Below are 57,671 nucleotides of genomic sequence, written 5' to 3' on the forward strand. Positions count from 1 at the left end.
CTCCCTGGCCAATTGCTCGAACGCCCCACTGGCTCCAACGTGTGAACGAATCACTTAGCGAGAAAGAGCTCGGCGCGCTCCGCCAATGCGTCAGCCGCGGCCGACCCTATGGCAATCAAGAATGGACCCAAGCCGAGGCCCAGCGTTCCGGCTTGAGTTACACCCTCCGCCCCCGCGGGCGGCCGCGTAAGAGTAGTTAGAGAAAAGACCCCCGTCCCCTTTTCTCTCTCCGAGTTCCGGGGATGCCACGAGGGTAAACTTTACCCCATCTTCGGTTCGGTAGAGATCGTGATGCCAGTCCTTGCCGACACGTCGCACCCAAAGCAGCATCGCGCCTTGCGAGTCCAAACCTTTCCCGACCGTGACGTCACCGTAACCAGGCGAATTGGCAATCACGGTTTCCTCGGTCCAGGTTTCACCCCCGTCGTTGGACGTACGCGCGTAAACAGCTCGAGCATCTTCGCCGATGGAGTGTCCCGATCCTCGGCTGTAAGTGCAAACCAGTTTTTCGCCGATCGCTTGAATCATCGGCCACGAATTGTAGCCACGGACATCTTGGACAACGTGCGACTTGGCAGCCGAAGCTTTCAACGGCGTCACTTTTACCAAGGCTAAGCCGGTCGGACGGGTAAATGTGTCTTCCGCCAGACCTGGTTCTCGCTGAATACGTACGATAAGCGGCGCATCTGGAACTACCTGATAAAACGACTCTAGCAAAATCGTCCGCGAGTATTTCGGAGCTGCGGGAAGTGCTGTTTGGACGGGCTTGCCAAGCTGGTAGCTGGAGGTGAACAGCTCGCCGTCGACCATTTGTGAAAGGTGTACCCGATATACGTCCGAGTATTTAGGGCTCGTTGCTTCGTCGGTCGAGGTTACAACGATCTCGACTTTCACCGCCGAATACTCGCTAGAAAAGCCGGGAACGACCCCCGATACCGATTGGCCCGGGGTACCGCCAGACAACGACCAGACGGGAATATGGGTCGAGATACTCGACATCTGCACCAAAGACGGATTACCTGTGGCAATCGAAAGGTCATTCGCACTTAAATAAACCGGAGTGCCTGACGCGCTTTCCTGGTCACCCGCGGTAACGTGGGAGACAAGGAATCCAAGGAACGCAGCAGATAAGAAAAGCGAGCGCATCATCACAGTCAACTTAGATTTAGGCGGGGGAGAGAAAACTTGTGACGGTCTTCTCTTAAATTAAGGGAGGGTTAGAGCGTTTCCAAGATAGCTGGTGCGTCGTCGGCGTTGGCGAGGCAAACTAGCCGATGCGGGATAGTGCCGCCGCAGCCAGGGGGGAACTGCTCTCGATTCTAGGCAAAACGACTCTACCATACCGAATGAGGAAATGTCAAAAAGGGCCCGCATCCAGAAAGGCGAGCCCTGTCTCTCGTTGCTCACGGTTGCGTATCACCGATCACTACGCTTTGTCGTTGGCAAACCCTGTCTTGCGGTAGTATCGCTTGTCTTTCGTGCTCTACAGACCAGCCCATCACCCTTACTTATAGGTGACTTCCACCGTTGGTTCAGGTAACTCGATAGACTTTGGCAGACCGGGGAAAATCTTATAGACTTTCTTTTCGGTTTCGGAGTTGTAGTCCATGTATTTCCACTGCTGAGTCCCTAGATCTCGCATTCCAATCAAGGCGCTGTTTTGCGCTATTGACATCTCGGGAGTCAGACAGACTGAGTGCATCTTTTGGATGACAAATTCGTGGCGATCCGTTCGATAAAATGTAGGTTGTCCGTTGACATCAAATACATCGTACGACATCTGTAGCTCGTGGAACTCTTGGAAGGCCTTCTCCATGCCGAAGTACGCGTCCGCTCTTCCACCCATATAGTTGACCACCCGAGGATGCGAAAATTCTATGAGGGCTTCGATGTCTTCGGACTTGGTCGCCTCTATTAAAGCAGCAACATCCGCCTGGACTATTTCGGTTTGTGTTTGGACAAAGTCTGCATCGGTGATGGCGTCAAATTCGATTTCCTTTTGGCAGCCAGACAGAAGGAGACTCACAGCAAGACAGGCAAACGCCAGCAGTCGGTTGGTATTCATGGAACTAGATCGCAACCATGGTCGAAGAGAAGTTTGAGAGGAACCTGAAGTCTAAGGGAAGCGTATAGGATAAGCGACCAGGTAGCCACAGGCTATAAGCGGCTCATGCATTAGGTATACACAAGATAGAAGGTCTCTTTCCGCAACCAAGCCCATTCATGAGCCGCTTGTCGGCGATGCCGACCCAGAGATAAATCTCTGGGCCACCCCGAAGGTATCGATCACGCTTTCGCGCATAAAGAAGCCTGGGACTTTCGGCCCAGGCGAATCTTATCTCTGTGAGCTTTGTGGCTAAATCTCTTTAGACCTCAGCGAACCCTGTCTTGCGGTTGTATAGCTTGTCTTTCGTGCTCCACAAACCGGCCGATGGCGTGGCGATGAAGAAGATCTCTTCGCCGTCCGGCATGGTGTTGAAGCCTTCTTGCATTTGGTCGATCGGGTAACGCTTCAAGGTTTCTTCGTAGTCGGCGTAGGCGAAGTTGACCTGTTCGACTTCGGCCTGATTCAAGTGACCCGGGGCGTAGCGAATGGTAAAGCGGTCTTCCGACGTGCCGTGCATCAGGTGAGCCGTGCCGTGGGCCAGGTCCTGCATGTCTTCGTTGTCTTTGTATAGCTCCAGAATCTTGGGCGTCGGCTGGTAGCCATACTTGCGAATCAGCGCGTCGACGTCAGGTTGTTCGCCGAATCGCTTCAAGCCTGGGGCGATGACCAGCAGTTCGCCGCCGTCGGCCAAAGCCATGCGGGTACGGTAGACGCTTTTGTTGGCGACCCAGGTGCTGAAGAACTCGTCGCCTTGCATGACGCAGACGATCTTCTTGATCGGCTTGTCGAAGACGGTGATGTTCTCGGCGCGTGATTGTTTGGCGGCGTTTAAGTAGGTATCGAGATCGTCACCGATGTGGATACCAGTGTGGACCAGTTCGCCGGCTTCGTTGCGTGCGAGAACAACCTGGACGTAGAAGTCTGGCAGGTCGCCTAGCAGTTCGTCTTCGGCTTTGTTGAAAACGGCCCGCACGGGCGTGATCAGATTGCCAAGGTTGTTCTCGATCCCGCAACTGGCCGCCATCATGTGCGACGTGCAGATCAGATCTTTACCACCCAGGCCGATGAAGTAGTTCTTGTTGTGGTTGGCAAAGCCGAGCACTTCGTGCGGGACGACGTGCCCGATGTTGATGATCAGGTCCCACTTCTCTTCCATCAGCATCTTGTTGAGCACGATGGGAATGTCCCAGTCGGCGGCCCCGTCGCTGATCTCTTTGACGAAGTCGGCCTTGATCTCGCCCACCTTCACGCAGCCATCGCGCCAGTCGTGCGCGTGGATGATGTCGTTGGGGATGTTGCCGAACATCTGCTTGTTCTGTTCAGGCGTGTGCGGCTCGTGCTGACCCAGGGTCGGAATGACGTGGATCTCGGCTTCGTCTTTAAGCTTTTCCCAGAAGTACTCGGTGATCCAACCAGCCCCAGAATGCATGCGGGTAATGTCAGGCGGTAGCAGTAGAACTCGCTTAGGAGTGCCACAGATCCGCTGGCGAGCTTCTTCAATCGCGCGGTCGAGAATGGCAAGCAACTCTGGTTTTTTGATTTCTTTTGCGGTTTCGGAAATCCAAGGCATGGCTGGGGTCAATCCAAACTGAAGGTGAATACGAGAGAAGCGTGAGATTTACTCGACGGTTCACGGGCGAACGGTCGAGCTTGGGAAGTCGGTACCTGGTTTGCCCCCTTGCCCTAGCCCTCTGCCCGGAGGGGCGAGGGGACCAAAATAGGGGAATGGGCGTGGTACCTGTGTTTATGTGTTTTAACGGGTAGCTTGGCGTCGCGCCAATTCCACCAATGTACGAACCGCAAAGCCGGTGGCTCCACCACTGCAATACGGCTTCGGTTTTTCAGCGAACGACGGACCGGCGATATCGATATGGGTCCACGGGGTTTCGTCGACGAATTCTTCCAGGAACTTGGCCGCCGTGATGGCTCCGCCCCAGCGACCATCGCCCACGTTTTTGATGTCTGCGATTTGGCTTTTTACCTGTTCGCCGAACTCGGCAAACATCGGCAGTTGCCACATCTTCTCGCCGGTGGTCATGCCTGCTTGTTCGATTTCTCGGCACCAGTCAGGCTCGTTGGTCATCAGGCCGGCGATGTCCATCCCCAACGCGACCACGCAAGCGCCGGTCAGCGTGGCCAGGTCGACAATTGCCATGGGCTTTTCGTCGAGGGCCACGTTCAGTACGTCGGCCAAGACCAGGCGTCCTTCGGCGTCGGTGTTCAAGACTTCGATGGTCTTGCCGCTGCGCGAAGTGAGGATGTCGCCCAGCTTGTAGCTGTCGCCGGAAACCATGTTCTCGACCAGGCCGCACAACGCGACCACGTTGACAGGCAGCTTCAACGCCGAGATCGCTTTGATTGCGCCCAGCACGGTGGCGGCACCGGCCATATCGGCTTTCATGGTGATCATGCCGTCCGATGGTTTCAGCGAGAGCCCGCCACTATCGAAGGTGACCCCTTTGCCGACCAATGCCAACGGTGGCTCGCCCTCTTTGCCGCCGTTGTAGCGAACGATGACCAGGCGAGGATCACGCACGCTGCCGCGAGCCACGGCCAAAAGGCTGCCGCAGTTTTCTTCGGTCAGCTTGGCTTTGTCCCAGACTTCGATGTTCAGGTCGTGGTTTTCAGCGACGACAGCCGCTTCTTCGGCGAAGGTGGCCGGGTAGATATCGTTGGCACAGCGATTGACCAGCGAGCGGGTCAGGTTGATCGCATTGCCCAGGGCGAAACCACGTTCGAGCACTTCTTCGGTGGCCGAATTCCAGACGATCTCGCGCGGGGGCGTTTGTTTCTTTTCTTTGCGATAAATGTCTTGACCATTCACGCCAACCAGCGCCCCGGCGATCGCTTGCTCCATGAGCTCGCTCGGCCAGAAGTCGTCTAAGTAGAACGCGGCCTTTTCGACCTTCTTGGCCGACAAGGCGACTGCGGCGGTGGCGGCCGCTTCGTAGGCACGATGTTGATTCAGGTCTTCCTTCTTGCCCAGGCCGATCACAAAAATGCGTGTGACGGCAAAGCCGCTGGGGGCCAGGATCGTGGTGACTTCGTTGGCCTTGCCCGTGATATCTTCCGATTCAAGCAAACGGGTAATGCTTCCGCCGATCAGGTTATCTAACTGGTTGGCAGGCGGCGAAAGGCCATCTTCGTAAGTGCCTACAACCAGGACATCTCCGGAGAAATCGGAGATCTTATGTTCGGTACCGGTAACCTTCATCGATTTCGTCTCTGCTCGGCGGATCGGGATATCAGCGGAAGCCCACTGGAAACGTTGCTATTGTATCGCTGAGAACGGTTTACTTACAGTGTGGAAAGCCATGCGGGGCCGGTGCAGCCCAAAATGGTGGGTGATATTCACGCCGAGGTTAACAATGGATCGCTTGCGAAGCCTGGTACTGCTTACTGTTTTTTCGGCCTTTTTGCCAACAATTGCCTGGGCTCAGTCACCACGGGTGATGGTAGAGCTGGCGTTTGTCTCCCGCATTCAGCAGCGGACAGATCAAACGCCGCTGAAGAATCAGTTCGAGACGATGCTTCCCCAGTCGAAACTGGCCGAAGAAGGTTTGGTGCCGTTTCTAGACGACTGGCTACGCGGCAAAGACCGCGATCTGCACGAGGTCGACCTGATGAAGTTGAAGATCCCGCTTGGCGAAGAAGTCGAGTTCGCCACACGGCATTCGTTGGCGACCAAGTTCACCGATCCGAAAAGTATGTTCGACGCCGCGGATATCCCCAAAATGCCTGGGGACGGGCTGCTGAGTGATGGCTTAGATGCGACCGTAAGGGCCGAGAAACTGCCCGATGGAAAGATTCGTGTTCGCTTCCGCTTTGGCAAACTGATGCCGCCGACAATGGAAAAAGATGAATCCAGCGACAAGCCTGACGCGCCCCAGGTTCCTGGGCAACACCGGCAATGGATAAACTCGGGTAACGATTTAACCCCGCAGCAAACGGCGGTGCTGGGAGGCCTTTTGCAAAGCGTGCGGAAGGACGGGAAGAACGTGACGCGCGAATTGACCATCCTCGTCCGCGTGCACCTGGCCGACCCGACGCCGTTTCCGATTGATTAGTTGCATGGCATTCTTGCAGGGGGGTAGAATCAAGCTCGCGCGAGTTGTTTTGCCTGCATCAGGAGCCCCCCCATGTCTCTTCGGCGTCTTTTCGTTTTCCTTTCTCTTGTCGCGTTCTCGTTCGCGACCAACGGATTCTCTCAGGAACCGGAAGAGAACACCCCGGCTACCGAAAAGCCGACGCCGAGCGGTCCTCATGCGGAATACTTCGCAACGCTCGACACCGACGGCAACGGTGAAATCTCTGGCGAAGAAGTCATCCGCTTGCCTGAGTTGTTGAAACGATCTTACGTAAGCGGGCAAAATCCACGGCAGGTCGTGATCGATTTCGAGGAGTTCCACAATGACATGGAGCGTTATGCACGGAGATTGATCGAAGACCGCGAGCGTGTTCGCCTTGAGAGCGAAGCCAAGAAGGACCAATTCGAGCGAGATCTGGCATTCGCCCGCTACCGTAAGTCGCTGGTTGCCGCAGATCCTGATCCTTCCGTCGAGAAGACTGGGTCTGAGCAAGAGTCGATCACCCTCGAGACGAGCCCGCACGCGGATTACTTCCGTCACTTCGACAAGAACAACGACGGTGTGCTCGATGGAGACGAGAAGGGGAGTCTGCCTCAGACGATGATTCAATATCTGGATGATCATTTCCCCGACGCTTGGCGGACGAATCAAATCACCATTCGCGAATTCCACGATCATTGGGAATCTGAGCAGAAGAGTTGGAAGCGTCGCCAAGAGATGACAAGCAAAAACGAGCGTTACGAAAACTACCGCACGAAACTTTTGTTGGGAGATAAGGTCGCTGCCGAAGCGGCCCGTCATCGAGCGGCTGAGAAGAACACGCCCCCCAAAAAAGAAGCGCCCCCCAAAGCGGAGCCTGAAAACGAGGCGGTGAAAAGCATGACGGTCGAGATCGTCATGCTACGGCGAACCAGCGGCGAGTTGCCTGGCCGGACGTTGGCCAGCGAAGTGCTGGAAGTGCTGGGCAACGACGGACCATCCCTTTCGGCCCGGCTGTTGGCATGGTTGGCTGATCCCAACAGCAAGCAGGTCGAACTGCTTGACTATATCCAAGGCCAGTCGGTCGAAGGGCAACGAATGAGCATCGAACGCGGAGGACGCGAGCCGTACTTTGCCGGCACGACGTCGTCGCGTCGCGGAGGCAATGGCGTATCGTACAGCACGCAAGAGATGGGGACCGTGGCAACGGTTGATCCGGTCGTATTCAAGGAAACCGACCAGGTAGGCCTTGCCGTTCGTTTCGAGAAGTCGTACCTCGATCCGCCTCCCGATAAAATTATAGAAACGACCGAGCAACCGGAAGGCTCCAGAGAAGAAGCGGAAACCGCAGACGAGCCAAACGACGCACGATCAGGCAGTTCGCCCAGGACAAGCCGATTGGCGATGCCACCACCGATCCATCGAGTTCCGCCCCCGGCACTCACCAAGATGAATGCTGAAGGAATGTTGATCCTCCCGGCCGGGAAAGCAGGCGTGTTAACGGAGGTCGCTAAACAGCGTGGCGAAAGCTTCGAGGAAGTCGTGATTTTGGTTCAATGGAACTGAAAGGGTGAAAACCGTCACCACGTTAGATTCGTCCTTACTGATGAACACTTCCACCTGCTTGTCTTGTCGAAAGGATCATCATGTTGTGCCGTCTGACCGCTTTTCTATTGGCTTTTTCACTTACTGGAGTCGCCGCGGCGCAAACTGCCAAGCCGGCCAATCCCATTAAAATCGGTTTGGAGGTGATGGTGGTAACCGTCGCTGTCGATGCGCAGCAAGGTCGTATTGAAGCCGACCTGATCCGCGATATTACCTCGGCGGTGAAGTCGAATGAGTCGGAGCCGTGGAGCACGCTACAAAGTGCCGTCGATCGGATGCTTCCCAAACAAAAGGATTCGGTCGCCGCCGCCGTCGATGCTTACGCGCTGCATACGTTCCCAGATTTGGAGCAACGCGTAAATTTCGCCACGGTATTTGCAGGCGGCCAGGATCCCCGCCGTGGCGGTGGGATGCAGCATTCGGCCCAAACCAAAGTGACCGCCACCCCTTGGGTATTGGACGAAGAACGCTTCGGGCTTGGCGTAACGGTCCTCAGCGAAGTGCCGGTGATGCTCGCCGGTATCCACTCCCCGCGCGAACGCGAACAAACCGAGATGACCTCGAACACGTTGGTCAACAACAACGAGGCCAGCGTGATCCTATCGCGCAGTCACACTGACGCGCACGGGCGAACATTGCTTTTGGTGATTGTTCGGGTGTCTCGCTGAGCAAGTAAGAGTGGGGTTTTTCTAACAATCCTACGCAGCTTTCGGTAGTTATGCAGAACTGTTTGCAGGGGCGTCTGCATGGGGGGTAAGATAGGGTCGCGCTTATTGGGTCCCCTTCCGTTCGTAGGAGTTCAGTTGCGATGCCGGTACCACGTTTTATTTCGATTGCTGTTATAGGAATGTGCTGGATTGCCTGCCAGGCGTACGCACAAGATGACGATGCGCAGGACGAACCGAAGAGCACCAGCCCTCACACCGAATTCTTCCGCACGTTCGATACCAATGGCGATGGTGTCATCTCTGGAGAAGAAGGACGAAAACTCCCTCCCTCGATGAGGCAAACCTTCTTTGGTTTGGTATCAAACGGCGCTCTTACTTATACGTTTGAAGGGAATTCTGTTTCCCAGGATGCCTTTCACGAGTTTATCGAAGACCTTCATCAACAACAAAAGCAAGAAGAAGCGAAACGTCGCAATTTCGAGGAAGATCGCAGCCGAAAAAGGGTCTTAGAAGGGTATCTAAATTCGCTGCTGCCCAACAAGAACACTTCCCCCAAAGAGAAAATTAAAGTCAAGGAAGTGACCCTTGAGTCGAGTCCACATGCCGAGTACTTCCAGCATCTCGATTCAGACGGAAATGGGATCTTGGAAGGAGAGGAAAAAGAAAAGTTGCCAGGTGCGTTGAGAGTGGAATTGACCCGGATGTTCCCCGAAGTATGGGCGGAGGATCAAATCACGATTCAAGAGTTCCATACCTATTGGGAACAGGAAAGGGAACGTTGGGAACAATCTCAGATACGGGGACGAGAGAGCAAACGCTTTAGCGATTATCAAAGGTGGAACCTACTCAAACGCGACCAGCCGTCTCCTTTTGCCGAAGCGGCTCAGGAGCCTAAAGAGGAACCGAAGACCGAATCTGCAGTGATCGAAAAACCAAAAGCGGTTGCTCGTCCGGTGGTCAAAAACGAATCGCCTGACGTAAAAGTTGCCGCTCCGGTGACATTCGAGGTCGTGGCTATCCGCCGGGTCAGCAGCAGCCTACCCCAGCGAACATTGGCGGATGAGGCTGTAAGTGTCGCCAGCGCCGAGGGGCCGAGCTTGGCTGCGAAGTTGATGCCCTGGATTGCGGATGCCGACAGTGGCGGTATCGAAATGCTCAACTATTTTAAGGCCCGGGCGATGCCTGATTCTTCGATACATCTGCAGCAGGGCACTCGGGCGCCGATCGTTCAGTCGACTTCATCGCGTGGTAATAATTACCAACTGGTAAGCCTGGGAACCGTGGTGACCATCAACCCCAAGCGAAATGAAGATGGTGCGCTGTTGGCCAGTATTCAGTTCGAGAAGTCGGAGTTACGCCCCAGCGTCGCCGAGCCTATGGTGGAAGAGGAAATGGTCAAAAGAGCCGACGATGCCCCCGCCCGATACGTCCCGGGGGACAGTAAGCCGGTCGAACCCCCAAGCATCGGTACGATTAACTTACAGCCACTGATGAACTTGAAACCGACAGTGCCTGAGTTGTTGGGGGAACTGGCCGAGAAGACCGAGGCAGGCTTCGAAGAGACAGTGATTCTCGTCATGTTTCACGAGTAGCCCGATCGATTTTTTCGATTCAAGATAAGCAGGCTCGAAAGCCACTCAGGCCCGTGCGACAATATGCCGCACGGGCTTCTGCGTTCCGGGCCGGTAAAGTAGTAGAAGAGCTACTCACTCGATTGACAACGTGAATGAGGTATCTTCGCGACGATGGAAGTCTATCCGGTCAATCAATATGACCCGCTGATGCCAGGGATATTAATGGCAGCGGTGGCCGTGGTGCATGTGTTTCTCGCTCAGTTTGCAGTGGGCGGGGGGATGCTGCTCTGTTATTTCCAGTGGCTGGCGATGACCGGCCGAAGCGCCAATGCTCGGCTGTTTGTGCATGGGTATTTTAAGTGGCTCGTGCTGATTAGCTTTGTGGCCGGGGCGGTCACGGGGGTTGGCATTTGGTTCACGGCCATTCAGGTCAGCGCGCCGACGATCGGCCAGATGATTTACAACTTTCATTGGACCTGGGCGACCGAGTACCTTTTCTTCATTTTAGAGATCTTCGCCGGGTACCTCTTCTATCGGTATCACCAAAATATTAACGACGCGGCCTGTTTGAAGCTGCTGGGGATGTACGCGTTTGCAGCCTGGATGAGCCTGTTTTTGATCAACGGCATCATCAGCTGGCAGCTTACGCCGGGCGGGTGGATTGAAGACCATTCGATCGTCGCCGGGTTTTTCAATCCGACGTTTTGGCCGAGCTTGTTCTTCCGTACAATCGTCGCGTTAACGCTGGCCGGACTGGTGGCGTGCATTGTGGTGAACACCATGTCGAAGCTGCAGCAGGAAGAGAAACGCTCGCTGATAAACTACGCTTCGCACTTGTTGGTGCCGATGGTCTTGATGCCGTTTCTCGGCGCGTGGTTTATGCTGGCCATGCCGGAAGACAGCCGCGGCTGGATCACCGGCGGCAGTGCGGCGATGACCTTGTTTTTGAACATTGCGGTGGGGGCCTCGGTGGCGATCGGCGGTTACGCGGTGATCGGCATGTTCTGGCAGAAGCTGTATATCAATGGGGCGACGGCTACGCTGCTGTTGATGCTGGCTTTCGGGGCGACGGCCGGTGGCGAGTTCGTGCGAGAAGGTTCGCGAAAGCCATACTCGATTCGCTATTGGATGTACTCCAACGGCATCTATCCTGACGAGGTCGCCCAGATGCGTATCGATGGTTGCCTGGCCAACGACCCGTACCCGCTGACCGAGGGAACGAAGGTCGCCGGCGAGATCACAACCCGCGGCGCGAAAGTGTTTCGTCGGCAGTGTGCGGTGTGCCATACGGTGGTCGGCATCAACGGCGTCGCCGACTTGACCAAAACCTGGGATGCCGATCAGATGCGGATGAATATCGCCAAGCTGCAACACACTAAACCATTCATGCCGCCGTTCGCTGGCACCGCCGAAGAGTTGGAATCGTTGGTTCGATACTTGAAATGGGTCGAGCACGGCGATGACGACGCGGCGGAAGCTCCGCTGGAGGAAGAAGCCTTGGCCAACATTCAGAAATGGTTAGACGCCGCCGGTACCCAACCGGTTTCAGGACTGCATAAACGCTCGGACTTTGTCGTGAAGGGAGACCGTTAAGATGCCGTTTCCCTTCGACCTACCGCTGACGTCGCTGACGTATATGCTGCTGTACCTACTGACCTTCGTCACGCATCATCTTTCCATGCACTTTGTCGTGGCCGGCTGCCTGACGATTGTGGGGGCCAGCATTTGGTATCGTACGGATAACGACGCCCTGTTGGCCAACCCGGTGATTCGGGTGCTGCGCGATTGGATGCCGTTTGGCCTGAGTGCCGCGATCACCTTTGGCGTGGCTCCGCTGCTGTTCGTGCAGATCCTCGAGCCGCTCAACTTTTACACGGCCAATTTGCTGCTGGGCTGGCGATGGATGGTGGTCATTCCGACGCTGATCGCCGCGTTTTACCTGCTGTATGTGCTCAAGAGTAGTTGGTTTGAACGGCTGTCCTGGTGGCAACGGGCCCTGGTCGCAGGGGTAAATGCGGGTCTGTTTGTGTTCATCGGTTTTTGCTGGACAGCGAACCACTTGGTATCGAGTCAAGTGGAAGCCTGGCCAGAAACGTTTGCGACCGGCGTACTGCCGCTGGTCGCAGGGCAGGTCGTTTCCCGCTCGTTGGTCTGGATGAGCGTGGCCTTCGTCAGTATGGCTTCGATCGTCACGGCACAGCTGGCCTATCTGCGCGAAGGAACAGCAACCGACGAAGACTTGCCAACGGTCGGTTGGCTTCGCTGGTTCGCGCTGGTCGGCCTGGGGGGATTTGCTGTGACCTCGCTCGTCGCTATCGGCGTTTCGACCCCTGGTTTTGCCGCCGTGAATAGCGGTTCGGGCTATCTTTGGCTGGGACTGGGTGTCGTGTTATGGGGCGGCCAGATCGTGCTGTGGCATTCGGAAGAGATGGCCGTCAGTCGCCGCTGGATTGTGGCGCGATTGGCGCTTCTGGCTGGGATGTTGTTTTGCGGATCGGTCATTCGCGAATTGATCCGCGTCGCGTCGATCGACTTCGCCGCAATGATCCCCAAGCACGAAGCCGCGGGCGAGGTGCAAGGGTTCAGCCTGTTTCTCGTCACGGCCGTCATTGTGATAGGCCTGATGTCGCTGAGCGTGTGGTGGGTGCGGCAAGCGTACCAGGCAGACGAAGACGCAAGCGAACCGGCGTCAGAGGACGCTTAGCGAAAGGCCATCCATTGACGCAGACGGCGCGTGGCCAGGATGGGGGCTTCCAACTGTTTCCGCCATGGGGAACGGCGGATGGCTTGATTCAGTTTGTTCCAACTGGCCAGGAGGGTTGGCATGGCGAAACGAAAGTCGATTCCGCCTTCTAAAAGAGGAATGACACCGGTCGAGAATTCGTACTTGTAGCGTTCTTCTCCTTTGCCGAAGTCAATCCGTTGGATCCCATGCTGAGCGGCAGCAGATGCCAGTTCCAACAGAAGCACCAATCCGGGTGAGTAGTTTTGCAAGTCTCGGTTGTAGGCCGGGAACCAGATCTGCATCGCGCTGGAACTTGCGATCCCCAGGTGGACGGCCGCCAATTGATCGCCGGCCCACAGGGCCGATAGTGGAGCCGAGAACTCTGGGCCTTTCTCTGACCGAATCGATTGGAGTAGATCGTGCACCCAGTCGTAGCGAAAAATATTAAGCGAGTTGGTTCGCTCGTATTGCTCTGACTTCCACTTTACCAGTGCAGCCCAGGCCTCAGGCTCGTTGGTATCGTATTCAAACCGCAGCGGTCCGATTTCTCGGGCCAACTTACGCTGCTTGCGCTGAGTTTGCTTGATAGCGGAAGAACCACGCTCGCGAAGTTTTTCGGCATAAACATCGAAGCCGCCAGAGAGGTCCATAAAGGGAGACTCGGAACGAGCCCAGGCAAACGGTTCGAGTTCGGTACGCCAGATCGGGGCGTGATCGAACCGCCACGAGCGAATGCCACACGCTTTGACAATTTCGGCCGGATCGAGCGCAAAGTCCTGTGGCACGATCATGCCGTGGAATTCGGACAGACGACCGGTGATCGAGCCGACGCAGTGGTCGTCACCTCGTTCATACGGAAAGAAAGCCTGGGGCTGGCCGTTTTCCGAGACGATGGCAACTTCCACGTCATCGCGTACGCGGGCCACGGCCTGGGTAAGTTCCGGACGGTAGTAGCCGCTGTCGAGCGTAGGATTGCCCGCTAGGATTGATTTCCAGGCATCGAGGTCGTCTGGCGTCAGGGCATTTCCAGCGCGGAGCTGAACATTCATGGGGCGCGATCGCTGAGGCATTCGGTGGGTAACCACCGTGTCGAGTGGGGTCTTGGGGTTAGCTCCATACTAATTAGTGACCGTGGCGCAGCAAAAAATCCCGGCCGTAAACGACCGGGATTTTTGATTTTCGATGAAGTCGGCTAATCGTTTTAAACGTTAAAACCGTACTTTTCGTTATGCGGATCGAAGTCAGCATCGGTGAAACCGTTGTTGAGCTTCAGGTTCATGTAGGTGTACTCTTCGAGCATGGGTGGTTCGGCCCCTTGCTGCTTAGGCCAATCCCACGAAGCGAAGCGAATCGGCACTTGCAGTTCGTCGTCGATAAAGACGTGAGCCTTGTGGAAGCGGAAGTTCTGGCGGGGAACTGGGTGAACCACTTCGATCACGGTGCAAATGCGACCGTTGATCTTGGCACCGTTGTAGAACTTCACTTCGCATTCGCCGTACTGCATATCTTTGTTGGCGACTTCGATCAGACGTACGATCAGGTTTTTGATCCCGATGTCGGTGATCGGATATCGCTGACCACGCATGGCCAGGGTGCCGTTAGGATCGAGCGAAACGGTCACGTGCTTGAGCAGCGCGCCCCCTTCGTGAGCCATCAGGTTGCCGTTGTTGTGCCCTTTGACGTACAGCACTTCGCGGCCCTTCACGCTCGAAGGTTTCAGGAAGTACATGTAAACGCTGAACGGTGCCGATACGTTGCCGCGCTGATCGACCTGCTCGTTGCGGATCTTGGTGTACATGAACTCTTGATCGCCGAGCTTGCCGTTGATCTGTTCACGCTTGACCAGGGTGCATTCGTAATCACGAATGTGGGCGTTGATGTTCTGCAGGCCACGCTCGGCCATTTCCAGGGCCGGGGTCAGCGGATGCTGAGCAGCTACCTGTTGAGCTTGTTGAGCGGGTCCGCTGCTACGGTTGGAAACGCGATAAACGGGCTCACGCAGTCCCTTACGTTGATCCTCACCGTAAGTCGCCCGGGTCAGCCCGCAGGCTAAAGCCGTACCGCCGGCCAACAGCGTACGACGCGATATGAGGGACTTGGCCATGATCAATCTCCGTTAATATTCCGGTCTGTATAGTTCTCGCCATCCGTGCGAGTAAAATTTCGTCACGCCGGATTCGATGCATGCGAAGAGGCGGCGTTTGCTAGCAATTCGGTTCGCCAACATGAGCGAAAGAAAGCTCTATAGCGTCTTATCGCAATGTTGGTGCCCGCAAGATGAATACCTTCCCAACGAGCGTCAAAGTTTTACAGATTACCATGATCTCGTCAGATCGTTTATCATGCGCATTCACTGTATCTAATTTTGTCCGCAAAGTGGAGTGCGATCTTCCGCCAATGGCTGAGATCAATTTTTTACGCATCGTCAGCATGCCCTTCGACGAAAATACGTATGTCCTTTATCGAGAAGGACTTGCAGCGTGCGTCGTGGTCGATCCGGGCTTAGAGCCCGAAAAAATTGTGGAAGTACTTGAGGAGCGAAAACTTCAGGTTGTCGCCATTCTCAACACCCATGGGCACAGCGACCACATTGCTGGCAACGGCACCATGAAGCAACTTTACCCGGATGCCCCTCTAGTGATTGGTCATGAAGATGCCGAAAAACTGACCGATCCGGAAAAGAATTTGAGTGCCCCCTTTGGGCTCGCCCTGATTAGTCCTAAGGAAGATCTCACCGTAAAGGGGGGCGACGTTTACGCCGCCGCAGAGATTGAATTCGAGGTTCGTGAAACGCCGGGGCACAGTAAAGGGCACGTCGTTTTTGTCATGAAAGATGGCCCGCGGACAATTGTCTTGGGCGGAGATGTCCTCTTCAAACAAAGTGTCGGGCGATCTGATTTTCCGGACGGTAGCTTTGCCGATTTGAAGCGATCGATCGAAGAAGAGTTATTCACGCTGCCCAAAGACACGATCGTCCTGCCGGGGCACGGGCCGACTACCACCGTGGGTGATGAAATTGAAGATAACCCATTCGTGGGGAAACCGGCTGGGTACCAAAGGTAGCTGGCAGCCTATTCGTACCGCGTTTCTTCCGTGGGAACGGCGATCCAAGGGAAGAAGATGAGGAACTTGGTGCCTGTCCCCGGTTCGCTTTCGACCAGCACATCGCCCCCGTGCTCTTGCAGAATCTTTTTGGTGACCGGCAGCCCCAGCCCCGTTCCGCGGTTGCCTTTGGTTGATTCAAACGCGGAGAAGATCTTCTCGAGCATTTCAGCCGGGATTCCTTGGCCGTTATCTTCCACAATGCAGACGAGTTCCCGAGTCCCTTCGCGGAATTCGGTCGAGACAATCACGCGCGGCTGATCGGCTTCGCCGACTGCATCGATCGCGTTGGTAATCACATTCAAAGCGGCCCGATGGATCCCTTCTTCGTCGAACTGTCCTATGGGCAGGTCGATGTCAGGCCGGAACTCGAGCAGGACATCGTTTTCCTTGGCCCGCGTTCGCATCAAGTTAACGACATCTTCAATGACGTCGTTGAGCGAGGCGTTGCTGCGGTCTGGCTCGCGTTCCTTGCTGAAGGAAAGCATGTCCATTACCAAGTGCGCGATACGGTCTTGATTGCGTGAAACGATGCCCCAGCCGTGCTGGATGACATCGATTTTCTCTGACTTGATCCCTTCTTCAATGATATAGCTACCACCATGGATCCCCTGCAGGATATTCTTCACATGATGCGAAATGGCGGCGACTGCCTGACCCATAGCAGCAAGTCGTTCGCTACGCACCACCGCCGAGTAGTAGTGGGTGTCCTCCACGGCGAGTGCAGCCTGGTGGGCGATGGCGATCATCAACTTCAGGTGTTCTTCGGTGAAGCGCGACTTGGTGGTCGAAGCGGACATATCTGGCGGGATGAACGTATCGATATAGATGGCCCCGACAATGCCATAGCGACCTTGCATGGGAACGCAGATCGCTTCGTTCACGCCGCTGTTGATGATGCTGCCTTCAGGTGACCATCGCTGATCGTCCTGGGCATCCGAGGTGAGAACCCCTTCGCGGTTGGTCAACACATACTCGAGAATCGTGCGGCTGATGGTGATCGATTCGTCGACGCCTGAGCGTCCTTCGCGTACCCGCTGGGCTTTGGCTTCGGGCTTTTTCGTTTGCGAATCAATCAGGACGATACAAGCGCGGTCTGCTTCAACCCAATTGAAGATCAAGCCTAGCAAGTAATCGAGCAGTTGTTCGATATCCAAGGTGCGGCTGACGGCCAAGGCCGTGTCGTAGATAAGCTGCAGATTGTCTTGCAGGTGCTGCGATTCGCCTGGCTCGCGAAGTTCGGAGGGCAGAAAGATCTGGCTTCCTTCCTCGTGGCGAATCGAATGAATGATTCGCGAGCCTTCGCGATGGCTTTCCTGCAGACTCACGCTGATTGGGCGTGTCGCCGGAGCAGACGCCGTATGCGTGAAAATCATCAGCGTGTGACCCAGTTGCAGACGATCGCCGTGGGTCAATTGGCATTCGCTGACGGGCTTCTGATTGACGAAGCAGCCGTTCGAGCTTTGCAGGTCGACCAGCTTGAATCCATCGCTGGTCAGGCGGATTTCCGCATGCCGGCGAGAAATCTCGGTGTCGTGCAGCACAATTTCGTTACCGCGATCTCGACCGATCGAGATCATATCGCGGGCCAATTCGAATCGGCGTCCTTGGTCGTCGCCTTGGATGACAAATAGTGAAGCCAAACTGGAATTCTCGGGAAAGGACGACTCGGCGGACAAAACGTGTGGAATCTCTACGCGGAAACAATTTTACGACGATTGGCTATCCGCTGGCAATGACGATAGCGATGGTTGACGCCGCGCTGCTGGCGGAAAAGAATCGAAGGTTGCCCAACTTCCCCCAATTCGGTGAATCCCTCCTTCGTGGAAAACGCTTCTATGCCCAACATCACCATGCTCTTGCGGACGTTCTTGCTTTTGTTGCTTTTGGCGATGCCATGCGGCCTGCGGGCCCAGGATGCCGCGGTTGCGCCTGCGGAAGCGACCAAGACCGACAGTTTGAAAGAAACGCTCGGCTACCTGGCCTCCGACCAGTTGAAGGGGCGCGGAATCGGCAGTGCAGGGCTGGAAGAGGCGTCGCAGTTTGTTGCCAAGCAGTTTGAATCAATGGGTTTGAGAACCAATTTGGTGAACGGCACGCCGTTTCAAGAGTTTGACGTGAACGTTTCGTCGGAGATGGGACCCAAGGACAAAAACTTGCTGAAGTTGGTCTCTGGAGAAGATACGAAGACGCTCAAGCTCGGAAAAGACTTCACGCCGCTTGCGGTGGGGGGAAGCAAAGTGTTTGATGCCCCGCTTGTTTTTATGGGCTACGGAATTTCCGCCGAGAAGCTGGAATACGACGAATACGCCGACATCGACGTGAAGGGGAAGGTTGTCGTGATTTTGCGGAAAGAGCCCCAGCAGGGCAATCCGCATAGCGTGTTCGACGGTACGCGGGCCTCGCAGCATGCGTTGTTCAGCCGCAAAATATCCAATGCCTATCAAAACGGGGCCGCCGCGGTCATCTTGATCAACGATGCCCCAGGCCTTGTCGAGATTCGCGGTCACGTCAAAGCCGCATTTGAAACGGCGGTAGCCGATCTGGTCAAACGTCAGCAGGCGTATGCCGATCAGGAAATGCATTCGCCGGAAGAAATCGAAGCCTATATGGGGGACGTCACCCGGCTGAGCAAAAAAATTGCGGAATACGGCGATCAACTCGAACAGGGCCTAGATGAATTGATTCCACTGACCGGAGCAGGGGCCGAGTCGAGCCGTCCTAGTTTTCCAGTGATGTTCGCCAAGCGAAGTGTCTTCGAGCCATTAATCGAAAAACAATTCGGTAAGTCGCTTAGCGATATCGAGATTTCCATCGATCACACACTAAAACCGGTTGTGGGGCCTCTAGGCGATTGGAAAGCGGTCGGCGAAACCGATATCGTTCGAGAAACAGCCACGATTCGCAACGTGATTGGAATGATAGAAGCCCCCAACGCCACATCAGACGAAGTGATCGTCATTGGTGCCCACTACGATCACCTGGGCATGGGGGGCTCTGGTAGCCTGGCCCCCCTCACGCACGAGATTCACAACGGCGCGGACGACAACGCCTCGGGGACAACGGCGCTGCTAGAAGTTGCGCGACGCTTATCGGCCAAGAAAAACGAGTTGCGACATCGTGTGTTGATGATTGCATTCACAGGTGAGGAAGAGGGGCTGCTGGGAAGTGCCCACTACGTGAAAGAGCCTGTCATTCCGATCGACAAGACGCTCATGATGTTCAATATGGATATGGTCGGACGACTCGACGAGAACAAGTTGATTGCGATGGGAAGTGGGACGGCCGAAATGTTCGAGCCGATGTTGGATCGATTGAACGAGACGCACAAGTTTGAACTCACCAAAGATCCAGGCGGATTTGGTCCAAGCGATCATTCTTCGTTCTACGCCAAACAGATGCCTGTGCTGGCGTTGTTTACCGGAACGCACAACGACTATCACCGCCCAAGCGATGATGCGGACAAGATCAACTACGAGGGAATGTCCCGGATCATTGATTACGCGATCGACATTCTGCTGGCAATCGACAAGGCGGACGATAAGCCGATGTATGTCGCCGTCGAAAGCAAGCAGCCTGAGATGCGAGGCGGATCTCGCCCCTATTTCGGCAGTATTCCGGACTTTACCGTCGTGGGCAAAGGATACGGTATTCAGGGATCTAGCCCCGGTAGCCCTGCTGCCGAGGCTGGTATCACGGGCGGTGATATCCTGATCGATTTAGGGGGCAATCGTATTGGTGGGCTCGAAGATTTTGACGCCGCGCTACGGAAGTTTAAAGCAGGGGACAAAGTCGAGGTAATTGTTCTTCGTGATGGCAAGGAAGTGAAGCTGACCGTCACGCTGGCACCTCCTCGATAGCAGCTTGTTCAATCTGGGAAGACCTGTGAGCATGGGTATCTGGCTTGGCCCATGCTAGCCCGTGAATCGTCGTGGATTCGCCACGCAAGAGGATTTCTACATGCGATGCCGAACCACGTGTGCCGATAGGGCGTAGTAACCTCGCGAAGGTCTAGCAGTCCTGCTCTTAATCAAGATCGAAAAGAGCAGGACAAGAAAATGCACAGATTGCACTTTACGTGATCGCGTCACTTCGGCAGAATATCGCGACTTTCCCGTTAGAAGGCGTAATCGCAATCGTTTTTAATTGTTCCGTGGCAGCCACCCGCCATGGGCTGACCCACGAGATATGGTCATGAGGACCAGTTTTGTCCAGCAAGGAGTGCTGAAAGTGAAGCGAATTCTCTCTTGTTTCTGTGTCGCGGTCGCGTTGGCCGTTTTCTGTCAAGCCAGCACTGCCTCGGCCCAACAGGCCAGTGCCGGTAACATTGCCGTGATCGATATCCCGGTCATCTTCAAGAACCATGCTTTGTTTAAGAAGCAAATGGACGAGTTGAAGGTCTCTGTCGATGCCGCAGAGCAGGCTTTGACCCAAGACCGCGATGAAATGAAGAAGATGGTTGAAGAACTGCAGGGTTACAAAGCCGGTACACCGGAGTACAAAGCCCTGGAAGAAAAAATGGCCAAGGTACAGGCCAATTTGCAGGTCAAAGTTGGCATGCAAAAGAAGGATTTCATGGAACGCGAAGCTCGCGTTTACTTCAACACGTACAACCAGGTGACTCAGACGGTTTCGACCTTCGCTCAGCGTCACCACATCACCTTGGTGCTGCGTTACAACAGCAACGAAATTGACCCAACCAACCGTCAATCGGTTCTGGAAGGTGTTAATCGTCCGGTGATCTACCAAAACCAGATCGACATTACCTACGACATTTTGAACATCTTGAACAACGGTGTTCAGCAGAATGCAGCCGTTCCTGGCAGCCAGGTTCCTCAACCTCGCTTCTAAGTCGGCCCGCACTGTTGATGGGTACTACGAACAAGGGCGAGGCCGCAAGGTAGGTCTCGCCTTTTGTCGCTTTAGGGTTTCCTTTGCCGCTATTGGCTAGATTTTTCTTCTATGAACTCCGCATCCATCGCCAACAATGGCGAACCGATCGCACGACTTCAGCAGACTCTTAAGACATCCGCATCGGTCTCTGGCCGCGGATATTGGAGCGGAAAAGAAGTAACCGTCCGCTTCGAGCCTGCCGCGGAAGACACCGGTATTGTCTTCGTCCGCGAAGATATGGAAGGTGCACCGCAGATTCCTGCGTTGGTCGACCACCGAGTAGAAGTCCCGCGCCGTACAAACCTGGTTTATCAGGGAGCGACGGTCGAGATGGTGGAACACGTTTTGGCCTCTTTGGCTGGAATGCAGGTCGACAATTGCTACGTCCATGTGAACTCGGCAGAGATGCCCGGCATGGATGGTTCAGCGAAAGACTACGTCGAACAGATCTTGGCCGCCGGAATTGAAAGTCAAACAGCTCCGCGTGCTGTTTTGGCAATTTCTGAAGTGGTTCGCGTAGGGGATGACGAGTGCTGGGTTGAAGCACGGCCAAATGGGTCGAAGCGGATGAAATTCAAATACCGCCTCGACTTCGGCAGCGAAGGTCTCATTGGTCGTGAGACACTCGAAGACAAAATTAGCCCCGAATATTTCCAAAATGAACTAGCTCCCGCACGCACTTTTCTGCTACTTCAAGAGGCAGAATGGCTGCGTCAGCAAGGGCTGGGAACGCATGTCGATTTCAGTGAGTTGTTGGTCTTTGGTCCCGAGGGCCCGATCGATAACGAACTCCGCTTCGAGGACGAATGTGTGCGTCACAAAGTACTCGATTTAGTTGGAGACCTGGCCCTGGCCGGTTGCGATATCCAGGGAACGATCATCGCCAATCGGAGTGGTCATCGTTTGAATGCAGAGTTGGTTAAGCAGCTCCTAAAAGAAAACCAGGTTGCCTATATGTCACGGCGGACCGCCTGAGTTTTCTCAATTGAACGCTTCGTAACGCCGTGCGACCTAAACAGAGGAAGTTGGCAATGCGTCAGGTACGACTCGCGGTTATTGGGACCGGCCACCTGGGAAAAATCCACGCCAAATTGGCCAAGGGTATCTCGGCATTCAAGCTGGTCGGCGTTGTCGATCCGGCGAAAGAGGCCCGAGAGGCTTTCTGCAAAGAGCATAAGCTCAAGGGCTATGACGACGTCAGCGAAATCGCTTCTCAGATCGACGCCGCCGTCATCGCCACGCCAACGCTCTATCACAAAGACGTGGCCTTGCCGCTGCTCAACGCCGGCAAGCATGTCCTGATCGAAAAGCCGATCACGTTGACCACCGACGACGCCGATCAACTGATCGACCTGGCCGAGCATCATCGCTGTGTGCTGCAGGTTGGGCATGTCGAACGCTTCAACCCGGCCTTTCGCGAGGCTTGTAAGAAGGTCGAGTCGCCTCGATTTATCCGTGGCGAACGAACCAGTGGTTACACGTTCCGCTCGGTTGACGTCGGTGTGACGCTCGACCTGATGATCCACGATATCGACTTGGTATTGTCGCTGGTTCGCAGTCCGGTTGTGGATGTCCAGGCAACGGGACTGACCGTATTTGGACCACACGAAGACATCGTCGAGACACGTTTGACATTTGCCAACGGCTGTGTGGCGACCTTGACGGCTTCCCGAGCCAGTTTCAATTCATCGCGGCACATGGAAGTCTTCAGTGATGCTGGCTTTGTCGGGGTTGACTTTACGACCCGTAAGGTGAAGTCGATCGTTGCCGACGAGATCGTCAAGCAAGGTGTCTCTCAGGTAAGCGACCTTTCCGCCGAAGGGAAGAGTTGGGTGCGTGACAATCTTTTCTCGACCGTCTTGCCATGCCAAGAGATCGAAGTCGCACCGGGCAACGCCATTGATGCCGAACTGCGAGAGTTTGCCGACTGCATTCAGCGTGGGCTGACACCTACCGTGACCGGTCAGGCTGCCCGCGAGGCCCTGGCGGTTGCTCTGCAGGTGAACGAAGCAGTCCAAGAGCATCGCTGGGATGGCGGCAAGTTCAACCTGGTTGGCCCCACCATGCGTCCCGAGCCCAAGCGAGTTGTGGCTGCCAAGAAGGCCGCGTAGTTTATCTGGGCAACGATTCAAAAAGAAAAAGCCACCGCCAAATAGCGGTGGCTTTTTTCGTTGTATTGCTAGTCGCGATCGAATCGCAAGTTGATCCTGACTAGCCGCATGTACTGACCCAAGCAAAAAAACTGGGCCATCCATTTATCTCGGAGCCGACTGGCACCCTAAGCCAGGTCGCGATCTTCAAACAAGATCAGGGCCAGTAGCATCGTGAGTGCTCCGTAGAGCACGGTGTACATCGCGGCACCTGCGAGGTACATCATGGGGATCTCGCGACCGGCCGAGATGGCGCCGTAAATCTCGAAGTTCTTGAGCACCGGTAATATGGTCGCGACGAAACTCGCCACAAACTGCACCGGTTCAAACCCTTCGACGGACGCCTCCATGATTGAGGGCGTTAAGTGTCCTAGTGCCCAAATGCCGAAGGTCAGCATGAAGTTGGCGACCATAGGAAGTCGCGTAGAGATCGCGACCGAGACGCCTGCGAGAACCAGGGTTTCCATGAAAACCAGCAGCACGCCTGGGGCGACGGTCATGGCTTCGTGATGGAGCAATTGCCAGGTGATGCCCTTTTCTCCTTCGTACTCGACGGTTGCCCCTTCACGCTTGTCGAAGATCGGCTTCTGGGCGACTGCGACCACGAAGACCGAACTAATGATGATGAACAGGACGCTTACCAGCCAAGCAATACCGGCAAACTTACCGAGCACGAACTGACGGCGGCTGACCGGTTTCGAGAGCAGGGTGAGGGCCGTTCGTCCTTCGATTTCTTCGGAAATACTGCGGCTGGCAGCCCAAATAGCGACGACGATTCCCAGCACCATCATGGCCTGCAGGCAGGTATGCTTGAGCACTTTGATGTCTTCGCCGAATGTTTGATAGGGAATGTAGATCGAGGCCACCATGAACAAGCAGCCCACGACCGCACAGATCAAAAACAGGAGTTGATAGATTTCGCTTCGCACGGTCGCCTCGGCAATGGCCGACATCTTCGGCAATAGGCAGACCATGGCGAAGAAACTGCCATAAATCAGGAAGACCAGCGTTGCGATGAAGAAGATCGACTCGGCTTCGATGTGCTCTGGCTCGGTAACGATGGTGATATCCATTTGAATATCAGAGTTCGTGATGTTTCGAGCATAGAGATCAATTGTTTCGCCGGATGGAATCTTCCGCAGCAGCGTGCCACGGTCACCACGACGCCACTCGAAACGTTCACCACCGCTCACGTCGAACGCGACCACGTCTTCATCGGTACCTTGCAGTCGGGCAACGAGTTCGATCTTGCCGGTGCTGTCGACGGTGATGTGACGCAATTGATCGGTCAACACGGTAATTTCGATCGATTCAGCCGGAACATTTCCGAACTGGTCGACTTCGCCGGAGGCCACCGGGACGACAATTTCAGTCGACGACTCTCCGGTTGTCGGAATTTGTTTCAGAGAATTAAGGATCCCAATCGGGTTGCTGACCATCGGCAGTAGGGCGAAGGCCATAAAGATCCAGATGCCCATCACCACCGAAATCGGCATCAAGACCGGGCCTTGCAGTGCCTGGGTGCAGCGTCCGCCTAGTTTTGGCGAAATGGCCAGCAGAAGGGCCCACAACAGGGCAACTGCCAAAATGCCAAGCACCACACCAACAGCGAACAACCAAATGGCCGTGGCCAGATGCTCGCGATTAAGTTCGGCGATGTAAAAGAAAAAACCAAACAGGGAAGAGTTGATCGGGATCATATGGAAATTGCAAGTTTTCGGGCACGAAGCAGACGAAAACGCTACTTCGCGAGGGTTGAATTAATACTGGATCTCGAAAGTCTCAAATTCGTTGGTAGGTTCCGTCCACTGGCATTCCACGTCACTGATGTACTCGAACATTCGGTCACGAATAGAAGCCAGGAAATCGCTGCATGCTGATTTGGTTCCCTCGACGACGATTTCCACGTTGCCACTGGGAAGGTTCTTCACCCAGCCAACCACGGGAAACGACTTCGCAATTTGGGTAGCGGATTGCCGGAATCCGACGCCTTGCACATGTCCGGAAAAGACCACATGCATTCGGGTTGGCTCGTCCGTCATGTCACTACCCCTTCATCAACCGCGCGATAGCAATAGCAAGCCATCATCTTAGTTCACGCAGAGGGAATCAGCTAGGTACGGAAACTCTATACGTGGCAAGATGTTGGATGGATCGCCCTATTAAGTTTTCTTCACCGGTATTATGCGGGATTGAACGAATAGCGGGGCCTTTCGACCCCGGCCATACCGTCCTGTAGGGTGGTAAGGTGGCCAGATTCTGAGATTGACGCTAAAGCAGACTCCTTGGTAGCGTCTCGCCACTATGAAAAACATCAGCCTTACACTCGCCCTTGTTCTCACTTTCGTGTCGGTTCTGTGCGCCCAGCCGCCAAACACGGCACCCTATCAAGGCGTCCTAGTCCTGACCAATGGCAATGCCATGCAGGGGCAGATTACGCAGGAGGGTGAGTTCTATTCATTGGCGATCAACGAAGACTCGGTCATTCGGCTACCGGCCGAACGTGTCGCGTTTGCCTCGAAGTCGATTGAAGAAGCCTATTTAAGGCAAAAGGCTCAGGTAGGCACAACGACCCTTAGTGATCATGTCGAGCTGGCCAACTGGTGCCTGGGACTCGAACTGTGGGAAGAGGCTGCCTATCACCACGCGATCGCTTTGAGGTCAGGGCCTGACCATCCGGAAGTCATCCGTCTGGGACGCTTATATCAGGTGAAGCTGAACGAACGAAACAACCTCGGCAAGGTCGAGACTGTCCAGTATTCATTGCCGGTGACTCAGCCAGAGCGGATGCTCGACGAAGTCGAAAACGACCAGCCTGATCCGTCTCTTTCGCCACAAGTGGTGCGGTACTACACCAGCACGATTCAGCCCATCATGTTGAATAGTTGCGCCGCAAGTCGTTGCCATGCCGAGAACTCGGAGAATGCGTTTCGGCTGGTCGAATTTGAGAATGTTCGCTCGATCCCACAGCGAATGACGGTACGCAACATGAACGCGGCACTTCATTTCATCGACTACGAGCAAGCTCAAAAGAGCCAACTACTTGTGAAGAGTTCTACCCGGCACGGAGATGGAAATGCTCCGAATCTCTCGCCGGAACAACTCCGAGCGATCCAGGCGTGGGTGTACGCCGCTTCTCGGGGGCCTCGACCGCAGCGAAATCATATCGATTCATCGATCGTTCCGGCATCGTTCAATGCACCATCCAGCGTTCCTAAGGCCCTGGCCGACCCCGGCCCGGCGATGTCGAAACCCCTTCCGTCGACACCACCAAACCCGATTTTTGGCGGCAATGCCAATGCCGCGATGGGAGGCCGCGAGCGTCCTTATCGGTCGCCGCCTCAGAAGGGCGTGCCCGAGAAAGTGAAGCCTGAGACGCGCGACGAGTTCGATCCCGAGCTTTTCAACCGGAAATTTCATTCCAATCGGGAGGAACCGCTATTCCCGGAATAGCGAACGTCGATTGGCCCCAGGCGACCAAGAAGTCTCGGTTGCTGGAAAGTAAATCGGGATCCCGCAAAAGGACCTGCGGCGTGAGCCAGTGTGTTTCCGCGACTTCGGCAGCGTGAAGCACTAGTTGGGCATCCTGTTCTAGGTGGGCATGCCACCACGCGACCGATGTTCCCCAAGCCGTGACCGTTTCAAAAAGCCGAACTCCGGCAGTCGCGGTTACGCCGAGTTCTTCCTGGATTTCCCGCACGAGAGCCTGAGGCTCGGATTCGCCATGCTCGATGCCACCGCCGGGGAAACAGACCTTACCGGGAGCGACAACCAATTGGCTGCGGCGGATGGTTAAAAACTTATTGTGGCGGAGAATCACCCCTACGACCGCTCGCTTTCGGATGGGAATATTGCTCTTTTGAGGCATGATAGTCAGGGGGCCCCTTTTTACTTAAGTTGTTTATTGGCAATAATTATTGTCGGTTGTTCATGTGCGGGGCGATTATTCGATCAGCCCACGCCATGGAAACCTATTAACTGCTACAATGTAGCGGCGTATAGATGGTTAAATAACCGTGAACTTGTCCGACTGCAAAGGATAATTGCATGGCGGAAAATCCGCGTAACGAAGATCAGCCAAATGAACGCCCCAACGGAGGTGGCGGAATGCGGCCTAATTTTACCGTCGTCGCATTAGGCGTCTTGCTTGCTGCCGTTGTCTTGATGCTGATCTCGACCGCAGACTCCCCTTATACCACGCTGAAAACTTCCGAGTTTGAAGAGCAGCTTAAAAAGGGCAATGTCGAAAAAGTCGTTCTAGGGGATATGGAAGCTCGTGGCGAGCTGAAGGTCCCGTTGAACGTAATGGAAATCAAGGACGGGAAGGAAGTCGTCAAAGAGGACTCCGATAATAATCCCATCAAACGGCCGAAAGCGTTTCGGACGCGGGTCGCGTCGCAGGATTCGCCGGCGTTCGAGTCGTTGACGAAAATGCTCGAAGAGCAGAAGAAGAAGCAGCCAGGCTTGAGTTGGGATTACGACAACTCCTCAAGGGCCATGCAGTCGATCATCTGGATCGTCATTATGCTGTTGCCGCTGGTGTTTCTGTTCATTATCTGGAATAGCTTCCGCCGTAGCCGCGATCAAATTATGGGGGGTGGCTTCCTTTCGGGGTTCAGCAAAAGCCCTGCCAAACGCTACGAAGCGACCCGCAAAGCGATTACTTTCAAGGATGTGGCTGGTCTGGAAGGCGTGAAGAGTGATCTCATGGAGATCGTCGACTTCCTCCGCACTCCAGAGCGTTTTGAACGCCTGGGCGGCCAGATCCCCAAGGGCGTGTTGCTGGTGGGCCCTCCGGGTACCGGCAAAACCCTTTTGGCCCGGGCCATCGCGGGCGAGGCGGGTGTGCCGTTCTATGCGATCAACGGTTCGGAATTCATTCAGATGTTTGTCGGCGTGGGTGCCAGCCGCGTTCGTGACCTGTTCAAGACGGCCAAGGATAACAGCCCTTCGATTATCTTCATCGACGAAATCGACGCGGTCGGTCGTCAGCGTGGAGCAGGGCTGGGCGGCGGTCACGACGAGCGCGAGCAGACGCTCAACCAGATCCTCAGCGAAATGGACGGGTTCGTACAAGGCGAGACGGTGATTGTCGTTGCGGCGACCAACCGGCCAGATGTCCTCGACCCGGCACTGCTACGTCCTGGTCGATTCGATCGGCATATCACCGTTGATCGACCGACGCTTAAGGGACGCATCGAGATTTTTAAGGTTCACGTGCGGGACGTGCCGCTGGCTGACGATGTTAAGCTCGATCGCCTGGCCGCCGGTGCCGTGGGGCTGACCGGTGCGGACATTCGCAACCTGATTAACGAAGCCGCCTTGTGGGCAACCCGTCAGGACCGCGACGCGGTGACGATGGAAGACTTCGAATACGCTCGCGACAAAATCTTGATGGGTGCGCGGCGTGAAGAAGCCTTGGTGGCTCGCGAGAAGGAAAAGACCGCCTACCACGAAGCAGGGCACGCGCTGCTTTCCTGGTTGTTGCCAGGGGTCGATCGCCTGCACAAAGTGACGGTGATCCCCCGCGGGCGGGCCTTGGGTGTGACTCAGACGCTACCCGAAGAAGACCGCATGAACATCAGCGAAAGCGAACTGTACGATCAGTTGGCCTTCATCCTGGGTGGCCGGGCTGCGGAAAAGATCGCCTACAATGAATTGAGCGCCGGGGCTGAGAACGACCTGGAACGTGTCACTCGAATGGCTCGCCGGATGGTGACCCAGTGGGGCATGAGCGAGCGTCTGGGGCCGGTGAATTACAAGATCACCGAAGAAGACCCGTTCCTCGGTCGCGAAATCCATGAGAATCGCCACTTCAGCGAACACACGATGCAGATCATCGATGACGAGGTCGCACGCATTTTGCATGAAGCTCACAACAAGGCGATCGACGTCCTGACCGTCAATAAGGATAAGCTGATCAAACTGACCAATGCGCTCTGCGAGCACGAAGAGCTTTCGGATCGCGAAGTTGAAGAGTTGATCGGGCCTTCGGTGCATCGCTCGAAAGCGAGCAAGCTGAATTCCGAAATGGAAATCGCCTCGAACGGGCATATCTCGCCTGCTCCTGAGATCAACACGGAATTCATCAAGGCAGATGAGTCCAACTAAGTTTCCTCTCGCGTACACGAAGAGAGAGGACAAGAGCTTTCATGGCGAAAAAAAGCAAGGGCCAGCAAAAACGCCGCGTGGAGTTCCGTAAGAATCGTACCCAGAAAGTACGGCAAGGGGACATCACCAAGAACTTCAATCGCGACGAATTCGATGTCGATAAGTCGGTCCATCGCGAACGAATTTCTGGCAAAGGCGAATTGACCCGCAAGCGGACCATCGTCGGCCAGGAAGGGGGCGATGGAGATAACGCCGAGAGTTTCTCGATCCATGTCGATAAAGAGTGTCTGACTGGACGCGTGCTACGCGTGCAAGGCCTGATTAGCCATGTCGAAGCCCCAGACAAGTCGGTTTATCAGTGTGCTACGCGCCGACTGCTCAAGACGATGGCGACCGATGCTCGGCATGTGGTCGCCGCCGGCGATCATGTCTGGTTTCGTCCTAGTGGTGAGGGCGAGGGGGTCATCGAGAGCGTCGAACCCCGCTACGGGGTCCTTAGTCGTTCGAGCCGCAGCCGACAGCATGTTATCGTCGCCAACGTCGATCAGGTGATCATCGTGGGCAGTGCCGCTGAACCGGGGCTGAAACCCAACTTAATTGACCGCTACCTCATCACGGCCGAGTATGCCGGGATTCGCCCGATCATTTGTATTAACAAAGTCGATCTTCTGGATCCGGCTCAGTTGCAGACGATCGTTGGGGTTTACGGTAGCCTGGGGTACGAAGTCCACATGGTTTCGGCCATCGAAGAGATCGGCATCGAAAGGTTACGGCGAGCCCTGCACGGGAAAGATACCGTGTTGTCGGGGCAGAGCGGGGTGGGGAAGTCGTCCCTCTTAAATGCCATCGAGCCTGGGCTCAATCTTCGGGTGAATGCCGTCAGCCGCGAAAATGAAAAGGGCAAGCATACGACCACCACGGCTTCATTGATTCCGCTGGCGACGTCAGGTCACATGGTCGATACGCCTGGGATTCGCCAGTTTCAGCTCTGGGACATCATTCCTGAGGAAGTGGCAGGGCTGTTTCGTGATATTCGTCCATTTATCAACCATTGTCGGTTTCCGAACTGTACCCATACGCACGAAAACGATTGTGCCGTGAAGGACGCAGTCGCCGATGGTATTCTCGATACTCGGCGGTATGAGAGTTATTGCCAGATATTTGCCGGCGATTCGGCCTAGGTCATTAGGTTAAATACCCACGCAATGGGGGTGGGTGTTGGGGCGATTAGACGAATATTTCGGCTCAGATCGACTTCACCGCAGTATCAACTGGGTGAACTGGTAAACTTTTAATGGAGAGAATTCTCTGCTTGGATACAATACTTAAAGGAAGATGCACGGCTTCTTATCACCCTGGCCGTGAGCGCTGAAGTCCACTTTTCGCCAGCGCGATCAAGTTTTTAGGCAACAAGATTGATGCCCGATTCCCCGAGAGATTCAGACGATTCGCAAGCACGTGGTCGCGGTCCGTTCGCACCGTCGTCGGGCGACGTATCGGATCCTCGCGGTAGCGATTCGGCTACGGCCGATCATTTGCCGGATGGTCGAAACTTTCTAGAAGAGCCCCCTACGGTTATTTCTACCCAGAAGGGGCACGTCGGAGATTCAACGAGCCGTACCCTTTCCGTAGCCGAATTGACCCTGGGTAGGGAATTGGTTGGCCAGACGCTGGGGCACTTTCAACTCGATGCGTTTGTCGGTGCCGGCGGCATGGGGGCCGTCTTTCGTGGACACGATACCCAGCTTGATCGCCGCGTGGCGGTGAAAGTTCTTTCTGGCGAACACAACACCAAAGAAGATACGGTCCGACGCTTCCGTAACGAAGCCCAAAGCGCGGCTCGTTTAGATCATCCCAATATCGCTAGGGTCTACTTCGTTGGCGAAGACAAAGGGTGGAACTACATTGTCTTTGAGTTCATCGACGGAACGAACATCCGCGATGAAGTCGAAAGAACGGGGCCTCTCGAAATCGAACTGGCCGTCAGTTACCTCGTGCAAGTGGCCGAGGCCCTCGATCACGCATCGGCACGCGACGTGGTGCACCGTGACATCAAGCCGTCCAATATCTTGGTCGACTCCCAGCATCGGGCCAAACTGGTCGACATGGGCCTGGCGCGTCTTCATCAGGTCAACTCGCAAGACAGCGATCTGACGGCGTCAGGCATGACCCTTGGCACGTTCGACTACATTTCGCCAGAGCAGGCACGCGACCCACGCAGTGCCGACGTGCGAAGTGACTTGTATTCGCTGGGATGTACGTTCTTCTTCATGCTCACCGGCAGGCCTCCTTTCCCGGAAGGCACCGTACTGCAGAAATTGCTGAGCCACAGTGGAGAAGAGCCGCCAGATCCTCGCGAGTTCCGAGCCGAAGTGCCGGACGAAGTCGTCCAAATCTTAAGCCGATTGATGGCGAAGAACCCAAACGATCGATATCAGAAGCCGGGAGAACTGATCGCTGCGGTGCTGCTACTGATCGATGATCTTAACCTAGCCGCACCGCACGTGACCTCGGCGGTATACGTTCCGACCACCGAGCAGCGTAGCACGGTGATCGAGCGGCACCTGCCGTGGGTGATGCCGGCGATCATTTTGCTGGTTGTGGTATTCGTGTTGGAAGCCATCTGGTCGGCGCAAGATGACAGCTTTATTTCCGACGCGAAGCCTAATCTTTCTAACGCTGCGGAAATGCAGCCGATCGCGACGCCTGAGAAGCCGGCGGTGCCTGACTCTGGCAGCAAGCCTGGCAAGGGAACGAGTTCTAACACCGTTACGCCCATCGAAGATACCAAACCTATTCCCGTAGACTCTCCGAAAGTTGTCGATAACGTCTCCGACGCAGGCAGCAAGTCGCTGGTGCCGGTGCCTGAACCAGCGACGAAAACACCGGCAGTTGCCGATGCCGAGGTCCCTCCGACGTCCGATACAGGGTCGTCTTCGATGCCAATAGCGGCCAAGAATGTCATTGCCGTTCCGACCGATGCGGCAACTCTTTACGAGGCAATCGCCAAGGCTCAGGCCGATCCTGGTTTGGATACGATCGAGCTACGCTATTCGGGCGAGTTAGGTGTTGAACGCCCGTTGATCCTGGATAACGCTAGTCTCACGATTCGTGCGGCTGCGGGATATTCGCCGGAAATCGTTTTTCGGCCGCAAGAGTTTGAACCACTCGAGCGGATGATTCTGGTCAGTTCGAATAAACTTTCGCTGCAACAAGTTCACGTCAAAATTGCCTTGCCTCCGGTTTCCATGCGGATATGGTCGCTGTTTCGATTAGAGAACGCCGAGTTGGAACTGGATGGATGCCAAGTGACCGTCCAGCGGGACGACGAGATGATGATCCCGGAGACCCTGCGTCGGGCGACGTCGGTTGTTTCGGCTCTTTCAACACCGGTCGAGTCGGCGGCACCTTCCTCGCTTAGCATGGCACGCTACAGCATCGTCCGCGTGAAGAACTCGATGGTCTGTGGCGAAACGAGCTTGATCCGCACCAACGGTCAGCAGCCACTGCGGGTCAGTTGTGAAAACAGCTTGCTGGCGATTTCAGGAAATTTGCTCAGCTCGAATTCGATGGCAACCAAGAAAGAGGTCAGCGGAATCGTGCAGTTCAAGCTGGCCAGTTGCACGATCGACACCGGCAGCAGTGTTTTTCAGCGAGAAGGAACCTGGACGATTCCCCTGAAGGTTCCGATGAACGACTGCATTGTGACGTGGGGGAAATCGAAGCCGTTCCTCTTGCAGCGAAGTTCAACGCAGTCTATTGACGAACTCTCGAAGTCGCTCGATTTCGAGTGTGAGGATAACGTCTATTGTATGGGCATGTCTTCGCGAGAGATGATGCTTATCGAGTCGACCGCCGGGATGACCAGCAAGACGTCGGTAGACTATACCCGCTGGAAAATGATGTGGGACGATCTGTTTTCCGAACCCAGCGAATCGGTTTGGGCGAGTCCTTTACCGACGGCCACTTCCTACTCGAAACGGCTGCCGGCGGACTATCTGCTGCTGGACGATTTCAGCGAAAACCCGGCTGTTCGACCGGATGAACGCAACGCCGGCATCGATTTTAGGGAGCTTCCCTTTATCAAATCGCCCCTCTCTGGAGCGAGTGGTACTGGGGCAGCGGCCACAAATTGATCGAAAGTCTGTCGGCTGTTCAGGTTGCCGTCTGGCACACTCGAAATGTAGAATCGGGCTTTCTCACCCATCCCAAGCCGACAACGTGAATGGCCGCATGGAATTTTCGAGAGTTTTTCAGTCTAGTTGCCTTCTTTTCTGTCTCAGTTTTTTAACCGCGTGTGGTAGCGGTTCGCCGATGGTCACCGATACGCTCATCTATGGGCGGGGTGGCGATGCGAACGCGTTGGATCCCATTCACACTGATATAGGCGAGTCGGTCAAAGTCATCGTGAATATCTTTGAGCCGTTGGTGGCTTACGATGATGAGACGCTCGACCTGGTTCCCGGCCTCGCAGAATCTTGGGAAACGAGTGACGACGGGCTCGAATGGACTTTCAAGCTACGCCCTGACGTCAAGTTTCACGACGGAACGCACCTCGACGCGGAGGCGGTAGTCTTTACATTTCAGCGGATTCTGGATCCCGATCATCCGCACGTGCATAGCAACATTATCCCTTACTACTCGAGCTATTCGCAGATCGAGAACATCGAAGCGGTCGATGACTTGACGGTGAAGTTTACGCTGAAGCAACCGCAAGCGACCTTTCTGGCCAATATTGCCATGTTCCCTTCCGGGATTGTGAGCCCCACGGCCGTTAAGAAGTACGGAGCCGATTTCACACGTCATCCGGTGGGGACTGGCCCATTTCAGTTTGTGCATTGGAAGCCCAAGCAGGAAATCGTGTTGTCACGCTTCGACGATTATTGGGGAGAGCCGGTCGGCATAGAGCGTGTTGTCTTTTTGCCAAGCGAGGAAAGTTCGATACGCGTAACGCAGCTTAAACGAGGTGAAATTCATATTGCCGACAATCTGCCGCCGTCGGAAGTCGATGGCTTGGAAAAGACGCCTGGGGTGGTCGTGCAATCGACTCCGGGGATCAACATCGGCTATCTCACCATGCAAACACAAAAGCCACCTCTCGATAAGCCTGAGGTGCGTCAGGCAGTTGGTTATGCCATCGACCGCGATCGTCTGATCGAGGTTGCCTATGCAGGACATGCTCAAAAGGCCAAGTCGATGGTTCCGCCAACACTGTGGGGGCATAGCGACGATGTTCCGGAAAAAGAGTTTGATCCGGAAAAGGCAAAACAGCTTTTACAGGAAGCTTCTCAGAAGTATGGCTTTGAATTGCCGCTGAAGCTCGAGTTGTTCGTAATGGACCAGCCTCGTCCTTACATGCAACAACCTCGGCAGACGGCGATCTTTATTAAAGATGCTTTGGAGAAAGTCGGGTTTCAGATTGAAATCATCACCAATGACATCGGCCAACACTTTCAAAGAATGACGCGAGGCGAGCATCAGTTAGGGCTGAGCGGTTGGAGTGCCGATATCGCCGATCCACACAACTTTTTGCATACGCTGCTGCATTCAGAAAATATCAACGAAATTGGTGGTAACAACCTGAGTCAGTACAAGAACGAAGAGGTCGATAAGTTGCTCGATGCGGCTCAGTTTGAACTCGATCAGGAAAAGCGAACTCAACTATACAAGCAGGCTCAACAGTTGATATCTGAAGACGCACCGGTATTGCCACTGGTTCACGTTCCCGTGCGGATTGCCCAACGCGATTTTGTGGAAGGGTACAAGCTGCATCCTTCGTCGCAGGTTCGCTTAAAATCTGCTCGAATCGCGGAGCAATAATGGTGTGGGCGATGCTTATTCAGCGGCTCGCTCAGGCCGTTGTTACGATGTTGATTGCGGTTTTGGCTATCTTTGTTGCTGTTCGCGTACTTCCGGCTAATCCGGTCATTGCCCAGTTCGGTCAGCATGCCGTTCCGGAGAAGATCGAAAAGGAAATGGAAGAGCGTGGCTGGAATAAACCTTTATGGCAGCAAGCGATTACTTTCGTCGGACAAATGGCCCAAGGCAATCTCGGCGAATCGTTCGCTCGACCGGGCGAGAAAATTAGTTCCCGGTTAGGGCAGGCCGTACCGGCTACGCTAGAACTGACATTCGCGGCTATGCTGATTGCCATTCCGGTCGGTGTTTTTGTGGGAACGATCGCGGCTCTATGGAGAAACGCTTGGCCAGATTGGATCTCGATGGCCATTGCTCTGTTAGGAGTGAGTATCCCGGTCTTCTTCCTGGCGATCTGTTTGATTGTCGCTTTTCCACTGATGCCTACCGGTTACCGGCTGCCACCTGGCACGCAGCATCAATTGCATACCGAGTTTTACTTTTTTGAAGCTTTGCTAACGGGACAGTTTCAACTAGCGGCGGTCAGTGCCCGACATTTGGTCCTGCCAGCGATAGCCCTGTCAACGATTCCCTTGGCCGTTGTTTCTCGCGTTACCCGCAACAGCATGCTGGAAGTGCTGGATGCAGATTATTTGCGAACGGCACGAGCGAAAGGGGCTAGTCTGCTGCGAATGATCGTCCGACATGCGTTTCCCAATGCTTCTCTTTCGGTACTCAACATTGTGGGTTTTCAATTGGGAATGCTTCTTTCCGGAGCAATCCTGACCGAAACGGTCTTTAACTGGCCTGGTCTGGGAAGATACGTTGTCGATGCGATTCGCGACTACGACTATGCGGTGGTGCAGGCGTGTGCGTTAGTTTTGGCTGGCCTTTTTGTCACGCTCAACCTAACCCTGGACGTGCTGTTTCTCGTCTTTGATCCTCGTTTACGTGAGGGCAACCGAAGTTGAGTTCCGCTTCATACGAACTAACCACTAGTGCTCCTTCGATTCGCACGCGGCTCTTTCGAGTCCCAGGGCTATGGATAGGGGGAGGGCTTATTTTTACGTTTGTGTTTTGTGCGATCTTCGCCGGCGTGATTTCGCCATATGGGCCTGACCATCGCGACGGTAAGAACCAACCGCCTAGTGCTGCGCATTGGCTGGGGACCGACACGAATGAAAAAGACGTCCTCACGCGGGTAATTTACGGATCGCGTCTGTCTCTCATTGCGAGCGTCACATCGATCAGCTGCGCGGTGGTGGTCGGTGTGGGGCTAGGATTACTGGCCGGATATCGAGGTGGCCGAGTCGATATGCTGGTCATGCGTTTGATCGATATTTGGCTTTCGTTTCCCAGTTTGCTGATTGCCTTTCTGGTGATCGCGGCCATGAGGCCTGGCTGGACGGCCGTGATTTTTGCGGTGGCTCTGATCAATGTGCCGGTCTTTGCTCGGCAGATCCGTGCCGAAATGCTCTCACTCAAGCATGCGGCCTATGTGGAAGCGGCCATTGCGGCAGGGGCTTCACCGTTCTATCTGGTGACATTCGTATTTCTACCGGCGGTCAGCGGAACGATCTGGGTACTGGCTACGCTAGGGCTTGGTCACGCGATCCTGGAAGTGGCTGGCCTGTCGTTTCTGGGAATCGCTGGCGATCCGTCGAACGCCGAGTGGGGGTCGATGCTAGTCGAAGCGAAGGGGGAGCTACACGTAACGATTTGGCCTGCGGTTGCTCCGGGGATCGCCATCTCTCTGACAATTTTGGGGTTCAATCTCTTCGGCGATGGCCTAAGAGAACTATTGAGTCGTCGAACGAGAAGCTTTTAAAGCGTCCTTCTGCTAGCGAGAAGTCCTGCTTTTCTCGCAAAAAATTGAACGGATTGCCAGTCGAGGCCGTAATTATCGACGTGAATTCAATAAGAATGAGATAAGAAATTCGCAGAATAGACCCGTTTCGGCTATTCATGAACTCGCTTGCTTGACACGTTAATCTTGGCAAGCTTAACTAGTAGGGTAGGTTGAGTTCTACAGAAACTACTATCTTCCCGCCGTCGAATATCCCACCTGCGACGGTATGATTTCCAAACGGACTCGTCGGCGGGTGTACTTTGCTTGGAGAGACGATTCATGAAGAAAATTGCGTTGTGTTTGGTGGCTGTTGTTGCTGCCTCTTCTTACTATGCTACTCCGGCTTATGCGGTTAAAGCTTTCGCAGACGCATTTGTCGAGAAGTACAATGTTGCTGAACCTACCACTGATTCCGAGAAGGAATTGGCTGTAGTGGTCAAGGAAGCCAAGTGTAACCTTTGCCATGGTGGTAAGAGCAAGAAGATCCGAAACGAATACGGAATCGCTCTTGGCGAACTGCTGGACAAGTCCGAATACGGCGCTAAGCGTCGTAAGGAAGAGCCTGAAAAGGTCCAGGAAGAACTCTTCGCTGCTTTGGACAAAGTCGCCAAAGAAAAGTCCAAGTCGGGAGAAACTTTCGGCGAGAAGATCGCCGCCGGTAAGCTTCCAGCCGCTGAAGGTACCGACGTCGAAACTGAAAAGTAATCTTCAGTTTGAAACGATTCAAAAAAAGCCCCGCCTGTTGTGCGGGGCTTTTTTCATGCACTGATCGTTCTGCTTACTACTTCACGCGAATGCGGACGGTCGTTTCGAAAGCGTCACCCCCTGCTAAGACACGAAGGCCACCGTCGTAGCCTTGTCGCCGTAGCTGGAACGCATCGGGAATGCAGGTATATGGCTCGATGCAGAAAGCTTCGCGATGCCCTGGATTGTAGAGAACGACCGACTCGAATTGATCGTCGAACTGCTGCTCGATCGTTCGCCCCGATCCTGGGTCGTGAATCGAAGTGGTGCAGAGACCGTCTTCGCACTCGAGACCGCCAAAGCCGTTGTCGAACTGAGTATCCTTAAACAACATGGGATCGAAGGGATCGGAGTCGCGGTTGAATTGATTGCCGCTGGCCAATTGCTCCTTGAACTCCCACGAGAAAGTGAACGGTACGACAATCTCGCAGTCGTCGGCCGATTCTCCTCCGATAGGGACATTGAAGTAGGGGTGTGTCCCTAGACCAAATGGAAGTGGCTTGGTGCTAGGATTCTCGACACGATAAGTGCCGGTCAGCGTCGAGCCTGAGATTTCGTAGGTAGCTTGGATTTTGAAATCCGCCGGCCATTGTTCCAGAAGTGTAGGATCGTCCTGCGAAGCTTGAAACTGGGCGGTGATCTTCGATTCGGTTTGCTCGGTCACTCGCCAGGCACGGTTGAACACGAAACCATGAATTGCGTTTCCCCGTCCGTCACCCTCGGGAATTGTGAACTCGCGGTCTTCCCAAATGAGTTTGGTCCCCTTTAGGCGACCTGGAAAAGGAAAGAGAACCGGAATGCCGCTACTCGAGGGGCGAGCCGACCCGTCGACGAAATCTTTGGCTGCCCAAAGTACATCGACCTCTTGCTCGTCCATCTTTGCGACGAACTGAAAACAATTGAATCCAAAACTGGGGGCAATCTTCGCGAACGATCCGGTGGCCTGGTCGCGAATTTCAATGACTTCCAAACTCATGGAAATGATTTCTTGGTTAGGTGACTCAACTTTGGTTTGGGAACGATGATGAAAGCTCTTAAAGCGAAGTTAAAGTTCTCCCCGGCTCAAGAGCATCGTTGCGGTCATCAAAACAATGGTTCCAGCTAGTGTCATCATGGCCATGTTCGCTTTTCGCGTGCTGCGATCAAAAAAGGCGAGACCGGCCAGTTGATGCATCAGCCAGAATGCCAATCCGATGCTCAAAGCGAACATGGCAGTGCACAAGCTATCACCGCCCATCAAACGCGATTGTTGGGCGGAATTCAAGGTGGTTGTTAACACAAATCCGACTGGAATCTGTAGCAGCGTCGGTACCACCGCGATCGTAAACGCGACTGCGGCCGTCGGTTCACGCTGGTTTTCAGGTAGTTTTCTCAGGCAGAGCATGCCGGTAACCAGCCCACTGACCGCGAAAGAAGCGAACCAGAAATGGAGTGTGAACCAGATCACTTCGCCATGGAGTAACAGCGAGCGAAACTCACCAGAGTCAATCGGTGATTCGACGTCGACTTCCCCGCGAGCCACGAGCCCGAGAATCGTGAACAGGGTTGGAAAGTGATACAGCAGATTCGTAGCAGCGAGAATCGCGAGGAAGCGAGAGAGAAAACGTTGCCAACGCTTGGGACGCTTTCCATATCTCCACCAAACGAGATAGCCAATGGTGCAAACCAGGGAGAAAGCGATTTCCCAGAATCCAAAGATGATCTTCGAGTCCCAGATACTTTCAATGGCCTGAAAGTAGGCGTCGTTTCCCTGCAACCAAACCAGGACTCCTTGAATCAAGCCCATAACCATGCCCAGAAGCAGGGCGAGTACCGACCACCACCCAATGGTGCGTCCTACCGAAGCGATTTCCTCGCTATCTTGCCGGCATGATCTTGCGTCGAGCCAAATCGATAAAAGCGGGCCGACCGAAGCGAGATTCATCAAAATGAGATGGAGCGAGAGGGTGATAATTCGCAAGTAAATCAAGGAGGACTCCTGATCAAATCAGCCGTTTCGAGCGAACACTACCCTTTATAGTCGACTTGGCGAGCATGAGATGCGAGCCCGAAGTCCTTTGTATCGAATGTTTTCCGGCATATTAGCTGAATTGGAAAGGTTGTTCGAGCGGGTAAATCGCCCTGCTTGGGTCGATCGGGCTGCATGATGGGGAATTTTAATAGTTATAATCGACCAAACGCACCCTTGCCCGCCATTCGGGTGTCATGTTGACGAAGGTAAAGTCCGATTGTTAAATTTAGCGATCCCAGGGCGATTAGCTCAGTTGGCTAGAGCGCTTGCCTTACAAGCAAGATGTCGGGGGTTCGAGTCCCTCATCGCCCACTTTTTTACACCCGTAACTCGTTGAGAGTTATGGGTCTTTCTATGCGCTGCTTGTGTGAATTAGGACATTCGGACATGGACGAACGCGAAGAATTGTTGGCAGCCATTTGCGAAGAAAACTCCGCCTCGATGGAGGATTTGACCGAGCAATATGGCCCCGAAAGCTTTGGCAACCACGAAGCAGTCGACCGAATCTACGTGACCGAAGCGAACTGGAGCGAGCATATCGCCAGTCACCCGGCGATCCTGCTGGACGCGAAGGCCTATGAGATGGCTGTTAAAATCAGCGAAATGATGGCTGAATTGTACGATCACTTGGCCGTGAAAGATTAAACGGCTAATTGGTAGGGCGAAAGCTGCAGCATCCGATGTATCGATGCTGTAGCTAATCTTCTTCATCCCCAGTGTTGTACCGCTGCCGGGTCTGCGGGACGTCTTGTCCGGCATGCAGCTGTGCTAATGTGTGTTGCAATATCGTCGGCAAATCGGACTCCGACAGGTCGTCGGTGGAGAAAATCTTGGCGGTACAACGGGATAGGTTTTCCCGATCGCCGCCAAATTCATCGGCATCGACCAGTAGCAAGACGCCTGTCTGTCGCCGCAAGAGCATCTCGTCCATGAATTCCATGGGGGTCAACTCGGCGAGCATGGCTTCCAGCTTATTCTTGGCGACCTTGATGCGCTGGGCCCGGTTTTTCTTTTCCCATTCGATCAATTCCGAGAGTTCTCGTGCGGAAACCTCTTCGTTGAATTTGATGCCGAGTTTTTTTCCCTCTCTTTTTTGGGCTTCCGTGGCAACCGGTGAGTTCCGCAAGATCACCGTCGAGTCGCCCCGGTCTTTATCGTTGGACTTTTCGGATTTCTTTTTTCCGTTGGAATCGGATACCGCATCTGCACTAGGTACGCGGATCGCCTGTTTGCAGCCGGGACACGAGATCTTTTTGCCGGCATACTTAGCCTTGGCTTTGATCGTGTTTCTACAGTGTTTGCACTTAAAGCGGATCAGGTCGTCCGACATCGTTTGCACTCGGCACTCCCGTTAAAGTCACTCGTTCCCTGGGTGAGGCCACATCTTTTTCACCGAAGCCGACAGCAACTGAGTTTAGATAGAGCCATTAGCCGAACGCATCTTTTTGGGTTTATGTTCGCTCGAAAACAGCGAAATTAGAGAAGGATTACCGTTTCTTCACACTTGCTTCGACTTTCGTTCCTGAGTCTGCCCCTCCTGCATCGCTAAGGCTTCGCCTGTTATGTTAATTTTGTGGCCTTTTGGCCCCGGCAAACGACTTCCTAGTAATAGGAAGGACCGCCCGGCGTTGAAGCGAAATCGGTAGGAAAACGATAGGTTGTGAAGATGGCGATGACCCCAATGATGCAGCAGTACCACGAAGCAAAGAATGCTTGTGGTGACGCGATCTTGCTGTTCCGCATGGGTGACTTCTACGAGTTGTTCAATGACGATGCAGTCACGGCTTCCAAGGTCCTGGGAATGACCCTGACCAGCCGGGACAAAGGAGAGAACGCCACACCGATGGCTGGCTTTCCGCACCATCAACTCGATTCATATCTCGCCAAGCTTATCCAGCAGGGCTACCGCGTTGGTATCTGTGATCAGGTGGAAGATCCCAAGCAGGCCAAGGGGATCGTCAAACGCGAAATCACACGCATTCTTTCTCCCGGCACCCTCACCGACGACTCTCTACTGAGCCCCAAGGAAAGCAATTTTCTGGCGGCCGTTTTATGCGATGGCGACCACGCCGGCATTAGCTGGATCGAACTATCGACCGGGCGTTTTCTGGCTGGTGTTTTCTCGACGGCCAGACTTGCCGACGAACTCGCACGAATTGCCCCGTCGGAATGTTTGCTTTCTGAAGGGACCGACGCGCTGCCCAAGCACATGAATGGGCAATTCCTGCAAACGCAGCGACCAGCCTGGGCATTTGGCGGGAAGTCGGCAGACGAGAAGCTTTCGAAACACTTCGAGGTAAAGAGCCTGGATGGATTCGGCTTCGAAGAGGGAGACCGCCTGGCGATCCGTGCCGCCGGGGCGATTCTCGATTATTTGCAAGAGACGCAGCGCGGCTCGCTAGAGCATGTCCAGTCACTTATCAGCTACCGACAGACCAACGCCGTTGAGATCGACGAAGCGACGCGGCGATCGCTGGAGCTAACCCGAACTATTCGCGATCAACGCCGCGATGGGACCCTGATTTCGGTCCTGGACCGTTGCCGGACGCCGATGGGTAGTCGCTTGATGGCCGACTGGTTGGGAAGCCCCTTGGCATCGGTCGAGCCTATCTGCGAGCGTCACGATGCCGTCGAGGAATTGAAGAGCGATCTGTCATTGTCCGAGTCACTTGGCGATGCATTGGCAGGCGTTTACGACCTGCAGCGACTGCTGACACGTGTTACCACAGGCCGCGCAAGCCCTCGTGACCTTAGTTTTGTCGCACGCACTCTGGCCAAGCTTCCGCGGATTAAGGCCAAAGTGACATCTCGAAAGAGTAAGTTGATAGGACAGATCGAGAGCCAGATCGATCTGTGCCCCGAAGTGCACGATAAGTTAGCCGCTGCGTTGATTGAGGATTGTCCACTGACAACGGCCGACGGTGGATTCATCCAAGATGGCTATCACGCCAAGCTGGACGAGCTACGCGGACTCGCCGCCGGTGGGAAACAGTGGATTGCCAACTATCAGGCCGAAGAGAGCGAAAAGTCCGGCATTCCCAACATGAAGGTAGGGTTCAACAGGGTCTTCGGCTACTACATCGAGATTACCAATACCCATCGCGATAAAGTCCCCACGTACTTTCATCGCAAGCAGACGCTCAAGAATGCTGAGCGATATATTACGCCGGAGCTAAAAGAGTATGAAGAGAAAGTTCTGTCGGCCGACGAAAAGGCGAAAACGCTTGAGCTTGAAATTTTTGCGGAACTCCGTGAACTGGTGCAGGCAGCAGCCGATCGACTGCGCAGTACGGCGACGGCTTTGGCCAACCTGGACGCGTTGGTTTCGCTGGGCAACCTGGCACGAGATCGCAATTACTGTCGTCCCAAGATCGACGACGGCAAAGAGCTGGCGATCGTCGATGGCCGTCACCCAGTGCTGGACGTGACCGAGGAAGCAGGCACGTTCATCCCTAACGACACGATGCTCGGTGGTGAGGATGTTGATGATATCGCCATCATCACCGGTCCTAACATGGCAGGTAAAAGTACCTACATTCGTCAGGTTGGGCTCATTGCGATCATGGCACAGATGGGGAGCTTTGTCCCGGCCAAGGAAGCTCGGGTCGGCATCGTCGATCGCGTCTTCGCACGGGTAGGGGCGAGCGATGAGCTCTCGCGTGGTCAGAGTACCTTTATGGTCGAGATGACTGAAACGGCTCGGATTCTCAATACGGCGACCGAGCGCAGCTTGGTCATACTGGATGAAATCGGGCGGGGGACCAGCACCTACGACGGTGTTTCGTTGGCGTGGTCGATTGTTGAGTACATCCATGATCGAATTGGTTGCCGAACGTTGTTCGCCACGCACTATCACGAGCTTGCCGACTTGTCCCAGTCGCTCGAGCGAGTGACGAACTTGAACGTGGCGGTGAAAGAATGGGACGACAAGATCATCTTCCTGCATAAGATTGTCGCCGGAGCCGCGGACAAGAGCTACGGGATTTATGTGGCTCGCTTGGCCGGTATCCCGAACGACGTCAACGAACGTGCCAAGCAGATCTTGGCTCAATTAGAGCAGGAACATTTAGATCCGGAGGGTCAGACGAAAATCCGACCCAAGCGAGACCGGCATCCTAAGACCGATCTTCAATTGACCTTTTTCGGACCGAGCGAACATCCGGTCGTCGAAGAGATTCGCCAAGCCGATTTAAGTGGCCTGACGCCACTGGATGCGTTTCAAAAATTGATCCAGTGGCAAAGTGAACTGAAGAAGCCGGCGAACTAGGCACCTTTGCGATGGGTAGGCATCTTCGCCCCGGTTTCCTGACGCCACGCTTTAAGCTTCGCGTGTAGCTTGGCGACGAGGTCCGGCTTCTTGGCAGTAAGGTCGTTCTGTTCTCCGATATCGTCGGACAAGTTGTAAAGTTCGAGATGGCCATCTTCGTAGAACTCGATCAGCTTCCAATCCCCATCGCGAACGGCAGACGATGGTGAACCCCCTTGATTGCCGTAGTGAGGGTAATGCCAGAAAATCGCACCTCGCTCGAATTCGTCACCTTTCAAAACCGGCGCGAAGCTCGTGCCGTCGATTGTCAGATTTTTTGGAACGTCGATGCCTGCGATTTGCAGCATGGTTGGGAAGAAGTCGACACTGCTGACAATCTGCGAAGTCTCGGTGCCGGCTTTCGTAGTGCCTGGCCAGCGAACGATCATGGGTTCGCGAATGCCCCCTTCGTAGATCCAACCTTTGCCGGCACGCAGCGGCAGGTTACTGGTCGGGTGTCCTTCCGAGGTCGACAAGCCACCGTTGTCGGACATGAAGATGACAACCGTATCTTGGGTTAGGCCAAGCTCGTCGACGCCGTCGAGCACCTTGCCGACGGCCTGGTCCATGGCATCGACCATGCCGGCGTAAACCGCGTGCTCCTGAACGAGACGCGCTTTCCGCTGGCCTTCCTTTCCCCAGATTTCTCCGTGTTTGAGCGTTTCCTTTTTCTGTAGATACTTTTGCTTGAGGTCTTCGCGCGACATCAACGGAGTATGCACGGAATAGAAGGAGAGATAAGCTAAAAACGGTTGATCCTTGTTCTCGGTCATGAACTTGACCGTTTCCCTGGCCAGGCGATCTGGCAGATGTTCGCCGTCGGGGCCATCTTCCAAGCGTGGATTGCCATAGGGAGAGAAATACCTCTTGCCGCCGTAAGGGCCACCACGATCGATGCCCCCTTGGTTGACGTCGAAGCCTTGATGCTCAGGCCAGTACTCTTTGCTACCCAGGTGCCACTTGCCAGCAAAGAAGGTTGCGTAGCCGTTCTTTTTGAGGATCTCGGCGATCGTGGTTTCGTTGTGGGCAAGTTGCATTTCGTACGGTGCCGGTAACATCTTGGTCTTGCGGTTCCAACGCTCTGGCTGAGGAGCACCGATGAAGTCAGTCACACCGGTTCGAGTAGGGTAGCGTCCGGTGAGAATGCTCGCGCGTGTCGGAGAGCAAACCTGGCAGGCCGCATAGGCATCGGTGAATTTCAGCCCGCTTGCGGCTAGTTTGTCGACGTTGGGCGTTTCGTAAAATGAACTTCCGTAGCAACCAAGGTCGGTCCAGCCGAGATCATCGACCAGGAAGAAAACGAAGTTAGGTTTTCGCTGTTCGGCTGACGTCGTTTGAGGGACCAGCAGAATCGCCAAGGCAGAAAGCAAGATCGCGAGCGTTCGCATGGATAAGATCTCATTGCGTGAGAGAAAAAACGGACAGATGAAAACGAAGCAGCACGTTCATTGTGCTTTAGGTTTTTGGACGCGTCAAACTAACGCAGGCGGTACGGGGCTGGATCGATATGGGGTGGTAATCCATCGAGCATCTGCCACGCCAGCTTTCCGGTGCCGGCCCCCATCGAAAGCCCCAACATGCTATGCCCCGCGGTGATCAGTACATTGTTGAACTTGGGGGCAAAGTCGATGTACGGCAGGTCATCAGGGGTCATGGGACGCCAGCCGTACCATTGCTCGAAGGTCTCTTCCGTAAACGGTTCTTTGAGGTAGTCGGAAGCTCCTTTCTTCAGCAGTGCCAAGCGTTTGGGATTGATGCTGGCGTCGTACCCACCGAACTCCATCGTCGAACCCAGCCGATAGCCATCTTGAAAGGGAGTCACGCCAACGCGGCGTTCTTCAAGCAACATCGGGATTTGGGGGCAGATCGACGGACGCGCCATGGTGATAGAGTAACCTTTGCCCGGCTGAATTCGCAGAGTGCATCCCAGTTGCCGGTTAAAAAAAGGACTCCAGGCCCCTGTCGCAACCACGTAGCGATCAGCGGTCAACTCTTCCTTTCCGCACCGTATCGCTTTCAGTTTGCCTCCTTCACCCAGGAAGTCGGTAACTTTGTGCTGTTCGAGAAAGTTCACACCTAGCCGCTGGAGAATTGCCTTCCAAGAGCTGAGCAGCCGATCGGGTCGTAGATGGGCATCGTTGGGGTAATGCCAGGCACCGGCAACGGTTTCCTTCAGGGCAGGCTCCAACTGCTGCAGTTCTCCTTGGGCATACGGGACCGACATGACGCCGAACTCTTCCGTTACCCACTGAGCGATCTCCGCGAACTCGTCGAAGTGGTGCTGATCGTTAAAGACAAATAGCAGGCCACGTTTCTCCCAATTGCAGTCCAGGCCTTCCCCTTCGATTAACTCCTCGTAGAGTTGCCGCGAAGAATCAAGCAATGCATGCTTACCCCGAGCAGCCTTCTTCATCTGCGACTCGTTGCAATTCCACCAAAACCGCAGCAGAAAACTCCAGAGTGATGGGGATAGCCGGGGGCGAATATAGAACGGCGATTCGCTGCTGAGCATCGACAGCATCGTCGGGCCGATCAAGCCTGGCTTGGGAATCGGCGGAACATGACTCGGAGAGACGTACCCGCAGTTCGCATGCGAACAGGCCCCGCCATGGCGGCCCTGGTCTACGATCGTGACCTTATGGCCAGCCTTGGCTAAATAATATGCGGTCGCCGTGCCAACGACACCTCCGCCAATCACAATGGTCGAGCTACTCAACGTGGGACGCTTTCTGAGGGGATCAAACTCTCGACTGGTTTGCAAACATGCGAGTCGAGTACTTTAAGGGCATTGCTTTTGGCTAAAGCCGAACGTGAGCGGATCGGTCGGGTCAATAATGACTTTCGTTTCCGCAGTGACGAAGGCCTCGCCCATGATGCGCGGAAGGATCTTATCGCCTTGCCAGGCGTAAGATCCTTCAAACAGACTGCCGGTGACCGACTCTTGTCTCCATACCTGGTTAGGTTCTAGCTTGCCAGCGGCGGCCAGGCAGGCAAGCTTGGCGCTGGTTCCGGTACCGCACGGAGAACGGTCGTATTCACCTCCTGGGCAATCGACGTAGTTCTTTGAATGAGCGTCTTCTCGGTTAGGCGGGCCAAATAATTCGACGTGATCAATCAGGCCGCCGTTTTCTCCGTGAATGCCTTGAGAGTCGATCGTGTGGCGAATCTCCCGACAACATCTGTCCAACTCGGCGACGTTATTCAGTGAAATCTCTAAACCGTGATCGGCGCACAGGTAAAACCAGTTTCCGGCGAATGCGATATCTCCGGTTACGGTTCCAAAATTGTTCGTAGCGACTGGCACGTTCGTCTGGTAGCGATAACTGGGAACATTCACAAACGATACTCGGTTATCTTCATGCAGCGTGAACACCACATCACCGGAAATGGTTTCCAGTAGGTGCTCGCCGGGCGAGATCTTACCTAAATAGGAAAGTGTCGCTGCGACTCCGATCGTGCCGTGGCCGCACATTCCGAGATAGCCAACATTATTAAAGTACACAACTCGGGCAACTGCTTCCGGGTTTTGGGGATGCAGCAGAAGTGCCCCGACCATGGCCTCGTACCCGCGAGGCTCGTGGGTCAAGGATGTTCGCATCCAGTCGTGTTCTTTCTGGAGTTCCTGAATTTGCTCGGCAATCGTTGTTGTGGAAAGGCCCGGCGCGCCACCGATAATGGTTCTTGTAGGCTCCCCCCCGGTATGGGAGTCGATGACGCTCAGTTCAACGCGGTCAGTAGGCAAAGCCATGTTGCATGGTTTCCAGGGGACGTAAATCAAAGGGATCGGGGATGAATCCAAATATATCATAAGGCGCAGGAAGCGAAAATCGAAGCGGGATATGCCTGGATCGATCTTTATAGATGTGCACAATTCGGAATAATTTCACTGCCAGGGTAAAACGTATTCCTGCAAGATTGCCCCTCACCTCGACGTTTCACGCGTAAACCGTAGACCTCAAGCTAGTTTCTACGAATTCAAGGGTTCAGCTATTATGGGAATGTGGATTCAATCGCTTCTCTATTTCGTGCTGCGAAGACTCCTGCATCGCCGCTACCAAGTGGAAGTGAAGGGGCTCGAAAAACTGGAAGCCTTGGAAGGGCCGATCCTGGTTTTGCCGAATCATCCAGCTTTCGTCGATCCACCGACGGTGCTGAGCCATCTTCGATTTGGGAAGTCGCTTCGTCCGTTGGTTTTTACCGACACGTACCGGAGCCCGATTTTCTATCCGTTTATGAAGATCATTGACGCGTACGAGGTGCCGAACCTGAAGTCCCATAGCCGTGATGCCCATGCCAAGACGAGTGAATTAATTGACAAGGTCGCCGGGGAACTGCAGCAAGGGCAGAACTTCCTGATTTATCCCAGTGGACGTTTGCAGCGACAGGGATATGAAGTCGTCGGCGGAGCGCGAATCGCTTATGAGTTGCTGGAACGCGTCGAAAAGGTGAATGTCGTCCTTGTCCGAACACGCGGCTTGTGGGGAAGTCGGTTCGGTTGTGCTCAGGAAGGCGACGTTCCGACGCTGGGCAAGAATGCGTTGGCATCGCTAGGGTGGGTTCTCGCGGGTCTCGTCTTCTTCTTGCCTAAACGCAAAGTGACGCTCGAAGTGGTTCCGGTCGATCGCGACTCGCTTCCTATGGAAAGCAAGTCGGCACTGAATCGTCACCTGGAAGCGTTCTACAACGCCGACGGTGGAGAAGAGCCTAAGTACGTGCCGTATAGCTACCTGTTGGGTCCTCGCGATTTCGATTTCGATTCGGTCAATAAAACGTCTGACATCGACGTGAGCGCGATCTCGCCGGACGTGATCGCCGAGGTTTACGAGATACTTGAGCAACGCTTGGATCGAAAGCTTGATCATAATGAGAAAGAACCTGGCACAACGCTCGATCTGATCGGGCTCGATAGCTTGGAACGCATGGATCTGGCCCTGGAATTAGAGCAACACTTCGGGTTTCGTAGCGATCACGTGCCAGCGACGGTCGGCGAATTGTGTCTGTTAGCAGGGGGCCAGGCATCAAGCGATGAAGTGCCGCTGGAAGTACCGGAACATTGGGACGACATTCGTAAATCGGCTTCCGATCATCCGGAAGTTCTCGCGGAAACCATTGCCGAGGCGTTCGTGCGGCGTGCCCTCAAAAGCGCAAACAACCCTGCTGTGGCCGATCCTCTTTCCGGATGCCTGAGCTATCGAAAGCTGCTTATCGGGGCGACGCTGCTGGCCAAGCGGATTGCCAAACTCGATGGCGACGCCGTGGGAGTCATGTTGCCGGCTTCGGTTGCGGCCGATTCGGTGCTATTGGCAGCGTCGATCGCTGGCAAGTTACCGGTCATGCTCAATTGGACGACCGGGCCTGCGGGGCTTAAGCACGCGTCTGAAAAGTTAGGCGTTAAGCACGTCATTACCTCGCGCCGCTTCATGGATCGGATCGGGGTCGAAATGGATGACGTCGAGATGTTCTTCCTCGAAGATGTTCGCGAGGATATCTCGACCCTGGAAAAGCTGCAGACGCTTGTCGCCACGTACGTTACCCCTGGTTCGTTCCTCCGAAATCTGCCCTAGCCCAGTGCTGATGACCCGGCCGTGGTGCTGTTCACGTCGGGGTCCGAAAGTCTTCCCAAAGCGGTGCCCCTTTCGCACAAAAATTTGATTGCCAACATGCGGGGTGGTATCGATCATATGAACTTCCACCGCAGTGATACGCTTTTGGGGTTCCTGCCGCCGTTTCATAGCTTCGGTCTAACGGCCACTGCGCTGATGCCTATTTTGTCTGGCATTCGCGTCGTCCATCATGCCGACCCGACCGACGCTCGGATGCTGGCCCGGGTTATTGCCGCCTACAAGCCAACACTAATGTTCGCTACGCCGACCTTCTTGCAGTACATCGTAAGCAGCAGCGAGCCGGGGGAACTCGATTCGCTGCGTCTCGTATTGGTGGGGGCGGAAAAATGTCCGACAGCGCTGTACGAGCGAACGATGGCGATCTTGCCGGAGTTGGACTTGCTGGAAGGTTATGGCATTACCGAGTGCAGCCCGGTGGTCTCTGGCAATCGGCCTGGTAACAACAAACCGGGGACCATTGGCCTGTCGATCAATTGCGTCGAAACGGTGGTTGTCCATCCGGAAACACACAAGCCGTTACCGCAAGGAGAGACCGGCTTGCTGCTGATACGAGGGGCATCAGTCTTTAATGGCTACTACAAACATGACAAGCCGCAACCCTTCTTGGACTTCGATGGCCACCGGTGGTACAACTCCGGCGATCTTGTCTCGAAAGATGAAGATGGCTTTATCCAGTTCCGTGGACGCATGAAACGCTTCCTGAAAATCGGCGGCGAGATGGTGAGTTTGCCAGCCTTAGAGGCCCCTTTGGCAGAAAGATTTCCGGCCGACGAGGAAGGTCCTAAGGTGGCCGTCGAAGGGATCGAGCAGGATGGTGGACGATGTATTGTTCTCTTCACGACCCAGGAGATCACGGTGCGCGAAGCCAACGATTGCTTGAAAGCAGCCGGTTTTCAAGGAATTATGCGATTGGACGAAGTCCGTAAGGTCCAAGAGATTCCTGTGCTGGGAACCGGTAAGACGAATTATCGACAGCTCCGGGCCTGGATTGAAGAAGCCAATGAGGTGACCTCGGATTCCTAAGACCTGCTCGGGGATAACAGAAAGGTTACATGCGGTGAATGTTCCCATATGTCCCTGAGTGGCCGTTTTAAACCGGGCTGATCAACTGAATCACTTCATCTTGGCCGGAAACCGAACCTACCAACAGGCGTTCTGCATTATCGCTTGTCTCTCGCACGGCCTTCACGCGAACCTTGTCCCCCGGTAGAAAACTCATCTCGTAGCCGGCGTGATACGAGACAAGCGGAATTCCGATGGTAGTTTCATACTGCGAGGGAAAAAGCAAGCTGTCATCGCGTCCGCTGATTTCAAGCTCGCATTGTTGGGGTTGTTGAACAATAAATGGATTCTTCCGCTCGGGGATCCACAACACCTCTTCGTCGGTCAGAACACCGCGAATGCTGAAGCGTGTTCCACGATAGGATCCTTGATTTCCCTTGCGCTGGAGCATTACTTCAAAGGTCTGATCATCGACAGCCGGGGGACGCTGCACGGATTGTTCGTCGATGCGCTGGAAGTCATCGAACTTGAATAGCTGGTGCGATGTGGTTAGGAAACGCGTGACGACTTCGCTTCCATAGATGACGAGGTCGATGTCTGAGTTCTCGTTGCCAGTGCCCCAGAGCAGTGAATCGGTGATTCCGATTTCTGATGCCGGAACATCACAGTGCGCAGCGAGGATGTGAATTAGCTCGACAGCCATTGCATGCAGTCGGGAATCGTGCTCCGACTCGGCCAATAAGTGTCGCGTACGCTCTAGAGGTTTGAGGTGCTGCTGGATGCTGGCGAGGGGGACACGAATCTTGTCATCGACGTACGCTGGAAATGAGTCGCTCAGGAAGCGGGCCGCGTCGTGGTAGCTGCCGAGCCATTTCTTTCCATTTGCATATTTCAAGCCGGCGGTTACAAATCCCGCGTCATGCTGGTCTCCCAGGACGTTGAAGATTAACTCGTCTTTGGTAAGCAGATAGTCTTTGTCGCGATACATGATGTGGCTCTCTGGTTAGGGGGAGTCCCATTGTAAACCGTGAGCGTGTGGTTCAGATTAAAGATTGTGGAAGTCAGGCAACACAGGCACAAGAGGTAGTCGGATGACGCGATTGACGTTTCACGGAGCGGCGGAAACGGTTACGGGATCAAAATATCTGCTTGAAGCAGACAATGCAAAGGTCTTGATCGACTGTGGATTATTTCAAGGGTACAAGCAGTTGCGACTACGCAATTGGGATCCGCTTCCATTCGCGGCCGACTCGCTCGATCGAATCGTGCTTACGCATGCTCACATCGATCATACCGGCTATCTTCCGAGAATCGTTAAAGATGGATACCACGGTCCGATTCTTTGTACACCAGGCACGAAGCGGCTCACGGAACTCTTGCTGTTAGATTCGGCTGAGAACCAAGAACGTGACGCCGAGTACTTCAACTACAAAGGCTTGTCGAAACATAAGCCTGCATTACCGCTGTACGATCCCCAAGATGCTCGCAAGGCTATCAAGCAGTTGAAGGCCAAGCCAAGGTCAGAGTGGCACCAGGCGGCCGGCCCAATCTGGATTCGGTTTCACGACGCCGGACATCTGTTAGGGTCGAACATGATTGAAGTCGAGATTCGTAATCAGGATCCTCCGCTGAGGCTCCTGTTTTCCGGCGATGTTGGACGCTACGACGCCCCGCTGTATCACGACCCCCACGAACCGCCGCGTTGTGACTTTTTGATCTGCGAGAGCACCTATGGAAATCGCGATCATCCGGAAGGAGACGTTCTTGACTCGTTGGAAACAGCGATGAATGAAGCGATCGAACGCGGAGGCGTGATTATGATGGCTTCGTTTGCCGTCGGAAGATCACAGCAGCTGATCTATTTGCTTCAGGTGTTGATGCATGATGGTCGGATTCCCAAGATCCCGATTTACCTAGACAGTCCCATGGCGATCGATGCCACGGAGATTTTCCGCGATTTCGCCGAAGATCACGATCTAGCCGAAGGCAGATTGAACGGCCCGGAGAGCGTGTTGAATGCTCCGAACGTGCATATGGTGCGCAGTTCCAAGCAGTCGAAGGATCTGAACAAGGTTAAGGGACCAGCCGTTATCATTGCTTCGTCTGGCATGATGACCGGCGGGCGGATACTTTTTCACTTGCGGCAACGTCTGCCGTGGCCACAAAACACACTGCTTGCCGGTGGCTTCATGGCAGCCGGCACGTTGGGCCGCAGGATCCAGGAAGGGGAGAAGACCGTTCGCATTCATAAAAAGGATGTACCGGTGAACGCACACTTGGCGTCGATTTCAGGCCTGAGTGGCCATGCCGGTCAGAGTGAACTGTTGCAGTGGGTTTCGGGACTTCCGAAACCGAAACTAGTCTTTCTGACCCATGGCGAGCCGGAAAGTGCCTCAGTGTTATCAGGCCTGATGCGTCGACGGTTTGGCTTTCGCACGCTCATTCCACGAATGGGAGAATCTTTCGAATTAGAAGAGCAAACATGATGAACCCTCACGAAGAAGAAAACCTCGAACAAATCATGAATTCGCCCAGCTATGTTCTGCCAGAGCTGGATACCGACTTTCTCCAAAGTGAGGAAATGCGCGGTTTGCGGATGCAGTTAGAGTACACCAAGCCGGAGTTGTACTTGCGGCGAAAGAAGATCAACTCGACGATCATCCTCTTTGGCGGAACGCAGATTGTCGAAGAGTCGAAAGCCCGAGAACAACTCGACCGATTGAAGCTTCAACGCGAGCAAGAAGGAGACCGTCCTCAGCTTGAGCGAGCCATTCATCGGGCCGAACGGCAATTGGCCAAGTCGAAATACTATGACGAAGCCCGCGACTTCGCCTCGCTCGTCTCACGGCATTCTTATAACAACAATCGCTACGATCACGTGATCGTTACTGGGGGTGGTCCCGGAATTATGGAAGCCGGCAATCGGGGTGCCTACGACGTGGGCGCACCCAGCATCGGGCTAAACATTACCTTGCCGGAGGAGCAACACCCCAATCCATATATCACGCCGGGCCTATGCTTCATGTTCCATTATTTCGCCATGCGGAAAATGCACTTCCTCATGCGAGCCAAGGCCTTGGTGGTGTTTCCTGGTGGATTTGGAACATTCGACGAACTGTTCGACGCTCTGACACTTCGCCAAACCGACCGGATGCAGGCCATCCCCATCATTTTGTATGGCAGCGACTACTGGAAGCAGGCGATCAATTTCGAGTTCCTGGCCGATGAAGCGGTCATACGGGATGAACATATGGATCTCTTGAGCTTCGCCGACTCGCCGACCGAGGCCTGGAAGATCATCCAAAAATTCCACGAAGCGAATCCCGAAGCCAAGGTGATCGCGCCATGATTAGCGGCAAGCAAAGAACTTTCGGCGACGTTCGACCGGTAGCCCTAGTTACCGGCAGTGCAAAACGAGTGGGACGCGTGATCGCGCAGCACCTCGCCGATTGCGGCTACCGAATTGCGGTGCATGCGAATACTTCTATGGATGAAGCCCATTGCTTTGCCAAAAGCCTGAAAGAGCAGGGGACCGAGGCTAGTGCGTTTCAAGCCGACCTGACTAGCGAAGCGTCGATCAGAGATATGGTTGATAAGGTCCACTTTTATTTCGGTCGGATCGATGTCCTGGTGAACTCTGCGTCCATCTTCTTTCCAACACCGCTCGACGAGTTGAAGACGCACGACGTCGAGTCATTGTTTCAAGTGAATACGTTTTCGGTGCTCCTTTGTAGTCGTTTCGTCGCCCAGCGAATGCAGGAACAGGCCACCGGCGGAGCGATTGTGAACATCGCAGACTGGTCAGTGGTGCGACCGGCCAAGGGATTCTCGGCTTACATTGCCAGTAAGGGCGTTCTGGTAACGTTGACGAGGAGTTTGGCCATCGATCTGGCTGCCGAGAATCCGGCCATTCGCGTTAATGCTGTGTTGCCAGGACAGGTTCTCTTGCCGGAAGGATCGAGCGACGCGAAGCGTCAGGCCGCCATCGATGCGACGCTCGTTAAGCGTATGGGCGAACCAGAGGATATCGCCCAGGCGGTCCATTTCTTGGTTGAAAGCCCCTTCGTGACGGGTGTTTGCTTGCCAGTTGATGGCGGTCGTACGGTCTTCGGCGGACAATTTGCCGACGCTAGCGTTCACTGAATAGGCAATGCTTCTCCCACTGTCGGCGGGGTAGTGCCAGCAGAATCCTCTGAAATCGGCGCTGTGTCCAATTGGCGATTGTTCTACAATCCCGCCGCGACTTTCCGTGGGCAATCGGAAAGGATCCGAGAAATTTCATCAGGAAGTGTTCCATGCGAGTTCGAGTTTTGCTGAACAAAAGTTGCTGGTCCGCGCTATTTGCGGCTTCTGCTGGGCTGACTTTGGCCGGTTGCGGCGGCGGTGAAGCGAATCCACCAGCGGTGAGTATTGAACAATCGGGTAGTCCATCTGCCCCCGCTTCGACTCCGGCCCAACAACCGTCGGTTGAAGTTACGGCTTCGAATTCTGTAGAAGCTGCGACAAATCCTGCTACGGCCGATCCGGGGCACCCGCAGGCTCCATCACAGCCGTCGACTCCTGCTCAGTTGACTTCTACCCAGCAGGCACCAGCGAGTAACGCTCCGCGGAATACCCCCCAGGTCGCAGCCGCACCAACAGAAGGTGCTGCGGACATGCAAATTAATGCCGGTGCGAACCAAGCCGCTGGTCAGCCAGAACTTCCTCCACCGCTTACCGCAGCCGAATTGGCGGCGGAAATGGATCTGAACAACGTGCCCGATGGAACGGCCACGGAACTATTGACCTACATGAACAATCTGACGGCCGTCCCGTTTCCAGATAACGCCACGCCGCAGGAACTTCGTCAGTTTGCGACCCAGATTTACTCCAACGTAATTACGGCTTCCGATAAGCTGTTGTCCAGCCAAGAAGCTAATTCCGAAGAACGTCGCAACGCGGTTCAGTTTAAATTTAATGCCTACGAAATGCTGATACAGATCCTTCCGAATCAGGCAGAGCAGATTCGTCAGGAACGTATTCAATTCGCTCAGAACATCTCGCAAGCGAAAGATCCGGAAGTCTCTCGTTTTGCTCGCTTGTTCCTGTTCGAGCAGATGTTAGCTCAGTTTGCTGCCGGCGAGCCTTCGCTGTTTCAGCCTGTGTTGGAAGACTCTCGATACATCATCGAAGACCCCAATGCCGACGTCATGCACTTTGGTGTCGCAGAGAACGCAGCGACCGTATTTGCTCGTATGGGGCATACCAATGAAGCGGTGTCGATCTTGACCATGATGAAGAATTCCTTCGCCGGGACTAAGGACGAAAAGCTGGCTGCTCGTACTGCTGAATTGGACGACATGATCATGCAGTACAAGATTCTCGGTACGATGATGGCCGCCGCGAACGGCGATGAAGCCGCCGAGGATCAACTAGTCGCAGCGATTCGGACCTGGATCGCGACCAAGCCGAAGGAAGACCTCGAGCCGCTCCAGATGCTGTCGACCATCGAAATGCAGATGGAAGATTACCGGAAGATGCAAGTTGCACGGAAATTGGCCAACTTGATGCTTGAGTTCTACGGCAATCACCCGGATCCGCAGGTCGTTGAATCGGTCAAGATCTCGGTTGCTAATGCAGAAAAACGCACCGGTTTGATCGCCAAGCCGTTTGTTGTCGAAGGCAACAACTTGAACGGCACACCTTTCGATTGGAGCCAGTACAAAGGGAAGTGGGTGCTGGTCGACTTCTGGGCTACCTGGTGTCCGATTTGCCTGGAAGAGATGGAAGGCATCAAGCAGGTCTATCAGAAGTACCGCGCCAAAGGCTTTGAAGTGGTTAGTGTTAACCTGGACGACGACCCACGTGCGCGAAGTGCCTTCTTTCAAAGCAATGCCTTGCCTTGGCCGACGGTGGTCAGTGCAGATCCTGATAACGCCGGCTTCAAAGACCCTAATGCCCAACGCTGCGGCATCGAGGCCTTACCGTTTCTGGTCTTTGTTGGTCCAGATGGAACCGTCGTGGAAATCAACCCACGAGGAGAACGTTTGGAAGAGTTGCTACAAAGTGTCCTGAACCAAGGGGCCGGAGGCGTCGGGACCCTATCTAGTCCAACGGTAGGCGCCATGCAGCAAGTTCCGGGAGCTACTGCTCCGGCTAATCGTGGCCAAGTGCAGCCCCCCCAACAGGTTCCGGCAACTGCTGACAGCGACGTGAGCTTGAAGGTCGTCCGCTAAGCTGCCCAGGGACGTTAAGTAAAAATCGGTTATCAAAGGCCACGGATCATGTTAATCCGTGGTTTTTTTATTTGGGGGTGAGATAGAACACCGTTCGCACACGACAAAGGGGTAACTCTATAATGAAAGTTGCCCATTAACATTCTCACCCACAGGAGAGTCTTCCATGTTCACCAAGTGGATTACCGGTCTAAGTATTCTAGCCATCGCAGTCTTGGCTTCACCCATCATGGCTGCCGAGTTGAAAGTCGGGGACAAGGCGCCCGAATTTTCCTTGAAAGGTGAAGGGGCCGACACGGTGAACTTGACTGATTTCAAAGGAAAGAAGCTGGTCCTCTCGTTCAACCGCGCTAACTGGTGCCCGTTCTGCATGAAGCAAGTTGTCGACTTGCAGAAAAACTACGACGCGATCAAAGATCACGGCGCTGAACTGCTGATCGTCTGGCGCGAAGAAGCAACCGGTTCGGATGGGCTTAAGACGATCCGCGAACGCACCAATGCAACCATGCCGTTTGCGTTGGATTTGGAAGCCGAGAAGACCGGCGATTATAGCCCTGAAGGTTTCGATACCTACGTGATCGATGAAGAAGGCAAGATCGCTGCCGTCTTGGATGGGACTAAGAAGAAACGTGCGATGAGTGATCTTATCATCGAGAGCCTTAAGAAGAACTAGTTCGTGTCCGCTCGGGGTGGCTCTTTCCCGGGTGGCGGCATCCAGGTGACTACCGGGGGCGTGTTCCCCTTGTAGTCACGAATGGCCAGCTCTTGCTTGACATAGTGCTGGGGTCGACGGCTTCCTGGAATGCGGAAGTTGTCTCCCTTTTGGAGGATGGGTCGTTTCTCTGGCGATTGTCCGTATTCAAAGTTGCCGGTCATTTCGACGGCTACCCAGCGATCGGTGCCGTCTTTGGTCTTGGTTAGAAATTCAGGATAGCAGTGGCCAGGAACCCAGACGGTTCTCGCTGGAACCTCACCAGCACGACAGAGGGCAACAAATAAGGTTGTCATTTCTTCGCAATCCCCACGGCCTTTATCCAACGCAGCGACCGCTCCCATCATGGG

At 54.6% G+C, this 57,671-nt stretch carries 45 protein-coding genes, 1 tRNA gene and 1 pseudogene (1 of these 47 running past the window's edge); 29 read left to right on the forward strand and 18 right to left on the reverse strand.

Annotation, left to right across the window (positions count from 1 at the left end):
- Nucleotides 1–90 precede the first annotated feature (90 nt).
- From HOV93_RS21665 to HOV93_RS21680, 4 genes are all read right to left on the reverse strand, one after another.
- A complete protein-coding gene (locus HOV93_RS21665; RefSeq protein WP_235990783.1) occupies nt 91–1,149 on the reverse strand; it encodes a hypothetical protein in 1,059 nt (352 codons plus the stop codon).
- Nucleotides 1,150–1,504: 355 nt separating this feature from the next.
- Complete coding sequence (locus HOV93_RS21670; RefSeq protein WP_207398645.1) at nt 1,505–2,065, reverse strand: hypothetical protein; 561 nt, start codon at nt 2,063–2,065, stop codon at nt 1,505–1,507.
- A gap of 301 nt (nt 2,066–2,366) precedes the next feature.
- Nucleotides 2,367–3,677 carry a lactate racemase domain-containing protein gene (locus HOV93_RS21675; RefSeq protein ID WP_207398646.1) on the reverse strand — a complete coding sequence of 437 codons (1,311 nt, stop codon included), beginning with the start codon at nt 3,675–3,677 and terminating at the stop codon, nt 2,367–2,369.
- 183 nt (nt 3,678–3,860) lie between these two features.
- A complete protein-coding gene (locus HOV93_RS21680) occupies nt 3,861–5,321 on the reverse strand; it encodes a leucyl aminopeptidase (protein WP_207398647.1) in 1,461 nt (486 codons plus the stop codon).
- Between the two features lie 154 nt (nt 5,322–5,475).
- Here HOV93_RS21680 and HOV93_RS21685 point away from each other — a divergent pair, with 154 nt between their 5' ends.
- From HOV93_RS21685 to HOV93_RS21710, 6 genes are all read left to right on the forward strand, one after another.
- Nucleotides 5,476–6,174, forward strand: coding sequence for a hypothetical protein (locus HOV93_RS21685; protein WP_207398648.1), 699 nt, complete (start codon nt 5,476–5,478; stop codon nt 6,172–6,174).
- A gap of 72 nt (nt 6,175–6,246) precedes the next feature.
- On the forward strand, nt 6,247–7,740 hold the full coding sequence (locus tag HOV93_RS21690; protein WP_207398649.1) for a hypothetical protein: 1,494 nt from the start codon (nt 6,247–6,249) through the stop codon (nt 7,738–7,740).
- A gap of 80 nt (nt 7,741–7,820) precedes the next feature.
- Nucleotides 7,821–8,447, forward strand: a complete 627-nt coding sequence (locus HOV93_RS21695) for a hypothetical protein (protein ID WP_207398650.1) — start codon at nt 7,821–7,823, stop codon at nt 8,445–8,447.
- A 140-nt stretch (nt 8,448–8,587) separates the two neighbouring features.
- Nucleotides 8,588–10,039: an EF-hand domain-containing protein gene (locus tag HOV93_RS21700; protein WP_207398651.1), complete on the forward strand. Its 1,452-nt coding sequence runs from the start codon at nt 8,588–8,590 to the stop codon at nt 10,037–10,039.
- 153 nt (nt 10,040–10,192) lie between these two features.
- The gene (locus HOV93_RS21705; protein ID WP_207398652.1) at nt 10,193–11,614 is read left to right on the forward strand and encodes a c-type cytochrome; all 1,422 of its coding nucleotides are present in this window, start codon (nt 10,193–10,195) and stop codon (nt 11,612–11,614) included.
- Between the two features lies 1 nt (nt 11,615).
- The gene (locus tag HOV93_RS21710) at nt 11,616–12,725 is read left to right on the forward strand and encodes a hypothetical protein (protein WP_207398653.1); all 1,110 of its coding nucleotides are present in this window, start codon (nt 11,616–11,618) and stop codon (nt 12,723–12,725) included.
- Here the strand turns inward: HOV93_RS21710 and HOV93_RS21715 are convergent.
- Nucleotides 12,722–13,795, reverse strand: coding sequence for a GNAT family N-acetyltransferase (locus HOV93_RS21715; RefSeq protein WP_207398654.1), 1,074 nt, complete (start codon nt 13,793–13,795; stop codon nt 12,722–12,724). The genes HOV93_RS21710 and HOV93_RS21715 overlap by 4 nt on opposite strands.
- Nucleotides 13,796–13,947: 152 nt before the next feature.
- Nucleotides 13,948–14,850: a DUF1571 domain-containing protein gene (locus tag HOV93_RS21720; RefSeq protein ID WP_207398655.1), complete on the reverse strand. Its 903-nt coding sequence runs from the start codon at nt 14,848–14,850 to the stop codon at nt 13,948–13,950.
- 293 nt (nt 14,851–15,143) lie between these two features.
- Here HOV93_RS21720 and HOV93_RS21725 point away from each other — a divergent pair, with 293 nt between their 5' ends.
- Nucleotides 15,144–15,809 carry an MBL fold metallo-hydrolase gene (locus HOV93_RS21725; RefSeq protein WP_207398656.1) on the forward strand — a complete coding sequence of 222 codons (666 nt, stop codon included), beginning with the start codon at nt 15,144–15,146 and terminating at the stop codon, nt 15,807–15,809.
- An 8-nt stretch (nt 15,810–15,817) separates the two neighbouring features.
- Here the strand turns inward: HOV93_RS21725 and HOV93_RS21730 are convergent, their stop codons facing one another.
- On the reverse strand, nt 15,818–17,491 hold the full coding sequence (locus HOV93_RS21730) for an ATP-binding protein (RefSeq protein WP_207398657.1): 1,674 nt from the start codon (nt 17,489–17,491) through the stop codon (nt 15,818–15,820).
- A gap of 195 nt (nt 17,492–17,686) precedes the next feature.
- Between HOV93_RS21730 and HOV93_RS21735 the strand changes: the two genes are divergently transcribed.
- The 4 genes from HOV93_RS21735 (at nt 17,687) to HOV93_RS21750 (ending at nt 22,852) form a co-directional block, all read left to right on the forward strand.
- Nucleotides 17,687–19,708: a M28 family peptidase gene (locus tag HOV93_RS21735; RefSeq protein ID WP_207398658.1), complete on the forward strand. Its 2,022-nt coding sequence runs from the start codon at nt 17,687–17,689 to the stop codon at nt 19,706–19,708.
- A 334-nt stretch (nt 19,709–20,042) separates the two neighbouring features.
- Nucleotides 20,043–20,699, forward strand: a complete 657-nt coding sequence (locus tag HOV93_RS21740; protein WP_207398659.1) for an OmpH family outer membrane protein — start codon at nt 20,043–20,045, stop codon at nt 20,697–20,699.
- Between the two features lie 111 nt (nt 20,700–20,810).
- Nucleotides 20,811–21,716 carry a UDP-3-O-acyl-N-acetylglucosamine deacetylase gene (gene lpxC, locus HOV93_RS21745; protein ID WP_207398660.1) on the forward strand — a complete coding sequence of 302 codons (906 nt, stop codon included), beginning with the start codon at nt 20,811–20,813 and terminating at the stop codon, nt 21,714–21,716.
- Between the two features lie 56 nt (nt 21,717–21,772).
- A complete protein-coding gene (locus tag HOV93_RS21750) occupies nt 21,773–22,852 on the forward strand; it encodes a Gfo/Idh/MocA family protein (protein WP_207398661.1) in 1,080 nt (359 codons plus the stop codon).
- Between the two features lie 167 nt (nt 22,853–23,019).
- Here the strand turns inward: HOV93_RS21750 and HOV93_RS21755 are convergent, their stop codons facing one another.
- Nucleotides 23,020–24,591, reverse strand: coding sequence for an ABC transporter permease (locus HOV93_RS21755; RefSeq protein WP_207398662.1), 1,572 nt, complete (start codon nt 24,589–24,591; stop codon nt 23,020–23,022).
- A 60-nt stretch (nt 24,592–24,651) separates the two neighbouring features.
- Nucleotides 24,652–24,933, reverse strand: a complete 282-nt coding sequence (locus HOV93_RS21760; protein ID WP_207398663.1) for an acylphosphatase — start codon at nt 24,931–24,933, stop codon at nt 24,652–24,654.
- Between the two features lie 262 nt (nt 24,934–25,195).
- Between HOV93_RS21760 and HOV93_RS21765 the strand changes: the two genes are divergently transcribed.
- Nucleotides 25,196–26,344, forward strand: coding sequence for a hypothetical protein (locus tag HOV93_RS21765; protein WP_207398664.1), 1,149 nt, complete (start codon nt 25,196–25,198; stop codon nt 26,342–26,344).
- Here the strand turns inward: HOV93_RS21765 and HOV93_RS21770 are convergent.
- Complete coding sequence (locus HOV93_RS21770) at nt 26,295–26,759, reverse strand: NUDIX hydrolase (protein WP_207398665.1); 465 nt, start codon at nt 26,757–26,759, stop codon at nt 26,295–26,297. The genes HOV93_RS21765 and HOV93_RS21770 overlap by 50 nt on opposite strands.
- A 179-nt stretch (nt 26,760–26,938) precedes the next feature.
- On the opposite strand from HOV93_RS21770, the gene ftsH reads away from it, so the two are divergent.
- The 7 genes from ftsH (at nt 26,939) to HOV93_RS21805 (ending at nt 37,412) form a co-directional block, all read left to right on the forward strand.
- Nucleotides 26,939–29,002: an ATP-dependent zinc metalloprotease FtsH gene (gene ftsH / locus HOV93_RS21775; RefSeq protein ID WP_207398666.1), complete on the forward strand. Its 2,064-nt coding sequence runs from the start codon at nt 26,939–26,941 to the stop codon at nt 29,000–29,002.
- 41 nt (nt 29,003–29,043) lie between these two features.
- Entirely contained in the window at nt 29,044–30,183 is a 1,140-nt protein-coding gene (gene rsgA, locus HOV93_RS21780) for a ribosome small subunit-dependent GTPase A (RefSeq protein ID WP_207398667.1), read from the forward strand.
- A gap of 237 nt (nt 30,184–30,420) precedes the next feature.
- Nucleotides 30,421–33,138, forward strand: a complete 2,718-nt coding sequence (locus tag HOV93_RS21785; RefSeq protein ID WP_207398668.1) for a serine/threonine protein kinase — start codon at nt 30,421–30,423, stop codon at nt 33,136–33,138.
- Between the two features lie 178 nt (nt 33,139–33,316).
- Entirely contained in the window at nt 33,317–34,822 is a 1,506-nt protein-coding gene (locus HOV93_RS21790; protein WP_207398669.1) for an ABC transporter substrate-binding protein, read from the forward strand.
- Nucleotides 34,823–34,833: 11 nt separating this feature from the next.
- Entirely contained in the window at nt 34,834–35,829 is a 996-nt protein-coding gene (locus HOV93_RS21795; RefSeq protein ID WP_235990785.1) for an ABC transporter permease, read from the forward strand.
- Nucleotides 35,826–36,686, forward strand: coding sequence for an ABC transporter permease (locus tag HOV93_RS21800; RefSeq protein WP_235990787.1), 861 nt, complete (start codon nt 35,826–35,828; stop codon nt 36,684–36,686). Before HOV93_RS21795 ends, HOV93_RS21800 begins: the two co-directional genes overlap by 4 nt.
- 300 nt (nt 36,687–36,986) lie before the next feature.
- On the forward strand, nt 36,987–37,412 hold the full coding sequence (locus HOV93_RS21805) for a hypothetical protein (RefSeq protein ID WP_207398671.1): 426 nt from the start codon (nt 36,987–36,989) through the stop codon (nt 37,410–37,412).
- Nucleotides 37,413–37,488: 76 nt separating this feature from the next.
- Here HOV93_RS21805 and HOV93_RS21810 read toward each other — a convergent pair whose 3' ends face one another.
- Together HOV93_RS21810 and HOV93_RS21815 are read right to left on the reverse strand one after the other, a co-directional pair.
- Nucleotides 37,489–38,427, reverse strand: a complete 939-nt coding sequence (locus tag HOV93_RS21810; protein WP_207398672.1) for an aldose 1-epimerase — start codon at nt 38,425–38,427, stop codon at nt 37,489–37,491.
- 69 nt (nt 38,428–38,496) lie between these two features.
- Entirely contained in the window at nt 38,497–39,420 is a 924-nt protein-coding gene (locus HOV93_RS21815; protein ID WP_207398673.1) for a hypothetical protein, read from the reverse strand.
- Between the two features lie 280 nt (nt 39,421–39,700).
- Here HOV93_RS21815 and HOV93_RS21820 point away from each other — a divergent pair.
- Nucleotides 39,701–39,774: transfer RNA gene (locus HOV93_RS21820), tRNA-Val, on the forward strand.
- A gap of 75 nt (nt 39,775–39,849) precedes the next feature.
- Nucleotides 39,850–40,107: a hypothetical protein gene (locus tag HOV93_RS21825; protein ID WP_207398674.1), complete on the forward strand. Its 258-nt coding sequence runs from the start codon at nt 39,850–39,852 to the stop codon at nt 40,105–40,107.
- A 52-nt stretch (nt 40,108–40,159) separates the two neighbouring features.
- Here the strand turns inward: HOV93_RS21825 and HOV93_RS21830 are convergent, their stop codons facing one another.
- Complete coding sequence (locus tag HOV93_RS21830; RefSeq protein ID WP_207398675.1) at nt 40,160–40,801, reverse strand: hypothetical protein; 642 nt, start codon at nt 40,799–40,801, stop codon at nt 40,160–40,162.
- A gap of 333 nt (nt 40,802–41,134) precedes the next feature.
- Between HOV93_RS21830 and mutS the strand changes: the two genes are divergently transcribed.
- Nucleotides 41,135–43,729, forward strand: coding sequence for a DNA mismatch repair protein MutS (mutS, locus tag HOV93_RS21835; RefSeq protein WP_207398775.1), 2,595 nt, complete (start codon nt 41,135–41,137; stop codon nt 43,727–43,729).
- Here the strand turns inward: mutS and HOV93_RS21840 are convergent.
- From HOV93_RS21840 to HOV93_RS21850, 3 genes are all read right to left on the reverse strand, one after another.
- Entirely contained in the window at nt 43,726–45,156 is a 1,431-nt protein-coding gene (locus HOV93_RS21840) for a sulfatase (protein WP_207398676.1), read from the reverse strand. The genes mutS and HOV93_RS21840 overlap by 4 nt on opposite strands.
- A gap of 89 nt (nt 45,157–45,245) precedes the next feature.
- Nucleotides 45,246–46,484 (reverse strand): NAD(P)/FAD-dependent oxidoreductase, encoded by a 1,239-nt coding sequence (locus HOV93_RS21845; protein ID WP_207398677.1) that lies wholly within the window; start codon nt 46,482–46,484, stop codon nt 45,246–45,248.
- 63 nt (nt 46,485–46,547) lie between these two features.
- Nucleotides 46,548–47,516, reverse strand: a complete 969-nt coding sequence (locus tag HOV93_RS21850) for a proline racemase family protein (protein WP_207398678.1) — start codon at nt 47,514–47,516, stop codon at nt 46,548–46,550.
- A gap of 244 nt (nt 47,517–47,760) precedes the next feature.
- Between HOV93_RS21850 and HOV93_RS21855 the strand changes: the two genes are divergently transcribed.
- A complete protein-coding gene (locus HOV93_RS21855; RefSeq protein WP_207398679.1) occupies nt 47,761–49,332 on the forward strand; it encodes a 1-acyl-sn-glycerol-3-phosphate acyltransferase in 1,572 nt (523 codons plus the stop codon).
- 15 nt (nt 49,333–49,347) lie between these two features.
- A pseudogene (locus HOV93_RS21860) lies at nt 49,348–50,415 on the forward strand (AMP-binding protein); the annotation flags it as partial.
- A gap of 67 nt (nt 50,416–50,482) precedes the next feature.
- On the opposite strand, the gene HOV93_RS21865 reads toward HOV93_RS21860, so the two are convergent.
- The gene (locus HOV93_RS21865; RefSeq protein WP_207398681.1) at nt 50,483–51,382 is read right to left on the reverse strand and encodes a hypothetical protein; all 900 of its coding nucleotides are present in this window, start codon (nt 51,380–51,382) and stop codon (nt 50,483–50,485) included.
- A 103-nt stretch (nt 51,383–51,485) separates the two neighbouring features.
- On the opposite strand from HOV93_RS21865, the gene HOV93_RS21870 reads away from it, so the two are divergent.
- The 5 genes from HOV93_RS21870 (at nt 51,486) to HOV93_RS21890 (ending at nt 57,282) form a co-directional block, all read left to right on the forward strand.
- The gene (locus HOV93_RS21870; RefSeq protein ID WP_207398682.1) at nt 51,486–52,880 is read left to right on the forward strand and encodes an MBL fold metallo-hydrolase RNA specificity domain-containing protein; all 1,395 of its coding nucleotides are present in this window, start codon (nt 51,486–51,488) and stop codon (nt 52,878–52,880) included.
- A complete protein-coding gene (locus HOV93_RS21875) occupies nt 52,877–53,743 on the forward strand; it encodes an LOG family protein (RefSeq protein WP_207398683.1) in 867 nt (288 codons plus the stop codon). The genes HOV93_RS21870 and HOV93_RS21875 overlap by 4 nt, the downstream gene beginning before the upstream one ends.
- Complete coding sequence (locus HOV93_RS21880) at nt 53,740–54,537, forward strand: SDR family oxidoreductase (RefSeq protein ID WP_207398684.1); 798 nt, start codon at nt 53,740–53,742, stop codon at nt 54,535–54,537. Before HOV93_RS21875 ends, HOV93_RS21880 begins: the two co-directional genes overlap by 4 nt.
- A gap of 152 nt (nt 54,538–54,689) precedes the next feature.
- Complete coding sequence (locus HOV93_RS21885) at nt 54,690–56,609, forward strand: redoxin family protein (protein ID WP_207398685.1); 1,920 nt, start codon at nt 54,690–54,692, stop codon at nt 56,607–56,609.
- Nucleotides 56,610–56,775: 166 nt separating this feature from the next.
- Nucleotides 56,776–57,282, forward strand: coding sequence for a peroxiredoxin family protein (locus tag HOV93_RS21890; RefSeq protein WP_207398686.1), 507 nt, complete (start codon nt 56,776–56,778; stop codon nt 57,280–57,282).
- Here HOV93_RS21890 and HOV93_RS26510 read toward each other — a convergent pair.
- A protein-coding gene (locus HOV93_RS26510) for a transglutaminase-like domain-containing protein (RefSeq protein ID WP_207398687.1) crosses the window boundary here: on the reverse strand, nt 57,279–57,671 show its 3' portion. Its footprint extends 576 nt past the window's final position; the window shows 393 of its 969 coding nt (coding positions 577–969); its start codon lies beyond the right edge, outside the window; its stop codon occupies nt 57,279–57,281. The genes HOV93_RS21890 and HOV93_RS26510 overlap by 4 nt on opposite strands.

The organism is Bremerella alba (genome assembly GCF_013618625.1).
Taxonomy (GTDB): Bacteria; Planctomycetota; Planctomycetia; order Pirellulales; family Pirellulaceae; genus Bremerella; species Bremerella alba.

Coding starts and splice junctions, on each gene's coding strand:
- HOV93_RS21665 (WP_235990783.1), bottom strand. CDS start 1,149: ATGATGCGCTCGCTTTTCTTATCTGCTGCGTTCCTTGGATTCCTTGTC.
- HOV93_RS21670 (WP_207398645.1), bottom strand. CDS start 2,065: ATGAATACCAACCGACTGCTGGCGTTTGCCTGTCTTGCTGTGAGTCTC.
- HOV93_RS21675 (WP_207398646.1), bottom strand. CDS start 3,677: ATGCCTTGGATTTCCGAAACCGCAAAAGAAATCAAAAAACCAGAGTTG.
- HOV93_RS21680 (WP_207398647.1), bottom strand. CDS start 5,321: ATGAAGGTTACCGGTACCGAACATAAGATCTCCGATTTCTCCGGAGAT.
- HOV93_RS21685 (WP_207398648.1), top strand. CDS start 5,476: ATGGATCGCTTGCGAAGCCTGGTACTGCTTACTGTTTTTTCGGCCTTT.
- HOV93_RS21690 (WP_207398649.1), top strand. CDS start 6,247: ATGTCTCTTCGGCGTCTTTTCGTTTTCCTTTCTCTTGTCGCGTTCTCG.
- HOV93_RS21695 (WP_207398650.1), top strand. CDS start 7,821: ATGTTGTGCCGTCTGACCGCTTTTCTATTGGCTTTTTCACTTACTGGA.
- HOV93_RS21700 (WP_207398651.1), top strand. CDS start 8,588: ATGCCGGTACCACGTTTTATTTCGATTGCTGTTATAGGAATGTGCTGG.
- HOV93_RS21705 (WP_207398652.1), top strand. CDS start 10,193: ATGGAAGTCTATCCGGTCAATCAATATGACCCGCTGATGCCAGGGATA.
- HOV93_RS21710 (WP_207398653.1), top strand. CDS start 11,616: ATGCCGTTTCCCTTCGACCTACCGCTGACGTCGCTGACGTATATGCTG.
- HOV93_RS21715 (WP_207398654.1), bottom strand. CDS start 13,795: ATGAATGTTCAGCTCCGCGCTGGAAATGCCCTGACGCCAGACGACCTC.
- HOV93_RS21720 (WP_207398655.1), bottom strand. CDS start 14,850: ATGGCCAAGTCCCTCATATCGCGTCGTACGCTGTTGGCCGGCGGTACG.
- HOV93_RS21725 (WP_207398656.1), top strand. CDS start 15,144: ATGGCTGAGATCAATTTTTTACGCATCGTCAGCATGCCCTTCGACGAA.
- HOV93_RS21735 (WP_207398658.1), top strand. CDS start 17,687: ATGCCCAACATCACCATGCTCTTGCGGACGTTCTTGCTTTTGTTGCTT.
- HOV93_RS21740 (WP_207398659.1), top strand. CDS start 20,043: ATGAGGACCAGTTTTGTCCAGCAAGGAGTGCTGAAAGTGAAGCGAATT.
- lpxC (WP_207398660.1), top strand. CDS start 20,811: ATGAACTCCGCATCCATCGCCAACAATGGCGAACCGATCGCACGACTT.
- HOV93_RS21750 (WP_207398661.1), top strand. CDS start 21,773: ATGCGTCAGGTACGACTCGCGGTTATTGGGACCGGCCACCTGGGAAAA.
- HOV93_RS21755 (WP_207398662.1), bottom strand. CDS start 24,591: ATGATCCCGATCAACTCTTCCCTGTTTGGTTTTTTCTTTTACATCGCC.
- HOV93_RS21760 (WP_207398663.1), bottom strand. CDS start 24,933: ATGACGGACGAGCCAACCCGAATGCATGTGGTCTTTTCCGGACATGTG.
- HOV93_RS21765 (WP_207398664.1), top strand. CDS start 25,196: ATGAAAAACATCAGCCTTACACTCGCCCTTGTTCTCACTTTCGTGTCG.
- HOV93_RS21770 (WP_207398665.1), bottom strand. CDS start 26,759: ATGCCTCAAAAGAGCAATATTCCCATCCGAAAGCGAGCGGTCGTAGGG.
- ftsH (WP_207398666.1), top strand. CDS start 26,939: ATGGCGGAAAATCCGCGTAACGAAGATCAGCCAAATGAACGCCCCAAC.
- rsgA (WP_207398667.1), top strand. CDS start 29,044: ATGGCGAAAAAAAGCAAGGGCCAGCAAAAACGCCGCGTGGAGTTCCGT.
- HOV93_RS21785 (WP_207398668.1), top strand. CDS start 30,421: ATGCCCGATTCCCCGAGAGATTCAGACGATTCGCAAGCACGTGGTCGC.
- HOV93_RS21790 (WP_207398669.1), top strand. CDS start 33,317: ATGGTCACCGATACGCTCATCTATGGGCGGGGTGGCGATGCGAACGCG.
- HOV93_RS21795 (WP_235990785.1), top strand. CDS start 34,834: ATGCTTATTCAGCGGCTCGCTCAGGCCGTTGTTACGATGTTGATTGCG.
- HOV93_RS21805 (WP_207398671.1), top strand. CDS start 36,987: ATGAAGAAAATTGCGTTGTGTTTGGTGGCTGTTGTTGCTGCCTCTTCT.
- HOV93_RS21810 (WP_207398672.1), bottom strand. CDS start 38,427: ATGAGTTTGGAAGTCATTGAAATTCGCGACCAGGCCACCGGATCGTTC.
- HOV93_RS21825 (WP_207398674.1), top strand. CDS start 39,850: ATGGACGAACGCGAAGAATTGTTGGCAGCCATTTGCGAAGAAAACTCC.
- mutS (WP_207398775.1), top strand. CDS start 41,135: ATGACCCCAATGATGCAGCAGTACCACGAAGCAAAGAATGCTTGTGGT.
- HOV93_RS21840 (WP_207398676.1), bottom strand. CDS start 45,156: ATGCGAACGCTCGCGATCTTGCTTTCTGCCTTGGCGATTCTGCTGGTC.
- HOV93_RS21850 (WP_207398678.1), bottom strand. CDS start 47,516: ATGGCTTTGCCTACTGACCGCGTTGAACTGAGCGTCATCGACTCCCAT.
- HOV93_RS21855 (WP_207398679.1), top strand. CDS start 47,761: ATGGGAATGTGGATTCAATCGCTTCTCTATTTCGTGCTGCGAAGACTC.
- HOV93_RS21865 (WP_207398681.1), bottom strand. CDS start 51,382: ATGTATCGCGACAAAGACTATCTGCTTACCAAAGACGAGTTAATCTTC.
- HOV93_RS21870 (WP_207398682.1), top strand. CDS start 51,486: ATGACGCGATTGACGTTTCACGGAGCGGCGGAAACGGTTACGGGATCA.
- HOV93_RS21875 (WP_207398683.1), top strand. CDS start 52,877: ATGATGAACCCTCACGAAGAAGAAAACCTCGAACAAATCATGAATTCG.
- HOV93_RS21880 (WP_207398684.1), top strand. CDS start 53,740: ATGATTAGCGGCAAGCAAAGAACTTTCGGCGACGTTCGACCGGTAGCC.
- HOV93_RS21885 (WP_207398685.1), top strand. CDS start 54,690: ATGCGAGTTCGAGTTTTGCTGAACAAAAGTTGCTGGTCCGCGCTATTT.
- HOV93_RS21890 (WP_207398686.1), top strand. CDS start 56,776: ATGTTCACCAAGTGGATTACCGGTCTAAGTATTCTAGCCATCGCAGTC.